This window comes from Staphylococcus pseudintermedius, from assembly GCF_001792775.2.
In the GTDB taxonomy this organism is placed as follows: domain Bacteria; phylum Bacillota; class Bacilli; order Staphylococcales; family Staphylococcaceae; genus Staphylococcus; species Staphylococcus pseudintermedius.
The window spans coordinates 1-45,265 of the sequence record NZ_MLGE02000018.1; the positions used below are offsets into that span (position 1 = coordinate 1).

Below are 45,265 nucleotides of genomic sequence, written 5' to 3' on the forward strand. Positions count from 1 at the left end.
ATCATTACACATAGGCACAATATCTCCTTAATCGTTGGTTTGGTCACTTACAATTATAGAGATATTTGTGCTTTTTTAATATCAAAAATTAAAATAACGGTCAGTGAATCTCTCACCAACCGTTAAAAATATATAACCAAAATGAAAAAAGCTGCAACATCTCGCAGCTTTTTTCTTATCATTTATCCAATTCGTGACAACAATTGTTTAACTGCTGTTTCTGCTTGTCGAATACAGTCTGGCAATCCAACCGCTTCAAACGGTGCACCTGTAATTTGTAAATGTTGATAATTGTCACAAATATGTTGTTGTATCGCTTTAATTCGAGCAATATGACCGACGTGATATTGAGGACTCGCATACGGCATTTTATTTACGATTGTAAAGTCAGGTTCGCCGTGAAATGTCATCATTTGTTGTAAGTCATTTTTAGCGATTGCTACCAGTTCTTCATCTGTCTTTTCATTAACGATGTTATCACCTTGTTTGCCGATATATGCACGAATGAGGACTTTGCCTTCTGGTGTCGTATGTGGCCATTTTTTGGTTGTCCACGTACACGCAGTAATATCCGTCGCACTCGTTCTCGCAACCACAAATCCTGTACCATCAGACGTATTTTCAATATTGGCTTCATCAAATGCAAAGACAATCGTAGCGACAGATGATGCTTCTAGTTTCGAAAAATAATCAAACATCGGATCAGTGCTAAACCACTCTCTAAACACTTGATGTGGCGTTGCGACAATGACACCATCATAAAATGAACGCGATTCGTCATTTAACTCAACATAATACCCCTTTTGTGTGCCAATTAAATCATGCACGGGCGTTTCATAATGAAATGTCACATCATGCGCTTTAAGCCATTGTTCAAGTTTGTTCACAAAGTCATTCAAACCATGTCTGAATTGCTTAAATTGTCCTTGTGGGCCTTGTTGATTATGTTGTGCTTGTTGTTGACGCTCTTTTTTGACATGTTGCATCCCTTTAATGATACTACCGTGTTCTTCCTCTAATGCTTTGAAGTTCGGAAACGTACTCATTAAACTCAACACATCAATGTCTGTACCATAAATACCACTCAGTAACGGTTCAATTAAATTTTCGAGTACTTCGTCACCGAGACGTGTCCTAAAAAATTCACCTACCGACATGTCTTCATTTTCCATCTCAATCGGTTTAATCGTCAAATCTTTTAATGCGCGCAATTTCCCTTTCATTGAGATGAGTTTTGTTGACATAAATGGTTTAATGTCAGTCGGTACACCTAAAATCGCGCCGCCTGGAATCGGATATAATGTGTCATTGGCAAAAATATACGATTGACCCGTTTCATTTGTCACGATATCATCATCTGTCATCCCTACTGCTTTTGCCACTTCAGTCATAATCGTTTTGCGACCTAAATAAGATTCGGGGCCAAGTTCAATCGTATAGCCATCATGGTGTACCGTTTTAATTTTGCCACCAGGTCGATCTGTTGCTTCATAAATCGTTACATTCACATGCGGATACTTTTGTTTAATAAAGTATGCACTTGATAAACCTGTAATACCCGCACCAATGATTGCTACATTTGTCATGTTTCTCACGCTTTCGGGAAAATTTTTGTAATTTCGCTCACAATTGCACCGATAAACAATGGATGTGTGTCAGGCATAGGTGGGCGATGATATGTTGCGCCGACTGCATCACAAACCACTTTACATTCGTAATCATTGTCGTATAACACTTCTAAATGTTCTGCAACAAAACCAACTGGTGTATAAATGAAATGTTGATACCCTTCTTGTTCGAATAAGTCACGTGTTAAATCTTGAACATCAGGCCCTAACCACGGTGTACCTGTGTTGCCCTCTGATTGCCAACCCACTGCAACATGTTCAATTGCTGACTGTTCTTGAATTAAACGCGCTGTGTCTTCTAATTCAAATGGATATGGATCATTACTTTCTTTAATCATTTTTTCAGGCAAGCTGTGTGCTGATACGACGAGAACAGTTTTTGCGTGTTCTTCTTGTGGAATATTTTCTAAAGTTTCATTCACACGCATCGTCCAGTAATCGATAAATTGTTGCTGTTGATAATAATGTTGAACATGATGCAACTGAATGCCAAACGTGTCGGCTTTGTCTTTAGCACGACGATTATATGAAGCTATTGAGAAATTAGAAAAATGCGGTGCTAAAACGACTGTTACTGCTTCTTTAATACCATCTTCATTCATTTGTGTCACAGCATCTTCAATAAATGGGTGAATATGTTTTAATCCGATATACAACTTGAATTCAACATCTTCATAAGTCTCATTTAGCGCCTTCTGAATTGCATCAGCTTGACGTTCAGTCGTTCCTGCTAACGGCGAAAGCCCCCCAATCGCCTCATAGCGTGAAATGAGATCATTCAACTCTTCTTCGGATGGCTTTCTACCGTGTCTAATATCGGTATAATATGGTTCGATGTCACTCTTTTGGTAAGGTGTCCCGTATGCCATCACTAATAATCCTATTTGTTTTTTCATCTTTTAATCCGTCCTTTATATACTCGATTCTTGCAACTTAACGTTTTGTATAGTCATGTACAAATTGAGCCACGTGTTTTAACGTTTCCGGTTTCACTTCAGGAAAGACCCCGTGACCTAAATTGAAAATGTGTCGTCCGTGAGCCACCCCTTGATCTAAAATCGGTTTCAAGCGTGCTTCAATCACTTCCCACGGTGCCAATAAAATGCTTGGGTCTAAATTGCCTTGTAATGCTTTTGAAACCCCTTTGGCACGTGCTTCATTAATCGATGTACGCCAATCTAGCCCTAAGACATCGATAGGTAAAGCATTCCATGACTCTATTAAATGGCTTGCCCCCACACCAAACATTATGACAGGGACGTTGTATGCTTTAATCCCTGTGATCAATTTTTCCATACATGGCTTAATATAGTAATCATAGTCCGGTTGATTCAAAGCCCCTACCCATGAATCAAACACTTGAATGAGCTGTGCACCTGCTTTCACTTGAGCACCAACGTATCGAATCGACATGTCTGTCAACATGTCCATTAATTTAAACCATGTCGCTTCATCACTATACATCAGTGCTTTCGTCTGATTATAGTTTTTAGATGGGCCACCTTCAATCATGTAACTGGCTAAAGTAAATGGTGCACCTGTAAAGCCAATCAATGGGACATTTAATTTTTCTTCAGTCAATAATTTGATTGTGTCTAAAACATAAGGGACATCGCGCTCTGGATCGATTTGACCTAATGCTTCCACATCAGACATTTGTCGAATCGGATTAGCAATGACGGGTCCAATGCCAGATTTAATATCAACATCTACACCGATTGATTTTAATGGTGTCATAATATCTTTATATAATACTGCTGCATCTGTGTCGTATTGTTCAACCGGTAATGCAGTGACATAAGCACATAATTCTGGTTGATGTGTAATGTCGAATAGTGAGTATTTTTCTTTTAATTTGCGATATTCTGGTTGTGAACGTCCTGCCTGCCTCATAAACCATACAGGGGTATGAGAGACTACTTCTCCTTTAATCGCACGCAAAATTGTATCGTTTTTTGTCGTACCCATATGTTCCTCCTTAAACAACGTCATTCTTCATTAATATATCATATCAAGCCCCTCTAACATCAGTATCTGGCTCAAATGTCATAAAAATTTAAAATGTACATTTAACTAAGTGATTTCAACCATGAAACTTTTCTATTTTGAAATAGTTTTCATATCTTAATCGATGCATATTTAGCGGGTATTTTATCAATCGTGCGACATGAATTAATCGTACAAAAATAGTCACTTAATTTAAGTGAGAATTAAGTATATTTTAGTGGTGATTTAAGCGAGAAAAACTTATAATGAATGAAAACAAGGAGGAGAACACCATGAAATTTTATATCACATATGGTACTTACGGATATTTAAATCAAATCCAACTCAACAACGAAAACCATGACTTATTTATTTTTTCTGGAAACGACCAATCTGTCATGATTGAGGAGACAGACGACGAGACTATTTTTCAACAACCTAAAAAATTTCGCGTCTTAACTCGCTTTGGTTCAATTTCAAGTGATGATTTTCATGCATTAATATCAATACCGACGACTGAAGATCATAAATATCAGTTGGAAAAGAAACTAGAGAGTTACCTTCCTCATTTAGACGAATATGATGGTTTCAATACTTACCGATTATTAAAACCTTTACAAAGCAATATTTATAAAGTATTTTTAGGATTTTCATCACGTAAAGCCTATGAAGATTACAAAAAATCTTCTGCATTCCGTGAACATTTTTCTAAAGAAGCTGTGCGACCACTTGCAGGATCATCAAGTGCACACGCTTCATACTTAGAACAATTCTTTTATCCAATTTCAGAAGAGGAATGAAAAAACAGGCTGGAAGTCGCCCCAGCCTGTTTCTTAATCTTTCAATAAACTTTCTTGATATTTCAATTTCTTGATTGTACTGCGGATAGTGAAATAACCGACGATAAAAAAGAAGATGATGAAATAAAACTGTGCCACATGGAGTAACACATAAACGATACTGAATAAGATTCCTATGATCAGTACGGTTTGTTGTAAAAACTTTCGATAGCCTTCTATCACATACAATTCTGACACTGGCCAAACTTGCGGCCATAAACTATACGCCTCTTGAGTATAAAATTGGGACATTTGTAACACGATAATATACATCGCCAAACTTCCAATGACCGCATTCACCCATGGATGATTTAACCAAATCATGATGAATGCACAAATCACCACTAAACGCAATGTCATGTTTAATGCGTCTTTACCACGTAAAAAGTTACGCTTAAATAAAAATGGATAGAGTTGTGTCGAGTCAAATGGTTTTGGTGTTTTTAACAAGAAATCAAGATAACGACGACGAACTGCTTGTTCTTGCATTCCTTTAACATCAGTAAACATGTTCACAAATTTGTAATAGTTAATGCGATGTTGATGCGCGTGTTTAATCATGGACTCCCATGGAAACAGCTGATTCACATTCAATCTGTTCAGCAATACACATAAAGCGATGATACCCACGACAGCAATGATAGCTGATAAGTGAGAAGTTTCCAACATGACATAGTAGCCACCAAGATTGAAAATGAAAAGCACGAGTTGAATAGACCAATTTTCAAGTCTGTAGCGGTACCATTCCCACTTTAAGCATAAACCTACTAACGGTAAAATGATGGCTAACACACTCGTCACAATGAATGCGGCCATACGTTCAGGATAAACTGTGTGTATGAGTGGATAAAACACGATCAGCATTAAAATTTGTAGTGGCAATCTTGATAAATAGCTAAATATAATACTATCACGCATATACGCTTTCATTTGACGTTCGAATGGTAGTAAAAATAAACGGTCAGCATCTTCCAACAAAGTTTTTAATGGGAAGATGGATGTAATAGACAACACCATGGATACCCACAGCGCGTAATTGATGCCTTCAGGTACATTTTTTAACCATTGACTATAACCCAATATAAATGCACCTAATAATATGACGAGAAACACTGAAAAATGGCCGTTGAAAATAAATTTGTTGTAGTAATTTTTTTCCTTTCGCTCAGCATTTAAACGCTCTCGAAAAAGTTGTCTCGCCGTTTTCATGAGGATTGTGCTCCTTTAGTCACATGAATGTAAATTTCATCCAACGTCGCATGTGGCATTGCTGTTTGGTGACGTAACGCTTCCAAATTCCCCATCGCGACGATTTCACCTTGATCTAATATAATAAAACGATCACAATAGCGCTCAGCAGTCGCTAAAATATGTGTACTCATCAACACTGTGCGGCCTTCTTCTTTTTTAGACGCCATCAAATCAAGCATCGACTGTATGCCAATCGGATCAAGACCTAAAAATGGCTCGTCTATAATGTAAAAATCCGGTTCTACAATAAACGCGCAAATAATCATTACTTTTTGCTTCATCCCTTTTGAAAAGTGACTCGGAAAAATATGTAATTGGTCTTCTAAACGAAATGTCTTCAATAAAGGTAATGCGCGTGCCATCGCTGTATCATAGTCAATACTATACGCCATCGCTGTCATTTCAATGTGTTCTTTTAACGTCAGTGCATCATAAATGACAGGTGCTTCTGGAATATAGGATAAATGTTGTCGATAGGCATGTATATCCTCTTTAATATTAATGCCTGAAATCGACATGTCACCTTCAGTCGGCGTCAACAATCCTAAAATATGTTTAATTGTTGTACTTTTACCCGCACCATTTAAGCCGATTAAACCAACAATTTCTCCATCTGTGAGTTCAAAATTTATATTTTTAATGATAGGCTTTTTACCATAGCCGCCTGTTAAATTTTTAATTTGTACAGTCATTGATCTGCACCTCCATAATTGTTATTGTATCAAAAATACGGTTGCTATTGCTATTTAATAGACATTTGATAATATCGTTACATGAACAGTCACACGTGCTATAATAAAACTAAATGAAGAAATGAGGGAATCTATATGACTGAAACGATATTCTCAAAGATTATTGACGGCGACATTCCAAGTTTTAAAGTTTACGAAAATGATTATGTCTATGCATTTTTAGATATTTCTCAAGTTTCTAAAGGCCATACATTACTCATTCCTAAAACGCCGTCACCAAACATTTATGAAACAGATGCTGAAACGATGAAACATATCGGAGAAGCATTGCCGATTGTGGCGAATGCAATTAAGAAGACATTTAACCCAGACGGCTTGAACATCATTCAAAACAATGGTGAATATGCATCACAATCTGTTTTCCATATTCATTTTCATTTAATTCCGCGTTATAAAAATGACATTGATGGTTTCGGTTATCATTGGGAAACAAATGAATCTCGAATTGATGATGCTCAAAAGGCAGAGATTGCTGCTCAAATTGCTTCAAACATCGAATAAGATTAAATTATACTGAAAGCGCATATTTTATAAACAAATGGGTATATATAAAAGAAAATTGTCCGAGGAGGAAAATTATGAAAATCGTTCGAATGACATTAGGCGTTGTTGCTGGTGTGGCAACAGGTTTAGGTGTGGCTTTAGTTGCGAGAGATGGTCAAACACGTATCGCCAATCCAAAAGCGGCACGACCTAAGACAGAACTTGAACTTGAAGTCGATACGATGAAAAATAGTATCCATGATATTAAACGTTATATCGCTCAAATTAAAAATGAAAGCCAAAGTTTTGCTGGCTCAATTGGTGATGAAGTGAAAACAATGATTGGTGAGTTTAAAGCTGACATCAATCCAAATATTAAACAACTTCAATCACATATTGAAAATCTACAAAATCGTGGCGAAGAAATGACAAATTTTCCAACCAAAAAATAATTTTTTAGTGTTTGAAGGACCATTATTCGATATAATGACGTTAAAGCATGGTACAATACGGTATCATGCTTTTTTATAGTCTAAGAAAGGAGTCTAGCATTATGAATGACAGACAAGCACAAATTGAGGGAATGCTTTACACACATAAAATTGCCATGTTATCTAAAGTTCTATGGAAAAATGCCGAAAGTGATTGGCAGCGTTGGTTAAAAAAATCGGGTATCGCCATGAATGAACATCTGATTTTATTAACACTTTACGCTTTTGGTCGCGCAACTATTTCAGATATTTCTAAATACGGTGTGATGCACGTTTCAACTGCATACAATTTTGCCAAACGCCTAGAACAACAAGCATTGCTTAACATGGAAAAAGATCACAATGATAAGAGGAACACGTACATTACTTTAACGGATAAAGGTAAAGCTTTAGTAGATGAAATTTTCGAACAATATGATGAAACACAAAATAAAATCTACAATGCTTCAAAAGATTTCCAAACTGAAATGTTCCACCTTCCGAGCTTTAGTGATGTCCATTATCTCGTTGCTAAATTGCACGGTAAAGACTTTATTAATGACGTGAATTTATGTCAAAGTCATATTCGAGAAAATTTGCTTGACGAACAGTAATTTGAGGTAGATAATACGTTATATTACTGATAGCAAAGGAGCTTGTAAATGTTAAACTGTTTGCGTTCAATTGATGTACATTCAAGATTTGGTTTACCTCGTATTGCTTTTATAAGTTTTGTAACGGTTGTTATCACATTTTTTGTTAGTTTTGAAATGTTTCATTATTATTCTGATATACCATTCACAGATCAAAACTTTCTATTGTTTATTGTCTTAATGTTATTTTTATATCCCGTTCACAAACTTATTCATATTCTAACGGTACTACCTTACTTGAAATATTTAAAAGCTCACAAGTTAATACGTCAATCTTGGCTACCACTATACAATATTTATCTTGACCGTCCCATACGCAAGTCTTATTTTTGTATATGTCTCATCATGCCACTGATTGTGATTACCATCATTTGTATCCTTGTAGCACGCGCAAACCCTGAGTATGGTCATTACTTTATGTTTTTATTAGCTTTGAATGCTGGTTATTCTGTAATGGACATACTCTACTTAAAAGTAATCCTTTCAGTTCGTCAAGGGCATTACGTCGAAGAACATCAAAACGGTTTCCTATTGTTAGTACACAATGAACATTCAAAGCATATTAATATGAGCTGATACATTTTCACTTTTGAAATGTATCAGTCTTTTTTTATGTTGCGTCAATGAATATGTCCCCCCTAATTTGCTGTATACTGTCATATCAAAATTTGGCTAAAAAGATTAAAAAATGACGCATAAACCGATATTGATCATCATGTTACCTCTTACATTTCTTTTTACTTCATCTATAGTATTTTTTACAATTTAGTGATTCTCTGCATTGCCTTAATAGGTTATGGTATTGTTAGAAAGATGAATACCAACCCGGGGTTAATAGCAATCTCAAGTAGATAATGCACTTAAGAATGCATTAGGGACATCATTTAGTGCTTACAACTTTATCGGTTTGACTACCTCCATTCTCGCATCTTATATCACGGGATATTTAACAGATGTGACTGGTTCCAAGGCAATCAGTTTCTATCTTGCAGCATTTTTACTACTTGCAAGCTTTTCAGTATCATTATTATTGACAGAACAACGCAAATCAACACATGCACAATCCTCATAATTTGAGAAAAGGTGTGGATCCTACACTATCATTAGCATGTAATAACATAATTATTCATTAAAAATGTTATAAATGTGGACACATGCTCAGCTTTTAGTCGTATTTATACCCTTCTTCGTTGGTTACTGCAAGACATTATGGTAATATTTATGTGTGTTAATTACATATAAAGGAGCTCAAAAGATGAAGAAAGGCATACAAAGATTATTTATTCCTATAACAGCAAGTGCAGTATTACTCGGAGCATGTGGAAATGATGCCCCAACTTCAAAAGATCAAACTTTAATTTCTTCTAAAGCAGGAGACGTAAAAGTTGAAGACGTTTTAAAAGAAATTGGCAATGAACAAATCGCTAGCCAATCATTTAAAGTATTATTGAATAAAATTTTAGAGAAAAAATATGGCGATAAGGTCGATCAAAAGCAAATCGATAAAGAAACTGACGAAGAAATTGAAAAATATGGTGGTAAAAAACAATTTGAAAGTTTATTAAAACAACAAGGCATGACCATTGACGACTATAAAGAACAACGTAAATTGGTGAGTTACCAAAAAGAGTTATTAAATGAAAAAGTTAAAGTTTCAGATAAAGAGATTAAAGAAAGTACGAAAAAAGCCTCTCATATTTTAATTAAAGTGAAACAAGATAAAGACGATAAAGAAGGCTTATCTGACAAAGATGCTAAGAAGAAAATTGATGAAATTAAAGAGAAACTCGATAAAAATCCTAAAGACTTCGACAAAATCGCAAAAGAAGAGTCAATGGATTCAACAAAAGATAAAAATGGTAGCTTAGGTTATGTCATTAAAGGACAAATGGTTAAACCGTTTGAAGAAGCACTGTTCAAATTGAAAGAAGGCCAAATCTCAGATGTCGTTAAAACGGAATATGGTTACCATATCATTCGTGCAGATAAAGAAGATGATTTTGATAAAGAGAAATCTAAACTAAAAGAAAAAATTATTCAAAACAAATTACAAGAAGACCCTAAAATCTTAACAGATGCTTATAAAGATTTACTTGACGAATATAACGTTGATTATAAAGATCGTGATGTGAAGAAAGCCATCGAGGATAATATTTTAAATCCAGATGCGTTGAAAAAACAATCATCACAAGACGGTCAACTAGGCATGTAATTGCGAGAAACAAATGTCAAAAAAGGAAAGGTGCGGGACAACTCTTTCAGTTCCCGCACCTTTTTGATGCCCTTTACACTTACTTGCATTACTTTCACCCGAAAATCGCTTTATCACATGATTTTACTTTGGAAAAACAACGAATCAAACGAGAATCGAGTGCAATGTTATTGAAACACCATACATAAATGTTTCAAAACATTCATTGATTAATCCAACTTTTCAGGCTTATAAAATTGACGTCCTTCTAAACCGAAAATGCGCTCTGTAAATTGACCTTTATCAATCTTCTTAAACGCTTTTTCAAACATATTCATACGTGCATCAATGTTATCAATAAAGTTTAAAATTTCCGCTTCTTTCACATAAGGTAATTTCGGTGAGCCATATTCCAATTTACCATGATGTGACAAAATGAGATGACGGAGTAACAAAATCTCTTCTCCATCTACATTCAACTCACGCGCTGCATCTGCTACTTCATCACTCGCGATTGAAATATGACCGAGTAAATTCCCTTCCAATGTGTATGATGTCGCAATCGGACCAGACAGTTCTCTCACCTTACCCATGTCATGTAAAATAATACCGCTGTACAATAAACTTTTGTTCAGTTCTGGATAAATGATACATAATTGACGAGCAATTTCTAACATTGTCAATACGTGATAACTTAAACCACTGACAAAGTTGTGGTGATGTGTACTTGCGGCTGGATACACGAAATAACTCTCTTCATGTTTATTCAATAAATAACGCGTTACACGTTGTAGCGGTGCATTGTCAATTTCGAAAATGTAATCTTGCATCGCATCCTTGATTTCTTCAGGAGACATCGGTGCCCCATCGATAAAATCTTGTGTACGTAACCCGTCTTCTTCAGTCGCAACTCGAAATTGATTCACTTTCATTTGTTTGCGACCACGGTAATTGATCATATCGCCTTTAATGTGCACAATACGTTCAGGCTTCAATTGGTTCATACCTTCTTTTGTAATGGTCCAAACTTTCGCTTCTACTTCTCCACTTTTATCTTGTAAGTGAAGCGTCATATAATCTTTACCTTGCGCAGTTACGCCTTGAGTCGCACGATGGATGAGAAAAAAGTGATCCACCGTGTCTCCAGGTTGTAGCTTTTCAATATTTCTCATTTTTAACGCCTTCCCATTCTATTTATCTATCTTATTTAGCGTGACAAGCTGTTTTGCTGGAATATTGGTATCACGCGAACATGTAAAGTAAAGAATTTGATACTCTTCAGACATGCCCCTTAAATATTTCATCATTTGCGCTCTGCGTTCAGCATCAAAGTGTACAAAAGCGTCATCGATAATAATCGGTAACGAATAGTACGGCTTTAATGTATGAATCAGGCTTAAGCGGAGTGCAATGTAAAGCAACTCTTTTGTCGACTGGCTTAATTCAATGGGATGGTACATTTGGCCATCTTGGTGACGCACCATCACTTGCTCATTCGCATAAGTTACTTGTACATATTGACCACTCGTTAAATCATTATAAATATCTGTTGCAATATTTACAACTTGCGGCAATCGTTTATCTTTAATTTGTTTAATATGTTCATCTACTAATGCTTCGAGATAGCTTAACGCCGCCCAATCTTCAGCACTTTCATTCAATTGATTTCTTAAAAGTTGATATTGATGGCGTAAATGTCTCAAAGTATCATCCGTTTCCATATGGTTCATTTGCGCTAATAAGTCGCTCACTTCGCTTTGTGATTCCAAAAAGCGCTCATTGTAAGTATCAATTTGTTCAGACAACTTTTGATATTCTTCATCAAGTTGAGCTGTTGTTTTCTCACTTAATTTAGAACTCTTTTCATAGCCGTAGTTCTGGTTATCCAGGAAGTGTGTTAGGTCATTAAAACGTGCTAAACGTTCATGGTAGCGTTGATAGCGTTCGTGATGTTTGTAATAACTTTCCTCATCTAACGCGCCAATTGCACCGAATAATGTCTGAATTTCTTGATGATTTTCATTTAAACGATGCTTCAAATGTTTCAGCTCATTTTCTAACAAGTTTAATTGTTCCGTATTATGTTCATGACGCGTCATATCTCGACTCGTTGTTTTTAACCATTCTCGCACATCATGGAACAGAGTGTTTCTATCAATCTCTTGAAATACTGAACCAATTTTGTCATTCACTTCAGTATAAAATGATTCTAATGATTCACTTAATTTTAAGTAGGCTTCATGCAACTTTTCAATATATTGTTGATGATCTTTGATCATTTGAATTGTCTGTATCGCATCGACGAGCAGTTCATCTGACAAGTTTTCAGACAAGTGAAGTGATGCTTTCAATTGTTGTAACTTGCTCGTCGCATCTGCCCATGCCATCTGTGTATCTTCATATTGTGTCTTTGCATGTTGCGTTTTTGTTTTTAAAATTGCCAATTGTTGTTGACGTTGCGCAATTTGATCACGCAACTGATATTGTGTCGATAAATCAAAGTCTAAATCATATTCCGCTTCTAACTGTTCGACTTCTTGTTCGAGTTGGGCAAGTTCTTCAGAAAATTGCGTATCATATCCGACTGGTTTAGAACGGAATAATGTCATCCCAATGATAAACACAATGGCCATGACAGTTAACACAATACCTGCCACCATCGCTTCTGTGACGAACATCCAGATGGCAAACGCAATAGAGATGATCGCAAGGAAGAATGATGCCCCTCTAACACGACGTTGTTGCTGTGCCTTTTGTTCTGCTTCTTGTTCAAAAGAAGTCTTCATCTTATCAAACAGATTGCGCTTTTCTTTTAATTCTAACAATCGTTGGTCATAGACTTTTTTCTTTTCGAAGTTTTCATCATCAACCAACTGACTACTTAAATGTTCCAATTCTTCCTCAAAAGACACCGTTTCAATTTGATAGTCATCTTGCGTCTTTTTCAATTGTTGAATCGTTTGTAGATGCTCTTGCTTTTGCTTTAACGTCTCACTCGCAAAGCTTTTTTGTGCTTCGCTCGAATCGACATCATCATGTACCTCTTTCCAGCCGATATGAGACTTCAAACTTTTAATTTCCATCTCATGTTGATTGAATTCTCGCTCATTCTGTTTCAATTCCATGTCTTGCTGTTTCACTCGGTCTTCTTGTTTCGCGATAGATTCAAAGTTTTGATAAAGTGATTTTTCAGGCACATACAACTGTGAATTCTCATTTTGCAATTGTTGTTGCTTTTCAACACGTAAACCAATGTCACGTTCGAGATGATCCACTTGAACTTTCGCCAATTCATAACGATCAATCCCTTTTTCTGGAAACTCTAACGGTTCAATATTTAAATCCGCTTCTAACCCTTTCCATTCTTGAACTTGATCGATTAAAGCCACTTCTTTTTGCTTTTCTTCAAACAGTGCTGTTAATTGGCTCAGGTTTTGCTTTAATGTGTCAAGACGTCGTGACGCTTTTTCATGTTCTTCCGTCAAACGTTGATACGATTCCATTTTGGCTGATTCTTCACGGATTTGATATTCCAAGTTGCGAACTTCTTCAATTTTACGGTTGATTTCAGGATTTTGACCTGACTTTTTATAAAGTTCTTGCTTCTTTTGATTGATCAGTTCACGCATACCGATAAATTCTGTAGAACCGAGCGCACCTGCTTGCATTAAAAAGTTTTGTAATTGTACTTCACTCATATGCTTATGAATATCTTGAAGGCCAAGCACGTTGAAAGAAAAAATCGCTTGATACGTCTTTTTATTGATGTAATTTAACTGTGCTTTTAACCACGCTTCATCTTTAATCGATCCATTAGGCATGTAAACTTTGACATCCCCTTGGGCACTCCCTTTGACACGTTCGACATCCACTTCCATACCGTCATCTAAAATCAATGTCACACGACCGCCGTAATGATTGCCCATACGTGGTTCAAGACGTGGTTCGTTTTCCTTTTTTGTCGGGAAGCCAAATAAAATCGAATGTATAAACGCTTGAAGTGTCGATTTACCTGCTTCATTTTGTCCAAAAATCTCAGTAAAATATTGATCAAATTCCACTTTTCGTTGGACAAATTGACCATAACCATAAATTTCAACTGATTTAATTTTCATCGGTTAATTGCCCCCCTTTAACTCAGCTTCAATGATGGCTTCTGCACGTGCAACCAACGCTTTACGATCATGTTGTTGATAGCTCTCCAAATATTTTGAGGCTTTCGGATTCATATACAAATCTTTCACTGCACGCTCATACACATCATCTTGCTCAAGTAATTCTGCAGGAAACTCTTGAATAATAGATTTTTGACGAATATCAATATAACGGATGTCCCATTCATCAATTAAGACAAAGTGGCGTTCATTTTCTTCATATTCTGTGGACAATACTTTCAATTGTTCTAAAACTTGTGGTGAAATCATTTCATCGCCGCGTATATTCAACTGTAATCGATAAAATGCACGACCTTGATGTCTGACACGTGCTTTAAAGTCTTGAATCAGTTCGAATAACGCTTGTTGGCTAATATCTTCCGTCTCTAACGTTGCTGATTCAAAACGGATGAATTGTGTCGGCACAAAGCGTGTCTTTAACGCAACATGATCACCTTCAACAATTAAACAACCTTTTTCACCTTGTTCTTTAAAATGACGGCCTTGAATATTGCCAGGATAATGAATTTCAGGCATATCACTCAGTTGTTGTCTCAAATGAATGTGACCCAAAGCCCAATAATGGTATAATTTCGCGTTTAAATCTTCCAATCGAAACTCTGTGTAACGATCCGAAGCTTCAGATTTACTATAAGTCCCGTGCAATACGCCAATATGTACTACATTACGATTTTCATTCGTCGGATAAGCATCTATTTTATTTTCGTAACTTTCACGTTTTTCATAGCTGAAGCCATGAAGATGCACTGTTTCTCCCGTTTTCGTAATCGCTTGATATGTTTCGACCTGATTTGAAAATACAGTCACATTCTCAGGCCATTTCGTTTTAATTTCATCCGATAAAGGATCATGATTCCCATGTACAATGTAGACAAAAATTTGTTCTTTCTGCAAACGTTCAAATTGAGATTTTAAAAACACTTCCGCCTTTAAAGTACGATTGTGTTGGTCAAATAAATCTCCACTAATTATGACAAAATCGACCTCTTCTCTCAATGCAAGGTCAATAATGTTTTCAAAACTTTTGTAAGCACTATTTTCAACATCCTTCAAAATTGTCGGATTTAAATAGCGCTTGGATGCAAATGGACTATCGAGATGCAAATCTGCACAATGCAAAAACTTAACCATTCAAGCATTCTCCTTTTATCATCAAATTTCATCTATGTATGCATGTTTCGTATTCATTTATTTTATCATATTTTCGTTAATTAAAGTGCGTCTCGTTTAAGTATTATTGAAATGGTTAATTTTTTTTACCGTAAAATTGACTTGACGATCAGTGAGATAAAAAGCATGAGTAAGCCATTACAAGAGCTATTAACTAAAAAAACGAGTTTGAGACATCGCATCTCAAACTCGTTAGTTCAATCGTTTATCTTTATTAGTCAGCGTAAATTTCGTCTAAAGGTTTAACGATAATTTGGTTGATTTCTTGGAATACTTGGCTCATTTTTTGCTCAGCATTCATTAACTCAGAAATATTGCTGTCTTTTTCAATTTGTTGCGCTTGTTCTTGCGCTTTTTGTAAATCTTCTTCGCTAATTTCTTCACCTTGCATTTGTTTTTGTTGGAAGTTCATTTGTGTTTCACGGAACGCATCAAATAATTTTTTAGAATTTTCATCAGCCTCTACTTTAGCGTATGCATCTTTAATTGCATTGTACTCGTCACTTTCACGTAAAGCTTGCTCTAATTTGTTTGCGTAATCATATAAATTTACAGCCATTTTAATCTCTCCTTGAGTTGTGTATTTTAAGATTGAATTCTGTCTCTTTCAACCTCGTTCCTAGCTTACGATACCACATTTTATAGTGTTATACAAAGATTGCTATTAATCCTTGGAAAAATCCGATAATTCCTCCCAAAATAAAGCCGAGCAACATAATTAATTTTAATTCCTTATTCGCAATTTCAAAAATTAAACGTTCAATATAATCGAGGTCAAAACGATTGATTTGCTCTTCAATTAAGCCGCGAATATTCACTTGTTTCAAAATGGTTGATAAACGTTGCGCTAATGTATCGAGAATCAAGTCTGTAATGCGATCGATACCTCTATCATGCAAAATTTCAAATAAGTGTGGTACAAGCGATTTAAGCGGCATATGCGCACGTTGTTTTAGATCTATTTGTTTTAATACCAATGCACTCACTTGTGCTTCAATATCAGCCATTTGTTCTGGTTTAATCCAATCTTGTAACGTAGCATGCTTTAATTTTTCATATTCTGCGTGAATTTGTGCTGACAGAATACCTCGCGCCTTAGAATGTGTCGTCAAACGAATTAATTCTCTCTGAATCCTTTCTGCTATCGCTTCTTTAGTCATAAACATTTGAAGCATTGACACAATTTTTCCTTTTTCAACAAAGAACGTCTCTAACATTTCTAGAATATCGTCATAACCTTTGTCAGATTCTAAATAAATACGTGCTCTTTCGAGTAACAAAGTATCTAATGTGCTCACTTTATGATCTATCTCAGCCATCACTTTGGCAGGTATCAGTTCTGCAATTTTATCTGTTTGATGCAATTGATATTTCTCGTTTAACTTTTGTTTCGTATAACGTTCAACAAAGCTTTCGCCATCCTTCACGACATCAATATCAAATCGCTCCACCAAAGATTGCATCGTCATATGATTTTCCTCTAATGCTGCCACCTGTTGTGAAACGGCACGATGCACAGTCGCTCTCATATCCGGCGTTTCTAACTTTTCTCTCATTAAAGACTCAGTTAATAAATGGTCTTCCACAACTTGTCCGATTTTTTCAGCAATTTCTCCTCTTCTTTTCGGAATCAGTCCTGGAGTGAAAGGTACACGCTTACCAAAAATGTGATAAGCTTTAAATGGATGGAATAACATTTTGACAGCAATCATATTCGTGACACCACCAATCACAGCGCCAATCACGATCATAAACAATACGACTAAAATCGCTTGCATATTTACATCTCTCCTCTAAATTTCAACTGGAATCAAACATGAATAGAGCGATCCATTCATTCTTGCTCATGTTTAACAAACAAACGTAATGTTGTATTCTCAGTCAAATACATATGTAACCTTATGACCGAAAAACTACTGTGTTAAACATCAATTTCCCTATAAAAAAGGAGCACGCAACATTTCGTTTGTTGATGCTCCCACATTCTATCATTTATTTTAAATTATGCACGAATAAGCTCTTCTTTCACGTTGCGTTGGAAGTAAGTTTCTGCTTCTCTCAATTTTGGTGATGCAAAAATCGGTTGTTTATCCGCATCTAGAATACGGTAAAGTTCGCTGACTTTGTTTGATTGCAAGATGTAACCATTTTTGCTTGCAAGCGTATCCCAATAAATATCACTTACTGTTGAATATCTCGGGTAAGCTGCTTGATTTCTTGAAATAGTTTGAACGATTTCTAAAGGATCGCAACCGAAAGTACCGTTCAATACTTCAGAATCTCTAAATAATGCACAAATAGATACACATGTTGTCCAATTTGGTAACACACGCTCTTTTTCAATTTGTACTAATGTTTTTTTAGATAGGCCGATTGTTTGAGCCATCGTATCTTGTGTATAACCTGCCTCAATACGTACCATCTTGAACTTGCTTTGAATTAATTCAGTAAAACTTTGTCTATCCATTTATTATGACTACCTTTCTTAAATAAAAATTTATCCGCACACAAGCATTGCAATTCTACACAATTCTTGAAACACAAATTACATATTAATACAAAATGCGACAAATGAAAAGTGGCATTTTTAAAAACAATCTCTAACCTGGAAAATGCGCAATTGTCACAAAAATTCAACTTATTTTATTAGAATGCTTAAACTGTAAATCAATGACTTTCCATGCGCCATAAAGCTTTGAAAATCAAGAATACTTTATCTCACATTGAATTCTTTTCTTAAACGCAATTTACAATAACCAATGTTATTTTAATAAGACAATCAAATCTATATTAAAATAGTTTTATGTATTTTTATTAGATTTCAATGACTCATATGTATATCCCTGTACGATAGATGAACATGATTAACTAAACAGTCTTGTACCGTAAATATGAGTTCAAGAATTATATTATAACACAAATCATCATCCTTGTTATTGAAAATTTAGTATGCATACGACAAACACTCTTATGATAATTAAGAAAAAGTATTGAATTCAAATTTCTGATTACCACTTTTAGGTAGATTAAAATAGAGTTTCTCTACAAAAGTATCATAACTTTGATTCCTTATTGTAACTTGTTAGTATGTAATAAACTGGATGAATATTAATTAGCGGAATACTTTTAGCAAAAAACACCACTCTTATTGTAGTGTAGTTAAAATAATTGCTTGCTTAAATTATCGAAAATTGATTTTGTCTCTTTATACATTTCAAGTTTCAATTCAGCCAAATCACTAATAATCCTCCTGTTAACTAGACTGCAATAAATAGTACTGACTTTATGTCATCTAATGAACGACGGATTATGATGTAGATTTACCTCCTTACAATGATGCTCATTAAATTCATAATCATAAATTAAATGCTTTCTAGACTCATAGATAATTTTGAAATAGATAAGTATGATCACAATGAAATCGACTATTTTCGCAGCCAATGATTAACCATGCTCTTGTTTTATAAGCTATTTGAAATTTTTTGTATCATAATAAGGCAACTTTATACTAAAAATTGTTCTTATATAGTCCTGAGGCGGTAAAACGCACTTACCCACTCTCTCATCAATGTATTCAAATTCATCTAAATACATATCATATCTATAGTCGTATAACCTAACATTACTTGCATCTTGTTTTATGACTTCGAGTAAAAGTGTTTGATCACCTCGTTCGTTTGAATTTAAACCTTCTCGTCTTTTTATCCATGTAATTTCTTCGTAAGCTTTGTCTCTTAAAGCCCTAGTTGCATATTTACCATACTGATAGATTGTGTGCTCGATAATCTACACTTCCATATCACTAATAAGATCTCTACAATTATTATCTTCAATAAGAATACAAATAATCCTCTTAATGATGATAAAACCGGGCCATGTACCCAATCTTCAAATTGTTCGTCAATGATAGGTTTCCCATTTTATACTAAAGATGTTTCCTGAACATAATATATAAGATTATGTACTTTCATTTCGTCACCTAGTATACTACTCCTCTTAATTTCTTGATATTTGAAATTAAATTCCGAACAATATTATGCTTTGTGTAAGGCTGGTGTTCCATTTAAAACCTTCCCCTCACTTTTCACATAATAAACCCCTTTTCTAATTAAAAGTAAACGCAAAAGGGGTACCCTCTACAAAAATAGACATTTATATAACCATTATAGGTAACAGGTTCAATCGCATATATTCCAAAAAAGCAAGCGACTTGGTAACACTTTTTAAAATAATTTCTAACTACAATATATGAAACTCTATTAGAGAAATATTAATTGATTTTAAAAATGATTTAATAAACATTGACTTTTATAGATGTGAATTTTTAATATCCTATCTCTCTACATCATCCAATAAATAAGGTTCAATATGCACAATTGTTTCAACTTCACCTAGCCGTGCCTGTAATTTTGATTCAATATGATCAGATATCTCATGACTTTCGATGACATTTAATTTGGGGTTGACAGCTATAGTGACGTCGATAAATGAAATAACACCGTGACTTCTCGCTTTAATATCACGAATCTCTTTAATACCAGAAACAGATGAAATAATTTGTTGTATTTGTGTAAGCTCTTCCTCGTCATACCCATCAGTAAGTGTAACGGCCGTCTCTTTAAAAATATCAATACTTGCTTTCATAATGAGCAAACCAATCACAATGGCTGCAATAGTATCGAGCATCGGCACGCCCATATAAACACCTAAAACGCCGATCACTGTACCAATCGACACAAGCGCATCCGAAAGGTTATCATAACTCGCTGCTCTTAAAGCACTGCTATTCACTTTTTTAGAAAGGTTACGATTGAAAATAAATACAGCAAACATAACAATACTTGAAATCATACCGACAATAATAGCAGATTGGTTTGGCTGAACGAATTCGCCTTGGTAAAAATGCTTCACGCCTGTAATAATCACTTGAATACTGACCGCAAACATAATGAATGAAGCAATGAGTGATGCGATAAATTCAGAACGATAATGCCCATAAGGATGATTGTTATCCACAGGTTTCATAGAGATTTGAAGTGCAATGAGTATGGCAATCGAACTAATGACATCTGTTGCATTGTTAATTCCGTCTGCCACTAGACCTTGACTGCTCGCCAACCATCCGTATGCAATTTTTAATAATGTTAAAAATGTATAAGTAATGATGCTTAGTGTTGCGCCTTTTTTAGCTTGAGAAATTTTATATTCTAATTGCAACGAAAACACCTCTAAAATGAATTGATAAGGTTTTGAGACTGTGATTATCTAACCTTTTTATAATAAAATGCGTTTAGCTATACTATTATCCTACGAAAACGAATATAAATCTAGTTATAACTATAAAAATAAAGATTGCAAAATTGTTAATTTTCAGACTATAATGTTGTTATAACATTAAAGGGGATAGTCAGTATGAAATTTAAAGGGTTAACAGTGAAAATTATTATAGCATTAATCTTAGGGATTGCGTTAGGTTCGATTTTCAATTTCTATGTCGAATCTAAATTTGTTGGATTTATCGATCAATATGTTTTTAATGTCATTGGTCAAATCTTCTTAAATCTAATCTTTATGCTCGTAGTACCGGTTGTATTCGTGTCGATTGTACTCGGTGTAATTGGTGTTGGTGATCCAAAATTATTAGGCGGCATCGGCTTAAAAACACTCGTCTTTTTCTTATCGACAACAGCGATTGCGATAACGTTAGCGATGTGTTTAGCATTAATCGTTAAACCAGGTGCTGGCCATTCAGACTTATTAAAATCAGAAGAAGTTACCACATATCAAAAGAAATTAGATGATCAAAAGGCAACTGGGGCTTCTCCAATCAACCAGACATTTGATCAAACTTTAATTAATTTCTTTCCAAAAAACGCGATTCAATCAATGACAACAGGAAATATGCTTCAGATTATTACATTTGCGATTTTCGTCGGTATCGGTATTATGATGGTAGGCGAACGAGGAAGGATTGTACATCAATTTTTCGAACAGTTTAATGAAGTCCTGATGTATATTATATCAATGGTAATGAATGTATTTGCGCCAATCGGTACATTTGGACTTGTCGCACATGCATTTACAGGCGCAGGCTTTGGTGCAATCAGACAACTTGGTTTATACTTTATTGTTGTATTAGCCGCACTCTTTATTCATTTCTTTGTCGTCTATGGCGGTGCAGTGAAGTTTTTAGCGGGTCGTAGCCCAATTGAATTTTTCAAAGGTTTCTTCCCAGCGATTACAGTTGGTTTCGGGGGCTCAAGTTCTAACGCTGCACTTCCGGTTTCAATGGAATGTACGAAAAAAATGGGTGTCAAACCAGAAATTGCATCTTTCGTTCAACCTTTAGGGGCAACAATTAATATGGATGGTACTGCAATCATGCAAGGTGTCGCTACAATTTTCATTGCGCAATTATCTGGTGCGGATTTAACAGTTCTACAGCTCATTACCGTTGTCGCTGTAGCTGTTATTGCTTCTGTCGGAACAGCAGGCGTCCCTGGTGTAGGACTGATCATGTTGGCGATGGTATTAACTGCAGTCGATTTAAATCCAGCCGCTATCGGTATTATCTTAGGGATCGACCGTTTGTTAGATATGACACGTACAGCAGTAAACATTACTGGTGATGCCGCATGTGCATTGATTCTATCCGAACGTGAAGGACGAAAATTAAAAGGGAATATGCACGTAGAATAAATGAATACAAAAAACCAACGTTTCTTGCTATTTTAAGAAATGTTGGTTTTTTAATTTACTTGTCTTATTTTGAAAGATAAATCAATTGAAGCTATTTGACAAAAACAAAATTAGCAACAACTTTTTAATTTTAGGTGAATGTTATTTCATTACACTAAATGATTCTCCATGGCATAAATCGCGGCTTGTGTGCGATCGGTCACTTCCAATTTAGAGAAAATGTGACTCACATGCGTTTTAATCGTCTTTTCCGATACGAACAATGTTTCAGCAATTTCTTTATTCGTCTTCCCTTTCGCCATTTCTTTCAGCACTTCTGTTTCCCGTTTGGACAATTTATTGAGCATATGCGGCTTCGTTATGACTGTATCCATCACCTGTTGCGCATCTTTATGAATCACTTTATCTCCTTGTAAAACCGTTTCAATAGAGGTCATTAATGCTTCCGGATCGACATCCTTCATTTCATAACCGTCTGCACCTGCTTGCATCGCTGACATGACATGCTCTTCATCTACATAACTTGTAAGCACTAATATTTTAATACCTGTATGTTGTTCTTTCAGTTTTTGAATTAATGTAATCCCATTCATTTCAGGCATAACCAAATCAACAAGGATAAGTTCTGGTTCGATTTGATCGGTTGCTAAAGCATCTAATAGTGCTTGACCTTCCCCAAAGCTTCCTACAACTTCTATCTGTGGTTGTGTCGAAAGTAAAAATTCTAAGCCTTGCCTTACTATAAAATGATCATCCACAAGTGCAATTTTAGGCATTATTGTCCCTCCCTGGGCTGTTGAAGTGGTAGTTGTATTGTAATTTTTGTTCCTTGATCACTTGCCATTTTTATTGTTCCTTTTAAAAATTTAATCCGTTGTCGCATATTCGACAATCCGTGTTTTTCGGCCGAATCAACTTGAGTCACGTCAAATCCTATACCGTTATCCTTCAATTCAACAATCAGATAGACGTCTGTTTGGTTCAACACAATATCCATATGGTTTGTTTGCGCATGCTTTTTCGTATTATTCATTGCTTCTTGCATGACACGGTACAGATGGGTCTCAATTTTATTTTCTAAGTCAATGAGTCCTTTGACCGTCACATCAATATCTAGACCTATAAGACTTGCGTAATTTTTTAATGCATGAACAAGCCCTTTTTCGAGGCCTACCGGTTTTAACTGCCAAATTAACGCACGCATTTCATTCACAGCGTTTTGACTCGTTTGCTCTATCTGCATAAATGCACGTTTTGACGTTTCCTCTTGCGTCATTTGACCTGCCGCATGTGCCGTTAATTTTAAAGAAAACAACATTTGATTAACCGAATCGTGTAAATCTCGAGCTAAGCGGTTACGTTCATTAATTCGTGCCGCTTCTTTCTCTTGATTGTTCAAGTCAATCCGTTTTATCGCAGAACCGATTTGAAATGCAACAGATTCTAACAATTCGAGGTCTTCATCCGAGTAATGCGTCGTAAACGGCGTCGCGACATTTAACAGTCCAAATTGTTCATTACCAGAGCGTAAAGGTACTGTCGCATGATGGGTAATATCTTCAGTTTCTGTCACAAATTCACGACTGGCTAAATTAATGCGCGAACAGTTAATGATATTAGAGGCTTTGGTCAATTTATGGTTATGGTATGCTTGGACACACCAACATGTCCCTTCTTTCATATAATGGCATTGGCGATTGGTTAAAGCTGAAGGTAATGAGTGCTGTGACTCTAATGTATGGCGGCCTTCTTCATCAATGAAAAATATCCACCCTGTTGTAAAATCGCTTCCCTTAATTAAAGAGTCTAACGCACCGTCGAGCATGGATTGTAATTCAGTTTCTTCGTTAAGGAATTCGGCAATTTCCTTTAATAACGCCAATCTTGTTGGTTTTTCCATTATTGTCACTCCACTCTTTGCTACACATCAATCATCCAATTTTTATTCGTGTATGGATGTACATTTAACTTTATTATACACGTTGTTTCAATGAATAAAACCATCAATCACCATTCGTTTTGTGTTATGATAAAGGAAATTAAGGAGGATTTTATGAAATTTAAAGTTGCCGATACATTTAATGAACAATCCATTCGTGACATATTTAAAACATTACAATTGCCTAAAAAAGAGTTGCATACATTGAATATGTCAAAATCTATCACAGTGAATGATGAAGCTGCAAATTTACAAACTATCGTCCATACAGGTGACGAAATATACATTCCTGATGAAGACGCGAAAAGCCAATATTTACCGAGCTATCGTTATGCACAAATCGCTTATGAAGACGACTTTTTAGCGATTGTCTACAAACCGAAAGGCGTGAAAACACATCCGAATGATTTAAAAGAAAGTAATACGTTAATGAACCATGTCATTTATACGTTGAACCACCCTTATGTTGAGCCTATTCATCGTCTTGACCAAGAGACAGTCGGCTTACTTATTGTGGCGAAGCATCCGATCATCAAAAAAATATTAGATCGTATGTTGGAAAATAATGACATTCATCGTATTTATAAAGCACAAGTGAAAAGTTTATTGCCAATTAAGCCACAAACGATTGATTTACCAATTGGCAAGGATAAATTCCATCCGAATAAACGTCGTGTCTCTCCTACCGGTCAACGTGCAGTGACACATATTTTGTCTTCTGAAATGATTGAAGAAGGTGTTTGTGAAGTGATGTTAAAGTTAGATACTGGTCGTACACACCAAATTCGTGTGCATCTCGCTGAAATTGGTTATCCTGTACTGGGGGATCCATTATATAGTGATTCGAAATTACGTCAATTACAGCTTGAAAGTTATCAAATTGAAATGACGCATCCGATCACGCAACAACCGATTTCTGTGACGATTGATGATATTAAACAATAATTAATTACAGGCAGATTTGAGGGCTTAGACAACACCATGTCCAAGCCCCCTTTTTTTATACGCTTCATTATTTACGCTTCAGATGCCCTTTCACACGGTCCATCCAATTCCTTTTTGCGCGTACGGGTTGTCCTGTCTCAATCATATTTTGCTTGGACAATGCTAACCCATATTCTTGTGCTTCACGCATTAAATATTCTTGTGAGTTGATCGGTGCTAACTCATTTTTAACGTAATGATACACACCCGAAGCATCTTGATAACGACCTTTTTGATTGTCAGAAAGTTGTAAGTGCATAAAATCTACCAATCGTCTCGCAATGCGTTTATCCAAAATTGGGAATAAAATTTCAACACGTTTTATCATATTTCGCGTCATCATATCTGCAGAAGATAGATATATTTTCTCTTTGCCATTGTTATAGAAGTAATAAATACGTGAATGTTCTAACAAACGTCCGACGATACTCACGACTTCAATATTATCGCTAATACCAGGAATGCCCGGTTTCAAACAACAAATCCCACGAATAATTAATTTCACTTGTACACCTGCTTGTGACGCTTCATACAATTTTTTAATTAATGCTTTATCCGTCAATGAATTCATTTTCATCATCATTTTACCGTTTCCGTGTTGACGATGGCTTTCGATTTCTTCATCAATACGTTCAATAAATAAGTCACGTATTTCGTATGGTGCCACGATTAACTGTTGATAATCCGGCTTCATGGAATAACCACTCAAATAATTGAAGAAATTCATCGCATCTTCTCCAATTTCTCGATTTGTTGTAATAATTCCCATATCTGTATACAATTTGGCCGTTTTATCGTTGTAATTTCCTGTACCTAAATGCACAAAAGGAACGAGTTTACCATTGACACGTTTGACGACCAATGTAATTTTACTGTGGGTTTTCAAATGCGTCATACCATACATGACGTGACAACCCGCTTCTTCCAACATTTTTGCCCAATGCACATTATTTTCCTCATCGAAACGCGCTTTTAATTCCACTAATACCGTGACTTGTTTACCATTTTCAGCAGCATTTTTAAGTGCTTCAATAATCGGTGAATCACTGCTGACACGGTATAACGTTTGTTTAATTGCCAATGTGTCGGGGTCCTCAGATGCTTCCGTTATAAAGTCAACAATCGGATCAAAGGATTCATACGGATGATGGAAGAAAATATCACGTTTCAACGCCAAATCATACACATTGTCATTGCCTAAAGATTGCGGCACTTGTGGTGTATAGCGCTCGTATTTCAAGTCCTTTAATTTATGTGATAAATGATCCACCAATTCAAATACCATCGTTAAATCAAGTGGGCCATTCGTATAATACACATCTTGAGGTTCTAATTCTAACGTATCAATCAACCAATCTATTTGCATCTCTTGTTGTTCACGATGATCAATTTCTAACCTCACCGCTGCACCACTTTTACGCTCTTTTAAAAAGCGTTCAATTTCAATCAACAAATCTTCGGCACCATCTTCATGAATCGTTAAATCGGCATTTCTTGTAATTCTAAATGTATACGTATTCAGAATTTCATATCCTTTGAAAAGATAACCCATGAAAAAAGAAATCATATCCTCGATTAAAATAATATATTGACGATTGCCTTCATTAATTGTAATAAAACGATTTAATAGTGTGGGGATTTGAACGATTGCTGAATTAATTTCATCACCAGTATCAATATCGACAAAAATATTTAATGTTTTATTGTTTAGTTTTGGAAATGGTCGATATGCATCAATGCCCAACGGTGTTAATGTCGGCAAAATATCATTTAAGAAGATTTGTTCAAGTTGCTTCCGCATATCTTCATTTAAAACATCCGGTTTGCATAAATACACATCATATGTTTTCAAAGTTTCAACTAAAGTATTGAAACGTTGGTATTGAAAGGCAACGTTTTGACGATTTTTCTGTTCAATTGCCTTTAACTGTTGTTGCGGCGTTAATTGCGCTTTATTCTCAGGCTTATTAAATCCCATTTTGACTTGGTCTTTTAATCCTGCCACACGCACCATAAAAAATTCATCTAAATTTGCGCTCCCAATCGCAATAAACTTAAGTTGCTCGAGTAATGGGTTTTGGTCGTCACAGGCTTCTTGCAATACTCTATAATTGAAGTCTAACCAGCTGACTTCACGATTGTTATAATAATCTGGATGGTTCAGGTCCAAACTTCCTTTTTCAATAGTCACTTTCATTGTCACCCCATTAATATTTTACAAAACATAGCGCAAGTCCCTATTTAGCGTAACATAAAATGAATGGGCTATAATTTAAGCATTTGTAAAAATAATATTAACCTTTGTTTTAAGTACTTTTTCGATATGTTTCTTTTGTCGATTAGATTGATAAGATTCGGCAATCGATTCACCTTGATCATTGACAAACAAGTCGTAACCTTCTTTTGTTGACTGTAATTTCACGTCTTGGACACTGTTCGTATTAGAGATATTTAATGCGTTTACAAACTTAATAATGCCCCCTAATGCTTGAATGTCTGATAGTTCATCATCAGAAAACCAATTTGTCTCTTCACTATACAATTTGAGTAACGTTTTATTTTTAAAGCTTGCGAGTAATGCCAATCGCACACGCTCTTTATGTGATAAGCCGTTAATCCCTGAATTTGCGATAATGTAATACGTATGTTGTGAACTCGAATCGGAATCAATAAATCGACCTAAATAATAAATATACGCCGCTTCAAGAAAAACTTGCTTTAAATCTTCATCAATTTTAAGCTTTTTCTCTTTCGTCAACTGTTCTAAGAGCGATTCGGCTAGTTTCACACGTTGATTGGCGCCACTTTCCTCGATTTTATACTCATTGGCTAAATGACGTAACGCATCTTGCAGAACATTGGTTTTATTAAATTCTTTTGGATACTTTTTAGCAATTTGATTCATAATGAAACCTTCACGTATCCCTTTTCTTGAGAAAGTGAACGCTGTCGCATCAATCATATCGAATAACACATTAAATACCGATACGGCAGGTAAAATGATGTCTACACGATCACGACTCAATCCATCTAAAGTCGTTAACGTGTCACGTGAAGATTTTTTAAGCATTTGAAATACTTCTTTTAAATCACTTTGTTCCATCGTATAGCCATGGACACCCGCGATAGGATACTGATGTAAAGACTGATGAATACGCGCACAGTTACGCGCAGAACCACCGATACCGACTAAATTAATATGCTGATTTTGTATCCATGACACTTTGCCAAATTCACTTTTCAAAAACTTTTCCATTTTCTTAATCGCATCTTTATCATTATGCTCTTTTCCTTCAAAGAACATCCGTGTTAAAGTGACAACACCGAACGGAAAACTGATGGCTTCTTTAATCTTTTTTTCTTTAAATAGTGTTAACTCTGTAGAGCCCCCACCGATATCGACAGTGATGCCATTCCGAATACTTGTCGTGTGCGTGACTGCATAAGAGCCATAAAAAGCTTCATCTTCTTCAGGAATCATAATAATTTCAAGGTCGAGTTCTTGTTGAATATGTTTTAAAATTTCTTTTTGGTTTTTAGATTGACGCATCGCTGCTGTCGCAATCGGATACAAATGTTCTACTTCAAAATCTGTCGCTACCTTTTTAAAACTTCTGAGTGCTGTGGTTAAAACATCGATCCCTTCTTGCGTCATATTCTGTTCAGCATCTAAATATTGACTTAATCGTGCCGGTGTTTTAATGTTTTGAATTTCATTTAATCCTGTTTTCGGATCGTATCGAAAAATCACTAAGCGGATTGTGTTTGACCCAATATCTATTAAACCGTTACGTTCCATGTTTAAAACTTGCCTCCATACTATTTCGGGTGGACCATGTTTTCTGGCTTAATCCATTCCTCAAATTGTTCTTCTGTCACATAGCCTGACTGAATTGCAGATTCTTTTAAAGTTATTCCTTCTTTATGTGCTTTTTTCGCAATGGCTGCTGCTTTTTCGTAACCAATATGTGGATTCAGTGCAGTCACTAACATCAATGAACGGTTCAAATAGTTATCAATGTTTTCAGGAATAGGTTCAATACCTACTGCGCAGTTTTGATTGAATGTCTCCATACCGTCTGCTAATAAATAAATAGATTGTAACGTATTATGCAAAATAACAGGCTTAAAGACGTTTAATTCGAAATTCCCTTGAGCGCTTGAGAACCCTACTACCGTATCGTTACCCATGACTTGTACAGCCACCATTGTTAACATTTCACATTGTGTTGGGTTCACTTTACCTGGCATAATCGATGAACCTGGCTCGTTTTCAGGAATAGAAATCTCAGCTAAACCTGCACGAGGGCCTGACGCTAACCATCTTACATCATTCGCAATCTTCATTAAGTCACCCGCAAGCGCTTTGAGTGAACCATGTAATTGAACCACTTCGTCATGTGCAGTTAACGCATGGAATTTATTTTCAGATGATACAAATGGATAACCTGTATTTTCCGCAATGTATCCTGCAACTTTTGTACCAAATTCAGGGTGTGCATTAATGCCAGTACCGACTGCTGTGCCACCAATAGCTAAGTTTAAAATATGCTTTTTAGATTCTGCCAATAAGTTTTCACACACGTCTAGCATATAGCGCCAACCACTAATTTCTTGGCCTAATGTAATCGGTGTCGCATCTTGAAGGTGTGTACGTCCAATTTTAATGATGTCTTTAAACTCATTTTCTTTTTTATAGAACGTTTCACGCAAGCCTTTCAAAGCAGGTTCTAAACGTTTTTCCACTTCATGATACAGTGCAACGTGCATTGCTGTCGGGAATGTGTCATTAGAACTTTGTGACTTGTTGACATCATCGTTCGGGTGGATTGTTTCGTCACTCCCCTTTTCTTTTAAGTATTCATTGGCCACATAGCTCACAACTTCATTCACATTCATATTACTTTGTGTACCGCTTCCTGTTTGCCACACAACTAGTGGAAAATGTTCATCTAATTCGCCTGCTAAAATACGATCACAAGCATATACAATCGCATCTTTTTTCGCATCGCTTAGCTTTCCTAATTCATTATTTGCCAATGCAGCTGCACGTTTTAATTGTGCGAAACCATAAACCACCTCAATCGGCATTTTTTCTTTACCGACTGGAAAATTTTGTTTACTTCTTTGTGTTTGAGCGCCCCAATATTTATCTGCAGGCACCTCAATTTGACCAAATGTATCATGTTCAATTCTTACTGACATATCTCTCGCTCCCCTTTGATTTTTCAATATTCTTGTCACTTAAATTATAGCATTAAACGAAATCGCCATTCAATGAACATTGGCGTGCAATTGCGTTTTTTCTCCAAATAAAAAAGGCCGAGAAAATTTAATTTCCCGACCTTATTTCAACAATACGTGAAAGTAGCATATTGAAACATCACATCCATCGCCTCTACAAAGTGATAATTCAATGAAAGCAATCCATCATTTATTCATTTGAAGTTGTTTCTTTAACTTTTACCGCTTCAGTATGCATAAATTTGTGTTTCACAGCTTGAACGACTGCAATAGCTGCCAAAATATACAAAACTAGGCCTATTACCATCATGACCGGACTGATTTGAATGAATACACCTAAAATGCCACTGAACTGATTGTAAAAATCATCTAAATAAATCGTCAACGCGACAGTTATCGCGATACAACAAATAACACTAATAACGATGCCTTTTTGATTCGTTTTCACAAAAGTTTGAACGTGTGATTGTGCATCATCGACTAACCCATTGGATAAGTTTAGTTGAAGTTGTACAATTTTAAATAATACCGGTAAATATAACGTCCCTAACGCCAATGGAAAGGCTTTAATCGATAATAAGTTGATGATTGTTGAAATTATAATTAATGTAACCCATTTCTGATGTAACTTCATGTATGTCACCTTTCATCATTTTTTAACATGCTCCCATTTTATCACATTTATCTCGAGGTACACGAAAGAAAATAAAAAGACTGGACCATCTCCATGGTAAACCAGTCTTCTCATTAATTTTTATTTTGTATCTTTATCAGAACGCACTTTGGAATCATGTGCTTGATTGAGTTTCTCTTCATCGTTCGCTTCAGAAATTTGTTCCATTTCTTTACCGAGCTCCACAACATCATCAAAACTATCAACCATTTCATTATCATAATGCTTTTGTTCGTCTTTCATTATGCCCTTCACCTCTTCTCTTATGCGTACAATGAAGTAAAGTAATTGCGCACATCTTCAGGTAAACCTTGTGCAGCTGCTTCATCAAGGACAACAGTTACCATACGATGTGATTTTAATGCTGACGGAATAAATGTCGTATTACCGTTTTCTTCGTATAATTTCTTCACTTGTTCTGCTTTCACTGCACCTGTCACGACAACAATAATTTCACGCGCTGGTAACAATGCGTCATTCATAGGTATACCGATTTGACCTTTTGTATCGATTGTCACGACTTGTAACGTCAATTTACCTTTATTATCTTTTGTTTTTGCGTGATGTTTAATAAATGATTCCACTTTTTCATCTTCTGGTACGTGATGAATTTGTTTTTCTGGGACACCTAATGCTTGATAATATGATTGTTGCGCGTCGTAATCCAATACATGAATTTGACTGAAATCAACGCTATGACGATCGACATCTTTTTTTAATGCATCTAATACAGGTGCTTCTTCTTGATTTAAATGAAGACCTACAATCGATGTCGGATTGTTATTTAACTGTTTTCTTAAGATATCTGCTGTGAAAGTTGCTGCTGTTTCTGCATCTTTAAATACTTTAAAATTCATTGCCATTATCGTACACTCCTCTATTGTCCTACTCGTCTTTTACATTAATAATTACATACCCATTTTAAACATCAATTAAAACATTAAAAAATGAGGAACATTCGGAAGGGTCTCCGTTATCGTTATTATAACCTTTTTTACGCATTTGTTCTTGTCCCAACCTCAAACTATGAACCATGCTATGAAATTCATAGCTGTCTATTGTAGATTTGGATAATTTTGTTGTCTTAACGCCTCATAAACTAGAATTGCTGCAGTATTAGATAAATTCAGTGCACGTACATTTTCGTTCATTGGAATGCGTAACGCTGTATTATCATACTTATCCTTCACCCAGTCTGGTAATCCAGTTGTTTCTTTACCAAAAATAAAGTAATAATTTTGATCAACATCCGAAAAATCTTGGGACGTATGATTTTTAGACCCAAACTTTGTCAGTAAAAAATATTGACCCTCTGTTTGTTCAAAAAATGATTCAATATTGTCGTAATAAGTAATCGATACATATTTCCAATAATCTAAGCCGGCACGTCGCAACATTTTATCGTCAGTACTAAAACCTAGTGGACGAATTAAATGTAAATGTGTGTCAGTCGCTGCACATGTCCGTGCAATATTCCCTGTATTCGCAGGAATTTCTGGTTGATATAAAACTACATGAATTGGCATTATTCATCTCTCCTCATTTCTAATCCTTTAATCATCTCGACTTGGACTTCTTCAAGTTCATTATCATAATGTGACATCACATAATCTTTAGCGGCCTCACCTAAAATTTGACCGATTGCCCAAAAGGCTGTCGCACGAATCATAGGTCTCGGATCTGTTTCAGCCACATCTTTTAAATCGGGAATTGCCGTTTCTTCTTTAAAGTGTGCCAGTGCAAGAATCGCATTCCGTTGAATCGGCTTTTTACCTCTCCACGCACCAGCAAGATGGCCAAATTGATTTTTAAACGTCTTATTATTCATTTTCAGTAATGGAACTAATCGTGGTTTTAAAATTTCTGGCTCTAGATGTATATCGTCTTGTTCCGTATTAATACCTCGATTTTTCGGACAAACTTGTTGACACGTATCACAACCGTACAGACGATTACCGATTTTATAACGATATTCATCCGGTAAATAGCCTTTCGTTTGCGTTAAAAAGCTAATACATTTTTGGCTGTTCAATTGCCCATTACCAACGAGCGCGCCCGTAGGACAACGATCAACACAAATCGTACAATCTCCACAACTATCAAGGAGTGGATCATCTGGTGGAAATGGAATACTCACTAACATTTCTCCTAAATACGACCACGTCCCTAGGTCAGGATTAATGACGAAACCATTACGTCCTACAAATCCAAGCCCCGCACGTTCTGCAACTGCACGGTCAGATAGCACGCCCGTATCCACCATTGACATAAGCTCTACATCAGGCACTTTACGTTGTATAAAAGCAGCCAAATCATCTAAACGTCGCCGCATAATCGAATGGTAATCTTGCCCCCATGATGCGCGTGCAAACACACCGCGACGATCACCTCGAACACTTTTAGGCGCACCTTTTAATTTATTCGGATATCCAACAGCAATTGCAATAATTGAACGTGCAGTCGGTAATGATAATTTCGGCTCTGTACGTAAAGCAATATCAGACGACTCAAAACCTGATGCATAGCCTTTTGCATGATAATCGACAAGTTTTTGTTTCAATTCATCAAAAGGATCTGCAGTGGTAAAACCAATACTATTGATACCTATTGTGTGTGCATATGCAATTATCTCTTCTTTCAATGCCCGTACATCCATCATGTCACCTCTTTAAAATCACCATACTATTTTAACATATCTGACTGTCATTGCGTGGAATTATTCCATAGAAGCTTGGAATCTCATTTACATCATTTGACGCATCAACTAAAAAAGAGCCGGAATCAATAAATTCCTAGCCCTTTCATTGATATTTAGTTTAACACACGTTTCAAGAAATTTTGTGTACGTTCATGTTGCGGATTTTCAAAAATTTCATGTGGTGGTCCATCTTCTACCACCACACCATCTGCCATAAATACAACACGATCACTCACATTTTTCGCAAAATCCATTTCATGCGTCACGACAACCATGGTCATCCCTTCTTTAGCGAGTGATTTCATAACTGCTAATACTTCGCCAACCACCTCAGGATCTAATGCGGATGTGGGTTCGTCAAATAACAACACGTCAGGATCCATCGCCAACGCACGCGCAATCGCAACCCTTTGCTTTTGTCCACCTGATAATTGATTCGGATAGGCTTCTGCTTTATCTGCCAAACCTACTTTTGATAATAAGTCCAATGCACGTGTTTTTAATTGTTGTGCATCTCCTTTTTTCAATAATTGTGGCGCTAGCATAATATTATCAATCACCTTTTTATGTGGAAATAAATTGAAGTTTTGAAATACCATGCCCATTTTTTGACGTAATTCATCTACTTTAGTGCCCTTATCAGTCAAATCACGACCTTCAAAAATGACTTGCCCTGATGTAGGAACTTCTAATAAATTCATACATCTCAGTAATGTACTTTTCCCGCTTCCAGAAGGACCAATAATCGCGACCACTTCACCTTGTGCAATTTCTAAATCAATACCTGTTAACACTTCATTTTGACCATACGATTTATTTAACTTTGAAATTTTAATCACTGATACTCATTCTCCCTTCTAAAAAGCTCATTAAACGTGACAGCGTGAATGTTAAAATAAAGTACAATACAGCGGCAATTAACAATGGCGTGAATGGATCAAATGATGCACCTTGTACAACTTGTGCATTGAACATAATTTCACTCACACCAATTACAGAAACGATAGAAGATTCTTTAATCACTGTCACAAACTCATTCCCTAATGCAGGCAATATCTTTTTAATCGCTTGCGGCATAATAACTGACTTTATCGTTTGACTGTAGCTTAAACCTAAACTACGTGCTGCCTCCATTTGACCTTTATCTACGGCATTAATTCCTGCACGAATAATTTCTGCAATGTAAGCCGAGCAGTTAATCACTAACGCGATGGCCCCACAAATAAATGCTGAAATGTCTAAACCTAATACTGCTGTTGTACCAAAGAATACTAAAAAGACTTGTACGAGTAACGGTGTGCCACGTAAAAACTCGATATACGCTGAAGCAAACCATTTCAACGGGCGAATTGTACTAATTTTCATCAACGCAAACATGGAACCAAACACTGCGCCTAATACAACTCCGATTAATGAAATGACAATTGTGCTTTTAATACCTGTTAAGAAAAACGCCCCATATTTTGTTAAAAAGCTACCATCATCTTGCATTGCATCAGCAGCAATTTTTTCATATTTAGCAAGCAAATTGTGATCATTGACGTCTGCAATAGATTGATTTACTCGTTTTAATAACTTAGGTGAATCTTTCGGAATCGCAATTGCAGTCTGTTTTTTTGAATCTGCAAACGATGCATCTGAGAACGTTAATTCCTCATTCTGTTCTAAATACGCCTTACCTACAGCACTATCCATCACAATCGCATCTACTTTGTTACTTTTGAGAGATAAAATGACTTCAGGCAAACGTGTTAACGATTGTACATCTGCACCTTCAATTTCCTTTTGCGCTAATTCTTCTTGCGTCGTTTGTTTTTGCGCCCCAATACGATGATGTGCTAAATCTTTCAACGTTTTATATTTATCTTTATCCTTTTTACGAACAACGACTTTTTGATCAACTGTCATATAGTTATCGGAAAAATCCACTTCTTTTTTACGTTCAGCTGTTGGTGTCATCCCAGAAATAATCATGTCGATTTTTCCAGTTTTTAATGCACCAAGCAAACTATCAAACTGCATATTGACGATTTTTAATTTAACACCATTATCTTTCGCAATTTTTTTGGCTAATTCAATATCGATACCTGCATATTCTCGTTCACCATTCACTGTTCTTTCAAATTCCATTGGCGCATAGTCTGCAGATAGTCCCACTCTCAATTCTCCACGATCTTTAATGACATCCCACTGATCCTCACTTGCAGCTTGGGCATCATACTTCGCAGGAATTCCCGAAATACTAAATACGACGATTAACATCATTGTCATCAGTTTCCCCAAATACTTCATTACACTGCCTCCTCCCGATAATATTGATTATTATACATTTATATGTAAGTTTATGCAATAATAATTTTCAAAATTTTTCATTAACCTTCTAAACAACAAAAAACATCAATCAACTTTGTATCGTTGATTGATGTTTTATTCATTATGCTATGATTCATTTCAAATTCATATATGACGGCTCACATTTAATCTTTCAGTACTTCAAAATGATAAATTTCATCTCGATAACCTGGCAATACTTTTTTACTCAATTGATGTACAAACCATCCTACTGTAAAAGGAATCACGAAATAGGCAATCAATAATAAGAAAATATTCATCATCGGATCTCCTTCTAAACGGTTGAACGCATTAATCGGTCCAACGAGCCCTGAATAGCCAAAACCTGCTGACATCGGTGTACCTTGTATGCCCACAAAGTATGCAATCAGACCTGCCACGAAACCATTGATGATTAACGGGATGCTAATAATAGGATGTTTGAAATAAACAGGAATCATCATTTTAGCCGCACCAAATAAAAGTACGATATTCACTCCTAGTTTATTGACCTTTATCGATCCCATTATAAATGTAACACACGCCGCTACAACACCCATATTACCGGCACCACTTCCCAAACCTGTTAAAGATATTGCCGTTGCTATCGCTACAAGTGAAATCGGTGTCACCATCAATAAGGCATATGTAATCGCAATTAAAAGACTCATAATTAATGGATTAAGTTCAGTAAACGTGTGAATTAAATGTCCTAATGATTGTGTTACTTTACTCACATAAGGTAATGTCATGAGTCCAATCATTCCCGCAGTCACAGGAATTAACGCGGGTAACACGATAATTTCTAATGATCCTAATTTGCCAGACAATAAAATAAACATGAGACACGCAATCATCACAATGAGCATGACATTAATGATATCCCCAATGCCATGTAACACAAACGCACCATTCTTAAACTGTAACGCTCCTGAACCAATCATCGCAGAAGTCCCTACAAATGTTACCCCTGGACCTGGAAATTTAAAGGCATGTGCAGCAAGTGCCCCAATAATAAATGCCATAAATGATTGGATAACCAAAACAACTTGATAGATCATTTCAAGAATGGGTTGACCGTCTTTAAAAAACTTCAACAATTCACCTAGAAAGGCATTAGGAAGTAACGCAATTACCACACCTGCCCCTACAGCATTTAAAATAACGCTAAAAAAATGTTTGCTGTTAATTTGCTTTGTCGCCATCTACGCAACCCTCCGCTTATCAGAATAGGTTAATCATAATATAAGTGAACTTATGGTACAACAGTATTCTGAAAATTTCTTAAAATATTCATCAATGCTTTAAAGTGTTATGAATATTAGGTGGATTTTAGTAGAAAATTGGAAAAAGATCAACTATCTTTGCATGAGAGAGATAGTGAAAATTGCAATGACCATTTTCTTTAAACTTTGATTACACAAAGGCTAAAATAGTGAAATAATCAATGCTTTTTGTCGTATAACAATCACGGTTAGAAAAACATGGTCAATTTATCGATGTGACTCAATGATAGAATACATAAAAAAATCAGGCTCAAACATGCGCTTAAGAACATTTATTAAGAATAACGTGCAAAGATGTTTCACGTGCCGCACACCAAGGCGTTATCGTGCCATTTTCGTGCCAGTTAATTTGAGCTATTAAATGCGCTATAATACTTGGACACATTGGACATACAATGTAGCAATCGTGTCCAATGTGTGACCAAAATTTTGATATTCTATGGTGTATAAATAAAAAGAAACCCCGTAATAACAGGGTTTCTGATGTGCTTTGGTGTGTAATTATGGTTATTAGTACCGGTGGTCGGGGTCGAACCGACACGTCTGTGAAGACACGGGATTTTGAGTCCCGCGCGTCTGCCAATTCCGCCACACCGGCCCACTATTATTGATTTTATACATTTTCCTAAACTTTCATACGCGCAAAACTCGTTTGAGCTTCGCGGGATTTTGAAAAATCCTCGAAAACATCTATAAACAGATTAATTCAATGTGACTTAAAAGTCAACAAGCGTATTAACATTCGTAATAAGTTTTTAAAACAAGTCGTAACAATTATGGTAATTTATAATTTATAATGTAACATTTAATCGGTATCACAATCGATTTGCCTACGAAAAAATATAGAATATGTATCAAATATGTATTCGTATAATTTACGCAAAAAAACAACCCACCTAACCGTCTATTTCAACGACTAAGTGGGCGATATTTATTTATCAAACTAAAATACGAATATCCAAAATATAGTGATAACAATTAAATTGATTGGCACCATTGAAAATAACATGATTTTTGCTTTTTCTTGAAGATTATGAGATTGGTTAATTTTCGACTCAACTACAAGGGTAGAAAGTATTATTACGATGCTCAATATTAAATATATCAACACTCTATTTGTAAACATATCTGTTATTGATATTGAGAAAATTAATAATATAGTAAAATATATTATAGTGAAATAATACTGTTCAATTGTATTTTTCATTTCTAATCACCTCATGGTCTTTATCAACAAAGTGTGCTACCAGCAGTGTATAACGCTGCCATTCCGAAACCTACGCCCCAACCAACTGGACCACTAACACCTAGAGCGGTCATTGCTGCTGTAGTCGCCCCAGTGTGTAGTAAACCTGATACACTGATTGCAGTTGAGCATTTAGATCTGAATTTATCATTACTCACCTGATTTTTCATATGTTTTTCAACTTCTGAATTATAAGTTTTTAGTTGTTTTTGTGCTTTTTTACCATTTTCGCCTTTTATTGTGGCATTATAGTTTTGCACATAAGTCTGAACGTCTTTAACACTCACTCCTAAATTTGATGAATTCAAATCTTTTTTTAATTTACCCTCATCTGATATAACTAAATCGCCATCTTTACTTTTAGCTAAATTAGAGTAAATAATATTTGCCATTTCTTCATTTACCTGCTCGTCTCCTGCTTGCGCTTGTGTAGTCTTGTTTTCACTTGATGCGTTTACGACGCTGTCTCCTACACCCAACGGACTTAGAACTAAACCTCCAGATAAAACTGCTACACCTAAAAACTTCAGATTCTTACTTTTCATAAATAATTCCTCCTAAGTATTAAATGTTTGCGTTTTCAATGTAACATATATGTAATATAATTGTAAGCACTTTAGAATACAAAAAAATTAATTTACACTATTTAGAAACTGCTATCGTATGCTTATGAACCCAACTTTTATTTGCCGGCGTATACATACGACACCAGATATTTCCTTGCTCATCTTGAATTTCTTCGAAGATATAAACCGTTTCTCCCTTCCCTAAAATTCCCTTCTCATGTCCGAATGAATAGTTATTGAAGCTATCTCCGGAACGCTCACGTAATGATGCATTGTATTTAATCTTACCGCTATAGTGTGCTTTTTCAGACCACGGTTTAATTCTTTTAGCCGTTTTAGGTTGTTTCTTGACTGGAATCTTCTGCGTAGCTTTTGACGTAGGTTTAGGTGCTGGTTTCGATTCTTTAGGTTTAGACTCTTTCGCTACACCATCGAGATATTTCAGTACATACTTATCTACTACCGACATATCTTTCGAATATCCACACGCTTCCAATACGCTCTTTGGAACAATCTTATCAGCTTGTATTTGATAATGACCCGGCATTTGGTTGCGTGGATTAATTCCGTATTCTTTGCAGATAAACACTGCAATTTTACACGCATTATCGAACGACTTTCTTGAACGCTCTTTATCGCTAAAGTAACACGCCTCTACACCTACTGCAATATCGTTAGTGTCATCGCCATACCATAAGTTATCCGTAGAAGCATAGTACAACACATGTCATGCTTTTTCGTCTAACGGTACGCAATTGATACACTCTTTGTCATCTACAAACACATGCGCTGACACAGTCGTAGCCCACGGTTGATTATACGTATTGTTGTAGTAATTTACATTTTGTTGCGCTGTACTATTTCTATTACCTGTATCGTGAAAAACTAAGAACTTCGGATGACCACTATCTAATCGTTGTCCTGTACGTCTAGTTCCGATTTTCAAAAACTCTGTATACGTTGGTACTCCGTTCCAATCTCCAATATATTTCTTCACCATTTTACCATTCCCCTTTGTTGTTTTTACGTATGAATCTTTTTCGATATCTAGGTCGTCAATAAACGGAAGCCTAATTACGCCCCAGAATTCTAAATCATCGTAGTTATGAATTACTTCTTCGACTGGACTACCGTTCCCATGTGTCGTCCAATTCTGATCTAGCGACTTAAACAAATCTAAATTACCTTCGACTCCAAGAGCCACATGTCCGCACTTACCTTTGACCCAAACGCATATATCTAACGGCTGTACTACGAAGGTTTCTTTATTACGAATAAACTTCCTTCCTTTGGGCGCTTTCCTTCTATTCTTTTGACTGATAATATCCTTCGCATGTCCTTCGAAATGCCAATCGAAATACTTTTTACCGAATATAATTATCCAGTCAGCGCATTGTCCCGGCCATATTCCGTCGCCATCATGCATTATGCCTCTTTGTCGTTTAGCCCACCGCAATGCTTCACTAGCTTTTGTTTCGTAACCTATCGGCATAAATCGTTCTCCTTACTACAGATTTTCTGCAAAATAAAAAACCGGCATTACACCGACTCAAAATGGTTTATATACGGTTGATTCCTCACCAATCGTTTTCCTGCGTATATTGCTACAATATCTGTTTCGCCGTAGAACACTTCTTTCGTAATCAATAAATTCATATCGCCTTGCACTTTACCGGATTTCTTCGTACCGATAACTAATAAATCATTGAGCGGATATTTTTCAGTTTCCACTCGTTCGTTTCGTGTTATACCTGTAGGTACTTCGTCCTTTTATTCTACTTCTCTACGGTTAACTATTGTGCCATTTAATCCTCGCCTCTTAACGTATGATTGCGTAGGAAGTAGATTGCTGTCGTATTCTGCGGTTGCACTGCGTACTAATGAAGGTAAAACATCTACAACGACGCGCCATTCAGTTTTACTATCGTCTCTAAAAAATACTACCTTCGCAGTTACTACGCCTGATAAGTTGTATTGATCATTCGATAACAACACAGTAATTGACGTATCACTTACAACCATACTTTCGATATCGTAGCTGACATCGTTAATTGTTAGCGATGAGTACGTATGATTACCCAATACTCTACCTAAGCTACGGTTGATTACGATATCAAAACGACTAGGTTGTACAGTTATCTTACGATTACCTAAAATTACTTTCGCCATATATCGTCACCTCAATACGTAATTAGGTACAACGTAGTGCTGCTAATAGAAGACAACGCATCATACTCGTCATTTGTACCTGCCCATAAATTAATAATATCGCCTTTTTGTCCGTCACGACCCGCCTTACCTTGAATACCTTGTTCGCCACGTTCGCCTTTAGCATCATCTTCGCCTTTTAGCAATTTCAACCATTCTTCGATAGTTCCAGTGAACCCACTGTTCTTCGCAAGCTCATACGCACTTAGACCATTTGTTCCGTTCACACCATCTCTACCGTCTTGCCCTTTCGGAATAGTTAGCGTAGTCTCATCCGAGAACTTAACCAATATATTTCCGTCTTCTACACGTTGACTTAAGATAGTTATCGACTGACCTGCCTCGCCTTTCGCGCTTGCTTCTCCACCTTCTCCACGCTGTCCTCTCGGTATAGTTACGTACGAATTATCGCTAAATTTAATGATTATATTACCTTCTTTATCTAAGTCCGCACCAATAACTTCTAATGAACGTCCATCACGCCCACGTAACGCTTCGAGCAAACCCTTCTCTATTTCGAACTTGATTAGCTCATCATATACAGATTTATTCACTACTTATTCGAATGTACGCCCTAAAATCGATTTAGTAACCTCAATCTTTTCGCTTTCATCCGACGGGAATACATACTTATCATCTACGACTATTTCTAACATATAAGTACCGCGAGGAAGTATATCGTCTATTTTTACGATTACTACGTCCTTGTCATCGATATTTTCTACCGTTGTTTCTTTTTTATAAATAATTTTCGAACTTTTATACAAATAAACTACCTCTACTTTTCCTACGATAGATAGTTCGTCATTTTCATCAATCAATTGATATCTCATCACAGATTTATCGCCTTGCTTGATCCTGTTTCCGTCTCCTAAATTCAAGACGTTTAATACGATTGTCTGCAAATAGTCCACCTCTTCCTCGATAATTCAATGCAAAATACGAATAAAATACAAATAAAAAAGACGCCCATTTGAGCGACTAATTTATCTTATGCTTTCGGTTTCTTATAGCTTAATGCTCGCACACTATCTCCGAATCCTGGTGTCGCATTATCTGCGTATACATTGTATGCTGATACGCCAATTGTTGCAAATACGTATGGATTACTTACAGCGTCTGTAACTAATTTAAACAACGTTCCCCATGACGCAATTTGCTTCGCAGTAACACCGTAGTACACCAAAATTGGCATAAAAATAGACGCAACCATTTGCGCCCAAAAGTGTGGATTTCTCGTTCTAACACCGAAGTTTGTTTTAAATTTATTCATTTGTATTTTCCCTTTGTTCGTTTTATTTTCACTTCTGTTCGTCTAATTCTGCTACAATTTGATTCTTTATTTTCGCAACTTTTCTACGTTCATCTTCATCTATAATACGCATCAAATTACGGAATATTAAAGCCAACACAAGCACCATTATCCCTAACCCAAATTCGGATAGTTGAGCAGAAAGCTACTCGTCACTATACCGAAATAAAAGAATCCGATAGTATTAACCGCCAATTTTAGTATCGGTCTCTTCGTAAAAAATCCGATTAGATAAAATATTGCTACGCTTAAAGATATATGCAAAAGCGATGATTGACTACCGAGAAGGTTAACGTAACCTTTGTAAACATCGTTGTCAATCTTACTAAATAACGATGGCTCTAACGCAAGTGTAAATGTTACATACAATGCGTAAAAGAATATGACGATTTCTATCGCCGCCGGTTTCCTAATCATTCTTAACCTCCTACTTCATTCCAAGACGGATTAAAATGTAACCACTTATACCGCCAACAATCGTAGTAATAAACGTCTTCTTAATCAATTTCCAAGTTTCAGAATCTGATTCTATCTGCGCTATTACTTTCGACAATTGTTCATCTGACAACTTCGTATTATCTTCCAACTTCGCAATGCGTTGATCATGCGAATCTATTTGTGTTTCGATATAAGCGATGATGGCACGTAACGCTACGTCTTCTACTTTTTCTATCAATCCACGTATCACGTTTCTCTACCGCCTTTTATTTTCTTGATGTTATTTGCGCATTTTCACTGCTTTATAACTACTCTTCTACCGCTTTCTTTCAACATCTACTTGCATAACTTTAAACGTTATTGAGCTTTCTCCGTCTTCATCTTCGTGAAGTATTTCTAACGCCGATTCTACCTTCTTCGCTGATGCCACACTCTTAATCGATTTAGCAAATGCTAGTTCCTCCGTAGCGTAATACGTCCCAGAATAAGAGTCACGCATCAACGCTTTCTCATTACTTTCACTATCCACTTGAACTAGAATATAGCTTGTCGACTTACCTTGAATCTCTTTTGCCATAAATTACCACCCCTTATATTTATTCAACGCGGAATACTTCGCACAATCTATCGTAAGTAACAGCGTCCTCTTCTTTCAATTGAATATCTAACTCATCTAAAACTTCAAATAGAGTTTCGAACACTTTCGGGTAATCTTCGAGATTGATAATAACTTCTTCGTTATCTAATTCCGCACGCTCATCGATATATTTTTCTAAGTTACCATTTTCGAATTCATATTGATTGTCTACAATCTTAGGCTGCCCTGCCTCGTCTTTAACTGCGTACATACTTAACAATTCATCGTTACCTTCTTTATATTCCTCCTGCTTTTCGTCTAGCAATCGCATAAATTTCGTTCTTGACCTACTTTGTTTCGCTTTTAGTTCTAACTTATACATAAACGTACTAACTTTATTTATTTCGACATTTTTTAATGTTAACTTCACTAATCTTCCTCCTTATTCATATTAAACTTTCCAAGTACTATCTTGAAGTATATTTCCTACATCATAGACAGCGTTGTTATATAACAGCTCCACACTATGATTTGATATCACTATACCGTAACGACCATTCCAACTAGTAAGACCTGCATTCCCACTTCTATATGTCACGAGTTTAAACTTATCATTCAAACCTTGCGTCCAAACTGAATAGAACTGCGCATTAGCTTGCCCTAATTCATAACTATATTCGACAGAGTTATTACCGAAAAAGGCTCGCATTTTACCACTTTTACGATAATTTTCAAGCGTCCAACCACCTGTATTAGGCTCACCTCCATGACTATCGAAATAAACTTTATCTGAATATATTCCTGTAGAACTATACGGATTTGCATAAGAGTGCGCTACTATTCCCGCAAAATCTCCACGTTTAGGATCGACTGAACCACTTCTATTAGCTCCCAACACTACTGCCGGACTTGTAGTTCCTTCTGTATTCGTAAACATTAAAAAACCTACCCCATCTTTATTTTTATATTTAAGTATATTCGAGGATGTGTGGAAGTCGATATGTGAACTCCCGTAAAAATCGAGTGAGTTACCGTTTAAATTCTATTTAACAGCACCATTAGTTGATTACATCTAACGTTAAATCTTCATCGTTATCTACCCTCCATTTACGATAGATAGAATAACGCTCATTATAATATTTAATCGTATGTTTCGATAAATCTTTAGTCACCTGATGTCGCATAAACTTTTCGAAATAATAATCGAGTGAATCAGTTTGACCTCCGCCAAAATCATTCGCCACTTCCTTACGTAACTCTGCGGCAAACTTGGCCGAAATGGAACCTCGTCTAATTTCCGACATAAAAAATACGCCTACTTTTCGGTTCTTTGTCAACGTCGGTTGGTGAGACGATAACGCATTAAGCAACGTTATTTTGTTGTTTAATGCGTTTTTTATATTCACTTACAAATACCTTAGAAATCATTAAGATACGATTCCTAAAATTCCAGAAATTTCTATAAC

General features: G+C 36.0%; 44 protein-coding genes, 1 tRNA gene and 2 pseudogenes. 9 read left to right on the forward strand and 38 right to left on the reverse strand.

Features of this window, described 5'->3' with window-relative positions; translation table 11 throughout:
- Window positions 1-182: 182 nt before the first annotated feature.
- Genes hemY through hemE form a run of 3 tightly spaced genes read right to left on the reverse strand, consistent with a single transcriptional unit; the run spans window position 183 to window position 3,596 of the window.
- Window positions 183-1,586 carry a protoporphyrinogen oxidase gene (gene hemY, locus BJK46_RS10650; protein ID WP_014613560.1) on the reverse strand — a complete coding sequence of 468 codons (1,404 nt, stop codon included), beginning with the start codon at window positions 1,584-1,586 and terminating at the stop codon, window positions 183-185.
- 5 nt (window positions 1,587-1,591) lie between these two features.
- The gene (gene hemH, locus BJK46_RS10655) at window positions 1,592-2,524 is read right to left on the reverse strand and encodes a ferrochelatase (RefSeq protein ID WP_014613559.1); all 933 of its coding nucleotides are present in this window, start codon (window positions 2,522-2,524) and stop codon (window positions 1,592-1,594) included.
- A gap of 37 nt (window positions 2,525-2,561) precedes the next feature.
- Window positions 2,562-3,596, reverse strand: coding sequence for a uroporphyrinogen decarboxylase (gene hemE / locus BJK46_RS10660; protein ID WP_103263510.1), 1,035 nt, complete (start codon window positions 3,594-3,596; stop codon window positions 2,562-2,564).
- 311 nt (window positions 3,597-3,907) lie between these two features.
- Here hemE and BJK46_RS10665 point away from each other — a divergent pair, with 311 nt between their 5' ends.
- Window positions 3,908-4,414: an antibiotic biosynthesis monooxygenase gene (locus tag BJK46_RS10665; protein ID WP_015729357.1), complete on the forward strand. Its 507-nt coding sequence runs from the start codon at window positions 3,908-3,910 to the stop codon at window positions 4,412-4,414.
- A 33-nt stretch (window positions 4,415-4,447) separates the two neighbouring features.
- Here BJK46_RS10665 and ecsB read toward each other — a convergent pair whose 3' ends face one another.
- Window positions 4,448-5,662, reverse strand: a complete 1,215-nt coding sequence (gene ecsB, locus BJK46_RS10670) for an ABC transporter permease EcsB (RefSeq protein ID WP_014613555.1) — start codon at window positions 5,660-5,662, stop codon at window positions 4,448-4,450.
- A complete protein-coding gene (gene ecsA, locus BJK46_RS10675) occupies window positions 5,659-6,396 on the reverse strand; it encodes an ABC transporter ATP-binding protein EcsA (protein ID WP_014613554.1) in 738 nt (245 codons plus the stop codon). The genes ecsB and ecsA overlap by 4 nt, the downstream gene beginning before the upstream one ends.
- Window positions 6,397-6,531: 135 nt before the next feature.
- Here ecsA and BJK46_RS10680 point away from each other — a divergent pair, with 135 nt between their 5' ends.
- The 6 genes and pseudogenes from BJK46_RS10680 to BJK46_RS10705 all read left to right on the forward strand — a co-directional run bounded on the left by BJK46_RS10680 (window position 6,532) and on the right by BJK46_RS10705 (window position 10,274).
- Window positions 6,532-6,957: an HIT family protein gene (locus BJK46_RS10680; protein ID WP_014613553.1), complete on the forward strand. Its 426-nt coding sequence runs from the start codon at window positions 6,532-6,534 to the stop codon at window positions 6,955-6,957.
- 77 nt (window positions 6,958-7,034) lie between these two features.
- A complete protein-coding gene (locus BJK46_RS10685; protein ID WP_014613552.1) occupies window positions 7,035-7,391 on the forward strand; it encodes a YtxH domain-containing protein in 357 nt (118 codons plus the stop codon).
- Between the two features lie 101 nt (window positions 7,392-7,492).
- A complete protein-coding gene (locus BJK46_RS10690; RefSeq protein WP_014613551.1) occupies window positions 7,493-8,023 on the forward strand; it encodes an HTH-type transcriptional regulator Hpr in 531 nt (176 codons plus the stop codon).
- 48 nt (window positions 8,024-8,071) lie between these two features.
- A complete protein-coding gene (locus BJK46_RS10695) occupies window positions 8,072-8,638 on the forward strand; it encodes a DUF3267 domain-containing protein (RefSeq protein ID WP_103263511.1) in 567 nt (188 codons plus the stop codon).
- A 319-nt stretch (window positions 8,639-8,957) separates the two neighbouring features.
- Window positions 8,958-9,134: pseudogene (locus BJK46_RS12510) on the forward strand (MFS transporter); the annotation flags it as partial.
- Between the two features lie 183 nt (window positions 9,135-9,317).
- Window positions 9,318-10,274 (forward strand): peptidylprolyl isomerase, encoded by a 957-nt coding sequence (locus tag BJK46_RS10705; protein ID WP_014613548.1) that lies wholly within the window; start codon window positions 9,318-9,320, stop codon window positions 10,272-10,274.
- A gap of 209 nt (window positions 10,275-10,483) precedes the next feature.
- Here BJK46_RS10705 and yhaM read toward each other — a convergent pair whose 3' ends face one another.
- From yhaM to BJK46_RS10745, 7 genes are all read right to left on the reverse strand, one after another.
- Window positions 10,484-11,425 (reverse strand): 3'-5' exoribonuclease YhaM, encoded by a 942-nt coding sequence (yhaM, locus tag BJK46_RS10710; protein WP_014613547.1) that lies wholly within the window; start codon window positions 11,423-11,425, stop codon window positions 10,484-10,486.
- Window positions 11,426-11,443: 18 nt separating this feature from the next.
- Window positions 11,444-14,368 (reverse strand): AAA family ATPase, encoded by a 2,925-nt coding sequence (locus tag BJK46_RS10715; protein WP_015729362.1) that lies wholly within the window; start codon window positions 14,366-14,368, stop codon window positions 11,444-11,446.
- 3 nt (window positions 14,369-14,371) lie between these two features.
- Window positions 14,372-15,559: a metallophosphoesterase family protein gene (locus tag BJK46_RS10720; RefSeq protein WP_014613545.1), complete on the reverse strand. Its 1,188-nt coding sequence runs from the start codon at window positions 15,557-15,559 to the stop codon at window positions 14,372-14,374.
- A gap of 253 nt (window positions 15,560-15,812) precedes the next feature.
- Entirely contained in the window at window positions 15,813-16,157 is a 345-nt protein-coding gene (locus tag BJK46_RS10725; RefSeq protein WP_014613544.1) for a YlbF/YmcA family competence regulator, read from the reverse strand.
- An 88-nt stretch (window positions 16,158-16,245) separates the two neighbouring features.
- Window positions 16,246-17,376 carry a DUF445 domain-containing protein gene (locus BJK46_RS10730; protein WP_014613543.1) on the reverse strand — a complete coding sequence of 377 codons (1,131 nt, stop codon included), beginning with the start codon at window positions 17,374-17,376 and terminating at the stop codon, window positions 16,246-16,248.
- Window positions 17,377-17,600: 224 nt separating this feature from the next.
- A complete protein-coding gene (xdrA, locus tag BJK46_RS10735) occupies window positions 17,601-18,065 on the reverse strand; it encodes an XRE family transcriptional regulator XdrA (protein ID WP_014613542.1) in 465 nt (154 codons plus the stop codon).
- Between the two features lie 1,865 nt (window positions 18,066-19,930).
- A complete protein-coding gene (locus tag BJK46_RS10745; protein ID WP_014613541.1) occupies window positions 19,931-20,815 on the reverse strand; it encodes a cation diffusion facilitator family transporter in 885 nt (294 codons plus the stop codon).
- Between the two features lie 195 nt (window positions 20,816-21,010).
- On the opposite strand from BJK46_RS10745, the gene BJK46_RS10750 reads away from it, so the two are divergent.
- The gene (locus tag BJK46_RS10750; RefSeq protein ID WP_014613540.1) at window positions 21,011-22,297 is read left to right on the forward strand and encodes a dicarboxylate/amino acid:cation symporter; all 1,287 of its coding nucleotides are present in this window, start codon (window positions 21,011-21,013) and stop codon (window positions 22,295-22,297) included.
- A gap of 149 nt (window positions 22,298-22,446) precedes the next feature.
- Here BJK46_RS10750 and BJK46_RS10755 read toward each other — a convergent pair whose 3' ends face one another.
- On the reverse strand, window positions 22,447-23,073 hold the full coding sequence (locus BJK46_RS10755) for a response regulator (RefSeq protein WP_014613539.1): 627 nt from the start codon (window positions 23,071-23,073) through the stop codon (window positions 22,447-22,449).
- On the reverse strand, window positions 23,073-24,197 hold the full coding sequence (locus tag BJK46_RS10760) for a GAF domain-containing sensor histidine kinase (protein WP_014613538.1): 1,125 nt from the start codon (window positions 24,195-24,197) through the stop codon (window positions 23,073-23,075). The genes BJK46_RS10755 and BJK46_RS10760 overlap by 1 nt, the downstream gene beginning before the upstream one ends.
- A gap of 153 nt (window positions 24,198-24,350) precedes the next feature.
- Here BJK46_RS10760 and BJK46_RS10765 point away from each other — a divergent pair, with 153 nt between their 5' ends.
- Entirely contained in the window at window positions 24,351-25,181 is an 831-nt protein-coding gene (locus BJK46_RS10765; RefSeq protein WP_015729366.1) for an RluA family pseudouridine synthase, read from the forward strand.
- Between the two features lie 67 nt (window positions 25,182-25,248).
- Here BJK46_RS10765 and BJK46_RS10770 read toward each other — a convergent pair whose 3' ends face one another.
- The 24 genes and pseudogenes from BJK46_RS10770 to BJK46_RS10900 form a co-directional block, all read right to left on the reverse strand.
- The gene (locus tag BJK46_RS10770; protein ID WP_370498991.1) at window positions 25,249-27,411 is read right to left on the reverse strand and encodes an RNA degradosome polyphosphate kinase; all 2,163 of its coding nucleotides are present in this window, start codon (window positions 27,409-27,411) and stop codon (window positions 25,249-25,251) included.
- An 81-nt stretch (window positions 27,412-27,492) separates the two neighbouring features.
- Complete coding sequence (ppx, locus tag BJK46_RS10775) at window positions 27,493-29,019, reverse strand: exopolyphosphatase (protein WP_014613535.1); 1,527 nt, start codon at window positions 29,017-29,019, stop codon at window positions 27,493-27,495.
- A gap of 20 nt (window positions 29,020-29,039) precedes the next feature.
- Window positions 29,040-30,425, reverse strand: a complete 1,386-nt coding sequence (fumC, locus tag BJK46_RS10780; RefSeq protein ID WP_014613534.1) for a class II fumarate hydratase — start codon at window positions 30,423-30,425, stop codon at window positions 29,040-29,042.
- Between the two features lie 229 nt (window positions 30,426-30,654).
- Window positions 30,655-31,098 carry a hypothetical protein gene (locus BJK46_RS10785; protein ID WP_014613533.1) on the reverse strand — a complete coding sequence of 148 codons (444 nt, stop codon included), beginning with the start codon at window positions 31,096-31,098 and terminating at the stop codon, window positions 30,655-30,657.
- Between the two features lie 120 nt (window positions 31,099-31,218).
- Window positions 31,219-31,380 carry an SAS053 family DNA gyrase inhibitor gene (locus BJK46_RS12225; RefSeq protein ID WP_014613532.1) on the reverse strand — a complete coding sequence of 54 codons (162 nt, stop codon included), beginning with the start codon at window positions 31,378-31,380 and terminating at the stop codon, window positions 31,219-31,221.
- Between the two features lie 20 nt (window positions 31,381-31,400).
- On the reverse strand, window positions 31,401-32,000 hold the full coding sequence (locus BJK46_RS10790) for a 6-phosphogluconolactonase (RefSeq protein ID WP_014613531.1): 600 nt from the start codon (window positions 31,998-32,000) through the stop codon (window positions 31,401-31,403).
- A 192-nt stretch (window positions 32,001-32,192) separates the two neighbouring features.
- Window positions 32,193-32,663, reverse strand: coding sequence for a tRNA (uridine(34)/cytosine(34)/5-carboxymethylaminomethyluridine(34)-2'-O)-methyltransferase TrmL (gene trmL / locus BJK46_RS10795; protein WP_014613530.1), 471 nt, complete (start codon window positions 32,661-32,663; stop codon window positions 32,193-32,195).
- Window positions 32,663-33,793 carry a tRNA epoxyqueuosine(34) reductase QueG gene (gene queG / locus BJK46_RS10800; RefSeq protein WP_014613529.1) on the reverse strand — a complete coding sequence of 377 codons (1,131 nt, stop codon included), beginning with the start codon at window positions 33,791-33,793 and terminating at the stop codon, window positions 32,663-32,665. Before queG ends, trmL begins: the two co-directional genes overlap by 1 nt.
- Window positions 33,794-33,948: 155 nt before the next feature.
- Entirely contained in the window at window positions 33,949-34,674 is a 726-nt protein-coding gene (locus BJK46_RS10805) for an amino acid ABC transporter ATP-binding protein (protein WP_014613528.1), read from the reverse strand.
- A complete protein-coding gene (locus BJK46_RS10810; RefSeq protein ID WP_014613527.1) occupies window positions 34,667-36,127 on the reverse strand; it encodes an ABC transporter substrate-binding protein/permease in 1,461 nt (486 codons plus the stop codon). The genes BJK46_RS10805 and BJK46_RS10810 overlap by 8 nt, the downstream gene beginning before the upstream one ends.
- A 185-nt stretch (window positions 36,128-36,312) precedes the next feature.
- The gene (locus tag BJK46_RS10815; protein WP_014613526.1) at window positions 36,313-37,371 is read right to left on the reverse strand and encodes a PTS sugar transporter subunit IIC; all 1,059 of its coding nucleotides are present in this window, start codon (window positions 37,369-37,371) and stop codon (window positions 36,313-36,315) included.
- A 595-nt stretch (window positions 37,372-37,966) separates the two neighbouring features.
- Window positions 37,967-38,050, reverse strand: a tRNA-Leu gene (locus BJK46_RS10820).
- Window positions 38,051-38,682: 632 nt separating this feature from the next.
- Window positions 38,683-39,243: a hypothetical protein gene (locus BJK46_RS12515; protein ID WP_225550264.1), complete on the reverse strand. Its 561-nt coding sequence runs from the start codon at window positions 39,241-39,243 to the stop codon at window positions 38,683-38,685.
- Window positions 39,244-39,340: 97 nt separating this feature from the next.
- Window positions 39,341-40,264 (reverse strand): annotated as a pseudogene (locus BJK46_RS10840) (peptidoglycan recognition protein family protein).
- Between the two features lie 539 nt (window positions 40,265-40,803).
- Complete coding sequence (locus tag BJK46_RS10850; RefSeq protein ID WP_014613521.1) at window positions 40,804-40,995, reverse strand: hypothetical protein; 192 nt, start codon at window positions 40,993-40,995, stop codon at window positions 40,804-40,806.
- A 39-nt stretch (window positions 40,996-41,034) separates the two neighbouring features.
- Window positions 41,035-41,433 carry a hypothetical protein gene (locus BJK46_RS10855; protein WP_014613520.1) on the reverse strand — a complete coding sequence of 133 codons (399 nt, stop codon included), beginning with the start codon at window positions 41,431-41,433 and terminating at the stop codon, window positions 41,035-41,037.
- An 11-nt stretch (window positions 41,434-41,444) separates the two neighbouring features.
- Complete coding sequence (locus tag BJK46_RS10860; RefSeq protein ID WP_037542673.1) at window positions 41,445-41,975, reverse strand: phage upper tail fiber protein; 531 nt, start codon at window positions 41,973-41,975, stop codon at window positions 41,445-41,447.
- A 54-nt stretch (window positions 41,976-42,029) separates the two neighbouring features.
- On the reverse strand, window positions 42,030-42,377 hold the full coding sequence (locus tag BJK46_RS10865) for a hypothetical protein (protein WP_020220229.1): 348 nt from the start codon (window positions 42,375-42,377) through the stop codon (window positions 42,030-42,032).
- A gap of 86 nt (window positions 42,378-42,463) precedes the next feature.
- Entirely contained in the window at window positions 42,464-42,745 is a 282-nt protein-coding gene (locus BJK46_RS10870) for a phage holin (RefSeq protein WP_014613517.1), read from the reverse strand.
- 466 nt (window positions 42,746-43,211) lie between these two features.
- Window positions 43,212-43,472: a hypothetical protein gene (locus BJK46_RS10880; protein WP_014613515.1), complete on the reverse strand. Its 261-nt coding sequence runs from the start codon at window positions 43,470-43,472 to the stop codon at window positions 43,212-43,214.
- A 66-nt stretch (window positions 43,473-43,538) separates the two neighbouring features.
- A complete protein-coding gene (locus tag BJK46_RS10885) occupies window positions 43,539-43,799 on the reverse strand; it encodes a hypothetical protein (protein ID WP_014613514.1) in 261 nt (86 codons plus the stop codon).
- Between the two features lie 19 nt (window positions 43,800-43,818).
- Window positions 43,819-44,229 (reverse strand): DUF1617 family protein, encoded by a 411-nt coding sequence (locus BJK46_RS10890; protein ID WP_014613513.1) that lies wholly within the window; start codon window positions 44,227-44,229, stop codon window positions 43,819-43,821.
- Window positions 44,230-44,250: 21 nt separating this feature from the next.
- Window positions 44,251-44,736, reverse strand: a complete 486-nt coding sequence (locus BJK46_RS10895) for a hypothetical protein (RefSeq protein ID WP_014613512.1) — start codon at window positions 44,734-44,736, stop codon at window positions 44,251-44,253.
- 121 nt (window positions 44,737-44,857) lie between these two features.
- Window positions 44,858-45,103, reverse strand: a complete 246-nt coding sequence (locus tag BJK46_RS10900; protein ID WP_014613511.1) for a hypothetical protein — start codon at window positions 45,101-45,103, stop codon at window positions 44,858-44,860.
- Window positions 45,104-45,265: the final 162 nt, after the last annotated feature.

What these genes read in the sequence shown, in the direction of transcription:
- hemY (WP_014613560.1), bottom strand. Translation starts at nt 1,586, where the DNA reads ATGACAAATGTAGCAATCATTGGTGCGGGTATTACAGGTTTATCAAGT.
- hemH (WP_014613559.1), bottom strand. Translation starts at nt 2,524, where the DNA reads ATGAAAAAACAAATAGGATTATTAGTGATGGCATACGGGACACCTTAC.
- hemE (WP_103263510.1), bottom strand. Translation starts at nt 3,596, where the DNA reads ATGGGTACGACAAAAAACGATACAATTTTGCGTGCGATTAAAGGAGAA.
- BJK46_RS10665 (WP_015729357.1), top strand. Translation starts at nt 3,908, where the DNA reads ATGAAATTTTATATCACATATGGTACTTACGGATATTTAAATCAAATC.
- ecsB (WP_014613555.1), bottom strand. Translation starts at nt 5,662, where the DNA reads ATGAAAACGGCGAGACAACTTTTTCGAGAGCGTTTAAATGCTGAGCGA.
- ecsA (WP_014613554.1), bottom strand. Translation starts at nt 6,396, where the DNA reads ATGACTGTACAAATTAAAAATTTAACAGGCGGCTATGGTAAAAAGCCT.
- BJK46_RS10680 (WP_014613553.1), top strand. Translation starts at nt 6,532, where the DNA reads ATGACTGAAACGATATTCTCAAAGATTATTGACGGCGACATTCCAAGT.
- BJK46_RS10685 (WP_014613552.1), top strand. Translation starts at nt 7,035, where the DNA reads ATGAAAATCGTTCGAATGACATTAGGCGTTGTTGCTGGTGTGGCAACA.
- BJK46_RS10690 (WP_014613551.1), top strand. Translation starts at nt 7,493, where the DNA reads ATGAATGACAGACAAGCACAAATTGAGGGAATGCTTTACACACATAAA.
- BJK46_RS10695 (WP_103263511.1), top strand. Translation starts at nt 8,072, where the DNA reads ATGTTAAACTGTTTGCGTTCAATTGATGTACATTCAAGATTTGGTTTA.
- BJK46_RS10705 (WP_014613548.1), top strand. Translation starts at nt 9,318, where the DNA reads ATGAAGAAAGGCATACAAAGATTATTTATTCCTATAACAGCAAGTGCA.
- yhaM (WP_014613547.1), bottom strand. Translation starts at nt 11,425, where the DNA reads ATGAGAAATATTGAAAAGCTACAACCTGGAGACACGGTGGATCACTTT.
- BJK46_RS10715 (WP_015729362.1), bottom strand. Translation starts at nt 14,368, where the DNA reads ATGAAAATTAAATCAGTTGAAATTTATGGTTATGGTCAATTTGTCCAA.
- BJK46_RS10720 (WP_014613545.1), bottom strand. Translation starts at nt 15,559, where the DNA reads ATGGTTAAGTTTTTGCATTGTGCAGATTTGCATCTCGATAGTCCATTT.
- BJK46_RS10725 (WP_014613544.1), bottom strand. Translation starts at nt 16,157, where the DNA reads ATGGCTGTAAATTTATATGATTACGCAAACAAATTAGAGCAAGCTTTA.
- BJK46_RS10730 (WP_014613543.1), bottom strand. Translation starts at nt 17,376, where the DNA reads ATGCAAGCGATTTTAGTCGTATTGTTTATGATCGTGATTGGCGCTGTG.
- xdrA (WP_014613542.1), bottom strand. Translation starts at nt 18,065, where the DNA reads ATGGATAGACAAAGTTTTACTGAATTAATTCAAAGCAAGTTCAAGATG.
- BJK46_RS10750 (WP_014613540.1), top strand. Translation starts at nt 21,011, where the DNA reads ATGAAATTTAAAGGGTTAACAGTGAAAATTATTATAGCATTAATCTTA.
- BJK46_RS10755 (WP_014613539.1), bottom strand. Translation starts at nt 23,073, where the DNA reads ATGCCTAAAATTGCACTTGTGGATGATCATTTTATAGTAAGGCAAGGC.
- BJK46_RS10760 (WP_014613538.1), bottom strand. Translation starts at nt 24,197, where the DNA reads ATGGAAAAACCAACAAGATTGGCGTTATTAAAGGAAATTGCCGAATTC.
- BJK46_RS10765 (WP_015729366.1), top strand. Translation starts at nt 24,351, where the DNA reads ATGAAATTTAAAGTTGCCGATACATTTAATGAACAATCCATTCGTGAC.
- ppx (WP_014613535.1), bottom strand. Translation starts at nt 29,019, where the DNA reads ATGGAACGTAACGGTTTAATAGATATTGGGTCAAACACAATCCGCTTA.
- fumC (WP_014613534.1), bottom strand. Translation starts at nt 30,425, where the DNA reads ATGTCAGTAAGAATTGAACATGATACATTTGGTCAAATTGAGGTGCCT.
- BJK46_RS10785 (WP_014613533.1), bottom strand. Translation starts at nt 31,098, where the DNA reads ATGAAGTTACATCAGAAATGGGTTACATTAATTATAATTTCAACAATC.
- BJK46_RS12225 (WP_014613532.1), bottom strand. Translation starts at nt 31,380, where the DNA reads ATGAAAGACGAACAAAAGCATTATGATAATGAAATGGTTGATAGTTTT.
- BJK46_RS10790 (WP_014613531.1), bottom strand. Translation starts at nt 32,000, where the DNA reads ATGGCAATGAATTTTAAAGTATTTAAAGATGCAGAAACAGCAGCAACT.
- trmL (WP_014613530.1), bottom strand. Translation starts at nt 32,663, where the DNA reads ATGCCAATTCATGTAGTTTTATATCAACCAGAAATTCCTGCGAATACA.
- queG (WP_014613529.1), bottom strand. Translation starts at nt 33,793, where the DNA reads ATGGATGTACGGGCATTGAAAGAAGAGATAATTGCATATGCACACACA.
- BJK46_RS10810 (WP_014613527.1), bottom strand. Translation starts at nt 36,127, where the DNA reads ATGAAGTATTTGGGGAAACTGATGACAATGATGTTAATCGTCGTATTT.
- BJK46_RS10815 (WP_014613526.1), bottom strand. Translation starts at nt 37,371, where the DNA reads ATGGCGACAAAGCAAATTAACAGCAAACATTTTTTTAGCGTTATTTTA.
- BJK46_RS12515 (WP_225550264.1), bottom strand. Translation starts at nt 39,243, where the DNA reads ATGAAAAGTAAGAATCTGAAGTTTTTAGGTGTAGCAGTTTTATCTGGA.
- BJK46_RS10855 (WP_014613520.1), bottom strand. Translation starts at nt 41,433, where the DNA reads ATGGCGAAAGTAATTTTAGGTAATCGTAAGATAACTGTACAACCTAGT.
- BJK46_RS10870 (WP_014613517.1), bottom strand. Translation starts at nt 42,745, where the DNA reads ATGAATAAATTTAAAACAAACTTCGGTGTTAGAACGAGAAATCCACAC.
- BJK46_RS10885 (WP_014613514.1), bottom strand. Translation starts at nt 43,799, where the DNA reads ATGGCAAAAGAGATTCAAGGTAAGTCGACAAGCTATATTCTAGTTCAA.
- BJK46_RS10895 (WP_014613512.1), bottom strand. Translation starts at nt 44,736, where the DNA reads ATGTTTACGAATACAGAAGGAACTACAAGTCCGGCAGTAGTGTTGGGA.
- BJK46_RS10900 (WP_014613511.1), bottom strand. Translation starts at nt 45,103, where the DNA reads ATGTCGGAAATTAGACGAGGTTCCATTTCGGCCAAGTTTGCCGCAGAG.